Below are 57,671 nucleotides of genomic sequence, written 5' to 3'. Positions count from 1 at the left end.
TTCCTGGTTTATTTTTTAATGTATTAGCTACTAGCGTTGCTTCTGGTGTGATTATAAGCTATCTTGTAAGTGTATTTTTAATACCTACCTTAAGTGCTAGATTTTTAAATACTAGCGAAAGTACATTTTATAAAAAAAGTGAATTTTTATTTATAAAACTTGACTTATTTTATGAAAAGCTACTTTATAAAGTTTTAGCTAATAAAATTAAATTTATCCTATCAACGCTTGTTGTAATTATTTTATGTTTTTCTTTAGCTCCTAAAATAGGCTTGGATTTTCTACCTATAGAAGAAGATAGTGAAATACAAGTTTTATTAGAAAGCAAAAACGACTTATCTTTAGAAGCTATGAAAGAAAAAAGTTTAAAAGTATATGAAAATATAAAGCAAGATCCAAGTGTTGCTTATGCATATTTACTTATAGGATATAATGACGCAAAAGAAATTAAAAAAGCAAAAATTTATGTAAAATTAAAACCTTTAAATGAAAGAAAATTCAGACAACCTAAGCTTATTAGCCTTTTTCAAGAAAAATTAAACTCCTATGAAGACTTAAAGATAAAAGTTTTAGAACTCCCTAAAATAGAAGGAGCAGGCATTGAAGATCCGGTTCAAATTCAAATTTTAGGTGATGATTTAAAGTTAATAAAAGAAGCTATTGATAGAATGAAAGAAGTGTTTTCAAAACATGAAGGTTTTGTTGCTATAGATGATAATGAAGGGGATTTAAAAGAAGAAATTGCTATTAATATCAATAGAGAAAAAGCTGCCAAACTTGGTATTAACCCTCAAGAACTTGCTTATGTCTTGGCTTATTCCTTTGGAAATTTAAGCGTTGGAAATATGGATTATAAAAATTTTAAAGATGAAATTATCCTTAGCTTTGATGAAGCTTTTAAGCAAAATCCAACTAGTTTAGAGCTAATAGAACTTAAAAATCATAACAATGAAAGTATAAAACTTGCTAGTATTGCTAGCTTTTCTTATAAAAAAGATCTTTCTTTGATTAACAGACACAATAAAACTACTAGTATAAAACTCACTTCAAGCATAGAAAACATTTCTTTGGGTGAAGTAAGAAAAATTTTTGAGTCCAATTTAGCTTATATTTTAGGAAAAAACAACCTATCTTTTGCTTATTCTGGCTTTTTGGATTTTTTAGATGATACCATTAGTGGATTTTTGTTTTCTATATCTTTGGGAATGATTTTGATTTATTTAATCCTTGCTTCTTTGTATTCAAGTCTAATACTTCCTTTAATCATCATGATAAGCATGCCTTTGGCTTTTGGTGGAGCTTGTTTTGGAATTTTTATCACAGGAAATCACTTTTCTTTATTTGTACTTGTAGCTATTATTTTGCTTTTTGGAATGGTAGGAAAAAATGCTATATTATTAGTAGATGTAGCTAATAAAAAATGCGATGAAGGTATGGAAGTAGAAAAAGCGCTAATTTATGCAGGAAAAAGTCGTTTAAGGGCTATTTTAATGACAACTTTTGCAATGATTTTTTCCATGCTTCCACTAGCACTTTCAAGGGGTTCTGGTTTTGAAGGAAATTCTCCTATGGCCATTGCTATTATATTTGGTCTTATTAGCTCAACCTTGCTTACACTTTTAGTAGTGCCAGCTTTATTTAAATTTGCTCATAATTTAGATGTGAAAATTAAAAAAATCTACCAAAGAGAGAAAATTTAATTAAAAACTCTCATACTCTTTAGCTATAAAAACTTCATCATCTTTTACAATCAATGGGCGTTTTATGAGCGTTGGACTTTCTAAAATCATTGCTTTAATTTCATCTTGGCTTAAATTTTGAAGTTTTTCTTTACTTAAGCCTAATTTTCTAGCACTCATACCCGCTGTATTTACAAGCTCCAAAACATTTCTTTTACTAAGCCAAAAATCTAAAGTTTCTTCATCTAGTTTTTTAATATCTAAAAATTCAAATTCAATTTTCTTAGAATTTAAATAATCCATAGCCTTTTTAACACTATTACAATTTTTAATACCATAAAATTTTAACATTTTCTTGCCTTTTTAACTAAGTCTGCTATGATAAATGCTAATTCTAAAGCTTGGTCAGCATTTAATCTTGGATCACATTGTGTTTCATAGCGTTTAGAAAGTTCTTCTTGAGTGATATTTAAAGAACCTCCTACACATTCTGTTACATTTTGCCCTGTCATTTCCAAATGTACCCCACCAGGATATACTCCCTCACTCATAGCTATTTCAAAAAACGCACGCACTTCTTGGATGATTTTATCAAATTCTCTTGTTTTAAAATTGCCCGATTTAACCGTATTTGCATGCATAGGATCTATGCTATAAAGTATATTAAATCCTTCTTGTTTTAACTCTTTAAATAATTTTGGCAAGGCATTTTCTATCTTATCACATCCCATACGGATGATGAAATTTAATCTTCCTGCTTCATTATGCGGATTTAAAATACTTACTAGCTTTTTAATATCATCTAAACCATAATTAGCACTAAGTTTAACACCAAGTGGATTTTTCACCCCACTTAAAAAATGCACATGTGCTTCATCTGCCTTTCTAGTACGCTCACCTATCCAAAGCATATGCGCTGAACAATCATAAATTTCCCCGCTTAAACTATCTACCCTAGTTAAAGCTTCTTCATAAGGCAAAAGCAAGGCTTCATGAGAAGTATAAAAGGCTGTTTGAGAAAGATTTGGAGTATCAGTGATACCACAAGCTTGCATAAAAGCTAAAGCTTGAGTGATTTTTTCACTAAGTTCATCATATTTTCTCCCAAGTTCTGCCTTTTTTAAAAAACCCAAATTCCACTTATGCACTACTCTTAAATCCGCTAAACCACCTCTTGAAAAAGCTCTTAATAAATTTAAAGTTGTAGCACTTTGATAATACGCTTCTAGCATTCTTTTAGGATCAGCTATTCTTGATTTTTCATTAAATTCAAAACCATTAATAATATCCCCGCGATAACTTGGAAGCTTTACTCCTTCAATTTCTTCAAAATCACTACTTCTTGGCTTTGCAAATTGTCCTGCAACGCGTCCTACTTTAACTATAGGGCAAGATCCTGCGAAAGTAAGCACTATAGCCATTTGAAGCATAACTTTGAACATATCTCTTATATTATCAGCGCCAAAATTTACAAAACTCTCCGCACAATCTCCTCCTTGGAGTAAAAATGCTTGTGAATTTACAACCTTAGCAAGGGATTTTTTTAATTTATCCACCTCACCTGCAAAAACAAGCGGTGGTAATTTTTCTAATTTTTTAACAACATCTTGTAATTCATTTTCATCAGGATATTGTGGCTGTTGCTGAATTTTATAATTTTTCCAAGAATCTTTAGTCCATTTCATAGCTTAACTTCCTAATTTTAGTAAGCTAAAATTATACAAAATGAGGCTTAAATTAAGATTTTAAAACACTTTCAACGCGTTCAAGACTATCTTGCTTATACAAAGTTAAGCGCACTATAGAATCTTCTAGCGCTAAAAGATTATGAACCTCATGAGCTTTTAAACTTATACTATCTAGTGTTTTAAGTAGAATTTTTTGGTTTAAAACTCCAAAATCGATAGAGCCTTTTAATACTTGTATGGTAATATCAAAAGGTGCTTTATGATCTTTCATAAAGCTATCTTTTGACATAGTTATGCAGATTTCTTTAGCATAAGCATTTTCTATTTTCTTAGATATATTAATGCCGTTTTGAATTTCTTGTTCCCAAGAAATTGCTTCATACATTTGAGTTCTAAATTTCACTTTTATTTTTTAAGTTCTTTAATACGAGCAGCCTTACCTCTTCTATCTCTTAGGTAGAATAATCTAGCACGGCGCACACGACCTCTTCTTAACACTGTAATACTTTCTAAACTTTCACTATAAATAGGGAAAATTCTTTCAACGCCTACATTATTAGCGCCGATTTTACGTACGATGAAAGTTTCATCTACACCATTTCCTCTACGTGCTATACAAATACCTTCAAAATTTTGAATTCTTGTTTTATCGCCCTCTTTAATGCGAATAGCAAGTCTTAAAGTATCTCCAGCACGAAATTCTGGAACATTTTTACCTTCAATTTGTTTTTGCTCAAATTGCTCAATGTATTTATTTTTCATAACGATATTCCTTAAAATTTGCGTTCATGCTTTTGATACAAATCAGGACGAAAATATTTCGTTTTGCAAGACGCCAAAGTAGTTTTTAAAGCTGTGATTTTAGCGTGATTTCCCTTTAAAAACTCTGAAGGCACATAAAATTTTTTATTTTCCTTTTCAAAAATAAAAGGTTTAGAAAACGATGGGGCTTCTAATAAGTCATTTTCAAAACTTTCTTCACTTAAGCTTTCACTATTTCCAAGAACATCTTGAATATTTCTGCTAATAGCATCACACATCACCAAAGACGCTAACTCTCCACCTGTAAGTATAAAATCACCTATAGAAAATACCTCATTAGCAAATTCTTCCACAATACGCTCATCCAAACCCTCATATCTACTGCTTACAAAGCAAATATGATCTTTCTTGCTTAATCTTTTAGCATCAGTTTGTTTAAAAGTCTTAGCACAAGGTAAAAGAAAAACAAAATGAACATTTTTATCTTGCTTTTTAATATACATTAAGCAATCATACAAAGGCTGAGCTTGTAGCAAAAGCCCTGCGCCTCCTCCTATTTTATAATCATCTACTTTAAAGTGCTTGTTTGTGGTAAAATTTCTAGGATTAACAAAAGCAAATTCTAATATCCCTTTTTCTTTTGCTCTTGCTAAAATAGAAGTTTGAAAATAAGGTTCAATAAGCTCTGGGAATAAACTTACAAAAGTATATTTCATGAATTTTCTAAAATATCCAAAGCAGATTGTGTGAATATCTTTTTATTTTCTACATCAACTTTTTGAATATATTTATCAACATAAGGAATATAAAAGTTTTTAACCTTTTTTTGTAGTTTTTCATCGCATTTTATACAAAATAAAAATCCTGCTCCATTTTCTAAAATGTCTTCAACTACACCTAGTTTTTGCTCATTTTCAATAACATCACATCCAATTATGTCAAAATAAAAATACTCATCTTTTTTTAATTTACAAGTTTCTTTTGTGGCTTCAATAGTTTGAAAAAGAGTAATATTAGTTAAGGTTTTAGCAGTCTCAACACTCTCAAATCCTTCAAATAAAACTAAAGATCTAGTTTTATCAAAAGCCTTTATGGTGTAAATTTTTTGATTAATATCAAAAAATTTAGCACCTATTTTAAACTGCTCATAAAAATCACTAAGATTATGTAATTTTACATAACCTTTTAAACCAACACTTTTCCCAAGCTTAGCAACTTGGACTAAATCATTCTTCAATGGCTTTTACCGTTATACGATATGAAGTTGCATCTTTAACTTTGTAAGCCATAATGACTGTTTTTATTGCGTTGATTAATTTTCCATTTTTTCCGATCAACTTACCAGTATCAGATGGATCGACATAAATGATAATTTCAGCAAAATTATTTTCTAAATTTTGTCTTTGTATATCAACTTTTTCAGGAAAATCAACAATTAATTTTGCGTATTCTCTTAAAAAATTTTCAACCATTTTTATTTGCTTGTAATAGCTGCTACTCTATCGCTTAATTTAGCACCTACGCTTTTCCAATAAGCTAAACGCTCAGCATCAAATTTTACCACTTCAGGTTCAACCATAGGATTGTAATATCCAATGCTTTCTATCCAACTACCATCGCGTCTTTTTCTACTATCAGTTACAACTATACGATAAAATGGTCTTTTTTTACGTCCCATTTTTGTAAGTCTGATTACTGTCATTTTAATACTCCTAAAAAAATTAAAATTTTGTTATAGATATTTTAACTCATATATCCATAAAAAAGCTTTAATTATTGCGGTCTTTTAGCTTGCTGCAACATATTCATAAAGTTTTCCATTCCTTTTTTGTTTGAAAATTTCTTTGCCAACTTAGCTGCATTACTAAATTGTTTTAAAAAGCGATTTACTTCCATTTGAGATAAACCAGCACCCTCTGCAATACGACGCTTTCTTGCGTTATTTAACAAATCAGGATTTTCTCTTTCTTTTGGCGTCATTGATGAAATCATTGCCTTAATATGAATAATTTCTTTAGAATTATCCAAGTCAATATCTTTAATATTTGCTGCCATAGATGATAAACCAGGTATCATACCAATGATTGATTTCATACTACCAAGCTTTTTAACACTTTCCATTTGATTTAAAAAGTCATTAAAATTAAATTCACCTTTTTTAATTTTCTTATTAAGTTTTTTTGCTTCTTTTTCATCAATAATCGCTGCAGTTTTTTCAGCCAAAGTCGCTAAATCACCCTCGCCCATGATACGATTAACAATTCTATCTGGGATAAATACTTCTAAATCAGCTACTTTCTCACCAACACCAATAAATCTCAAAGGTACACCAATTTGTTTTGCTATGCCTAGCGCAACACCACCTTTAGTATCTGCATCAAATTTACTTAAAATAACCCCTGTAATTTCTAAAGCCTCATTAAAACTACTTGCTGTTTTAACTCCATCTTGACCACTCATAGCATCAGCTACATAAAACACTTCATCAGGATTTAAAATAGCTTTTACTTCTTTAAGCTCATTCATCAAAGCTGTATCGATCGCCAAACGACCAGCAGTATCTACAAGTAAAACATCATACATAGAATTTTTTGCTTTTTCTAAAGCTTGTTTAGCTACATTTAAAGGATTACTTTCATTTTCTATAAAAAATAAATCAAGCTCATTAGCTTGAGTGAGTTGTCTTAGCTGTTCTACTGCAGCTAATCTTTGCAAATCACATGCAGCAATTAGTACTTTTTTATTTCTTAGTTTTAAGTAATTAGCAATTTTTACCGTAGTAGTAGTTTTACCACCACCTTGTAAACCACACATCAAAACAACCGTAGGCGGCTTACTAGCAAATACAAAACCTTGATTTTTACCTTTAACACTAAGAATTTCTTCTAAATTTTTCTTAATTGAATCTAAAAATTGTTTTTGACCTATACCATTAGTTTTTACATCATTTTCTACTAAAGTAAGTAATTCTTTAGTAACCTTATGATGTACATCTGCTTTTAAAAGGGCTTTTTTTAAAGTGTCAAGAGCATTTTTTAAAGCTTTTTCATCATCAACAAAACGAAGTTTATTAACCGCGGATTTAAATGACTCACTAACTATTTCAAACACTTTATTTTCCCTTTATTAAAATTTTAAAAAGCTAAATTATAAACCCTTTTAGCTTTAAACGCCTTTAAAAATTTAAATTTTTTATTTCAAAACCATAAGCATTGAAGCTCTCATCAAGTAAGGCTTTAAATTGATAATCAAAAATATGCGTTTCATAAGAGTGTAAATACATTCTTGATGAACTAATTTTTGCATATTTTTCATCACCGATAATACCATGTTTTATATGATTTAAATGTACTCTAATTTGATGCGTTCTACCTGTTTTAATGACTGCTTTTATTAAGGTTTTTTTAGCATTTACCATTAAAGGTATAACCTGAGTATGAGCTTCTAAGCCAAATTTATCGATTTTACTAAAGGCTCCGGATTTATTTTTTATAGTAGTTATTTTTTCACAAATTTCAAGTTCTTCAGCAATCACTCCATCAACAATAGCCAAATAACTTTTATAAACATTTTGCTTTTTATATTCTTGAATACATTTTAGTCTAAATTCCTCATCTTTGCTTAAAAGCAAAACCCCACTTGTTTCTTTATCAAGTCTATTGATTAATTTAGCATTATAAACACTTTCTAAATTCTCACTAATCTCTCCATAAGGCTTATTTAAAGCTATGATTTTATCATCTTCAAAAAGTGTTTTTGCTTTCTTGATTTTTTGCACAACAAATCTTGTTTTTGAACTCATCAAAGCTCTAGCTATAACAACCTTTTTACCCATAGCAAAAACACAGCCTTTGTCAATCAAATCTTTTGCTGCGTTATTAGAAATTTTTTCTTGCATTGCAAGCAATTTATAAGCTTTTTCTTGCATCTAAACCTTCTTTTATACTTAATATAACTTCACTTAAATCACTTTGTTCTTTAAGTTGTGCTTGTGATAATTTTTGTTTTAAAAAATTATTTATATCTTTTACACTCTCGCAAATATACAAACCATCAATCTCTTGATATAAACTTTCTTGATTAAAAAAATATTTCCCTGAGATAATAATATTATTCCATCTAGCTGCTTCTATAGGATTATGCCCACCTATATTATTTATAAAAGAGCCACATAAAAAAACCACATCACTAATCTTATAAAAACTTTCTAGCTCACCCAAAGTATCCAACAATAAACATTTGGTATTAAAAAAATTTGCAAAATCATTTTCGCTTAAAGTAAAGTCTGAAAATTTTTGCATATTATAGTGGTTTTTTTGACAAAAATCTTTTAAAATTCTCTCAACCTCACCAAAACGCTCTGGGTGTCTTGGGGCAATAATCAATTTATCATTTTCTTCTAGTTTAATCTCATCAAGCAATAATCGCTCTTCATTTTCATGTGTGCTAGCAAATATAATAATTCTAGCTTTAGGTTTGGAATAGTTTTTCACTTGCTCTTGTTTTATATTAGCTTTGATATTTTTATATGCTATAACATTTTTAGCGCCTAGACACTCTAATCTTTCTTTGTCTTTTTGACTTTGCGCAAATACAACATCAATATATTTAAAAATCAAACGATAAAAAAAACTAAAACGCTTGTAATTTTTTAAAGATCTATCACTAATTCTAGCATTTAACAAAATCACTTTTGCATTGTAAAATTTAGCCATAAACACGAGCATAAGCCAAAGCTCTGCTTCAAAAATAACCAAAACTTTACAAGGTCTCATCCAAAAAGGCACAAAAATCTCAAAAGGGAAAAAATTTACATTTTTAGAATATTTTAAAGCTTCATTAAATCCAGTTTGCGTGATGGTTGAAATTTTACAAGTTGGAAAAAGTTTTATTAAAGGAATAAGGCTTTTAATCTCACCAAAAGAACAAGCATGAAAATATACATCACCTTGCTTTTGCCTTAAATTTTTGTAAAGAAAAAATCTTGATTTTAATGATATTTTATACTTTTCCTTGCAAAAACTTAAAATCAACAAAAAAGGAGCTGCGATTACATATACAATCGCAGCAAAAACATAATAAAAAAAAATCAATTTTGATTTTCTTCTTTTTCTTTGTATAAAATTCTTCCACAATGTGGGCAAGTTACGATTTCATCGCCTTTTAAAACTGCTAAATAAGTTTTGTCATAAATTCTCATAAAACAGCCATAACAAGCATGTTTTTTTACAGGAACTACAGCGCTATTTCCTGCCCATTTTCTAATTTTTTCATAAAAAGTTAAAACTTTTTGATTTATTTCGCCCATTAGTTTAACTTTTTTATCATAAATTTGTAATCTATCTTTTTCAATATCTACTAATACAGCTTTAGTTTGAGCATCAATTTGATCCACTTCATTTTCAAGTTCGCTTCTTTTAGCTTGTAATTCTTGTATGAATTTTTCTTTATTTTCTAAAATTTTATCTAATCTTTCTATTTCTTCATTTGCTGCATCAAGTTGCTCTTTAGCTATATCTTCTTCAATTTTTAATGCATTTGCTTCTTTTTCAGTTTTTACTGCAGCACTTTTTTTAGCTATTTCTTTAATTTTTACACCAAATTCTGCAATATGGTTATTGTTTTGAATTTTTTGATTTTCTATATCTTTGATATCTTTCTCAAAACTAGCAATTTCCTCTTCGGTTTTATCAAGCAAATTACGCTTTTCTTTTAAATCTTTTGTAGCATCTTCTACTTTATTTGTAAAACCATCAAGTTCTTTATCAATTTGCGATAAAGTTATAAGTTGTTCTAGGTATTTATTCATTGAATTTTTCCTTAAAAATATTGAAATGGATTTTTTGAAACTGATATTATAACTTCTAAATGAAATTTTTGCAAATATTTTGCTAAAATTTCACTAAAACAAGATTCGCTTTCATAGTGTCCTATATCAATCAAACTAAGTTTATTATGATAACTTTCCAAAGCTTGATGATACTTAAAATCTCCACTTAAAAAGCAATCTGCCTTAACACTAGAAATCAAATCCCCTCCACTACCTGTGCATATTGCTAAAGTTTTAATTTTCTCATTACCCGCATTTACAACTCTTATATAATCAAGCTTTAAATTTTTTTTCACATGAGTAATTAAATCACTAAATTTAAAATCAACATCACAATAAATTAAAAACTCATTTTGCTCTTTGATTTTAAAACCCAAAATTTCATTAGCAAAATAAGCATTTAAATGACTTAAATCAAAATTCGTATGCATAGCAATTAAGGCTATATTTTTTTGTATCATTTTAGTAAGAATATTTTGCGGATAAAACACTCCGCTTAAATTTTTTAAACCTTTAAAAATTAAAGGATGATGAACTATAAATAGCGAATTCTCACGTGCATTCTCAACTAAATGCATATCTACATCAAGAGCAAGATAAATTTGATTTATTTCTTGATCTAAAGTTCCAAGTAATAAGCCACTATTATCCCATGAACTTTGCGTATTAAATGGACTAATAGTATCCAAATAATCATAAATTTCTTTAATTTTCATCTAAACTTTCTTTATATACCAAAGCACAGTTTTTAGATAATTCTCTAATTTTAAGCATAAAATCTTGTCTTTGAGTTACTGAAATAGCCCCTCTTGCATCAAGCAAGTTAAAAGTATGTGCTGCTAACATACAATAATCATATGCGGGTAAAGCAAGCTTTGCTTCTAGTGCATTTTTACACTCATTATAAGCATTTTCAAATTGCATATTTAAAGTTTTAACATCACTTACCTCAAAATTATATTTACTAAATTCAAACTCACCTTGCTTATGGACATCTTTATAAGTAATTTTTTCGCCGTTAAATTCATTCCATACTATGTCATATACATTATCTACATCTTGCAAATACATTGCAAGTCTTTCTAAACCATAAGTAATTTCAGCACTTACTAAATCTACACTTATACCGCCAACTTGCTGAAAATAAGTAAATTGTGTCACTTCCATACCGTCAAGCCAAACTTCCCAACCTAAACCCCAAGCACCTAAACTTGGACTTTCCCAGTTATCTTCAACAAAACGAATATCATGTGATTTTAAATCAAAGCCTAAATTTTCTAAACTTTTTAAGTATAATTCTTGGATATTATCAGGACTTGGTTTAATCAAAACTTGAAATTGATAATAAGCACCTAGTCTATTAGGATTTTCACCGTATCTTCCATCAGTTGGTCTTCTACTTGGTGCTACATAAGCAGTTGCCCATGGTTTTTTTCCTAAACTTCTTAAAAAAGTTGCCGGATGAAAAGTCCCTGCACCTGCTGGAAAGTCATAAGGTTGCATAATAGCACAACCTTGCTTTTGCCAAAATTCTTGTAAATTTAATATCATTTGAGAAAAGGTCATTTTTCTTCCTTTATTTCTTCTGGCTTTTCAGGCGAATTTGCATATAATTCTACTGTTTTATTCCACATCATTTTATATTTTCTTTTTAGAAATTCCACTTCATTGCGTGCATATTTAAGTTGCTCGTTAAGATTTTCTATGGTTTTTCTATCCTCATCATAAAGTTCTTGCATAGAATAAAGAGCATCTTTTAAAAATTTATTCTCACCCTTTAAAGCTTCTAAGGTCTCATCCTTAGCATCAAGAACTTTTTCATGTAAATTTAAAATAGTTCCTATGGTTTTTTCTACAAAACTTTCTCCTGCTAAAGTCATAGAGTTTACCATAGCAGGTTGTTTTGAACTCATAGGCACCACGCTAAAAGTTCCTTGGTTGGCTTCTATATAAATTTTACCCTCTTCTTCTTTGAAATTTAAAGCACCATTTGCCATCATTCCTTTTACAACATCTTCAGATAAATGCACTAATTGGCAAAATTCTTTTAATTCCAAGTAAGTTTGCATATATGCTCCTTAAAGAAAAACTTCAATTGTATTGGAATCTTGGATTAATTTTTCTTGTTGTTTTTGTCTATCTTCTAATAATTTTTGCGCTAAAGATTCATCTTCTATTGCCAAAATTTGTACAGCTAAATAAGCTGCATTAATAGCCCCTGCTTTACCTATAGCTACAGTTGCAACAGGAATTCCACTTGGCATTTGCACAGTAGAAAATAAAGAATCCATACTTGCTAAATTACTTCCTGGCATAGGTATACCTAAAACAGGTTTTGTTGTGTGTGCTGCAATAGCTCCTGCTAAATGTGCCGCCATACCCGCTGCGGCGATAAATACTTTAGCACCTTTTTCTTCTGCGTTTTTAATGTATTCTTGGGTTCTTTGAGGACTTCTATGAGCTGAAGTGATTAAGATTTCATATTTAACATCAAATTTTTCCAAAATTCCCAAAGCTTCTTTTACCACATCATAATCACTCTTACTTCCCATCAATATAGAAACAAATTTCATTCAACACTCCTTCTTAAAAAGCTAAATTCTGGAAGCTTAAATGGCAAAGTAATTTCGTTTTCATTACCACTATGAATTTCACTAAATTCTTTATTATTTTTAGCTAATAATTGTTTAAAAACTATAAATTTCTTACCATCATTTTCATAAATTAAACCTAATTTATTTTCTCCTAATTCTATATTAGAATTAACCGGGGTTAAAATTTCATATTCTTTGTTTAATTCTATCTTGCCTTTACATTTAAAAAACTCACCATCTTCACTAATAGCATGCACTTGATGGGTTCCTTCTTCTATGCTTGTATCGTGATTAATAGAATCGGTTTTTTCATAAGCTCTTGAAACTAAATATCCATCCGTAAAACCTCTGTGTTTTAAAGTATGAATTTCTTTTTCATATTTAGCAGCATCAAAAGTATTTTGCAATACATCTTGCACTGCCATTTTATAAGTTCTTGTAGTCAAAGCTACATAATACTCACTTTTTGTTCTTCCTTCTATTTTAAAAGCATGAATACAATTTTCTTGCATAATTTTTTGAATATATGAGCTTAAATTTAAATCTTTAGAATTAAATACATGTGTGCCATTTTCATCTTCTTCTAATCTAAAAAGCGTATTTGTTTCTGGATTTTTCGCATAAAGCTCATAATTAAATCTGCAATCATTTGCACATGATCCACGATTACTCATGCGTCCACTTTGCACTGAACTTATTAAACATCTACCAGAATACGCAAAGCACATAGAACCATGGACAAAACTTTCAAGCTCGATATCGCAATTATTTTTTAAATCTTTTGCATCTTTTAAGCCAAGCTCCCTTGCTATAACAACACGCTTTGCACCCATATCTTTATAAACTTGAGCGTCTAAATAGTTTAAAATATTAGCTTGGGTGGATACATGAAGATTAATTTCAGGTGCAAGTTCTTTAACTAAACGCATAGCACCTACAGAAGCTACTATAAAAGCATCAGGTTTCATTTCTTTTAATTTTAAAATATGTCTTTTTAAACCCTCAATTTGCGAACTAAAATGAAAACCATTAATGGTTACATAAATTTTTTTTCCTCTTGCATGCGTATAATCAATAGCTTCTTTAAAAGTTTCATAATTAAAATCTCTAGCAGTTCTTGCTCTTAATGAAAAATTACTCACTCCTGCATAAACAGCATCAGCCCCATAAGCTAATGCTATTTTTAATTTTGTAAAATTTCCCGCAGGAGCTACTATTTCAGGAATAATCATTTTTTTCCTAAACTTGCGATTAATGCCTCAATATCATCATTACTTACAACATCTGTAGTTGTATCACCTTGGATATGTACAGCCGATCCTACGCGTTTTTCATCATCAATTTTACCCTCAAATAAACTACTCATATATCTACTTAAGGCCCTCATAACATTAATAACACGCTCAATTTTTTGACGATGAATATCTTGATATTGCATAGCATCCATTGCCATCATAACCTCATCTTGCCCAGTTTGCAAACAACCTGTAATTTCATCTATAATATTTTTAGCATTATTATTAGTTTCTATAGCCTCTTTAAAGCTTGTAACATTAGGAAATTTTGCATTTAGTTTTTCAAAAATTTCTATATTTTTATTTAAAGCATCACTAATTACACAAAGCTCATTTTCTGAATTTGCAAAAAAATCATTAATAGCTTCTAATTTTTCCATCATTTCAGTTGCTTTGATTTCGCTATCTCTTGTAACATCATCGAGTTGATGTACAACTTTATGTTCTTTACTAGGTGGTGGTGGTGGCCAAGCCATATCTGCCCTTGCTTTATAATCACCATTAATCATATCATTTACAATTTGCTGATTTTTTTCCTCATCTTCATAATCTGTCTCAGGTTTTACTTCCACATCCTCCGCAGAGTCAAGATCTAAGTCTTCAGTGCTATTCATTAAAGCATCTAATTCTTCTTGAGTCATTGTTACACCTTTTTTAATAATAAAAAAACTAATGCGAGATTATATTACAAAAAAATATAAATCAATATTAATTTTAGTTTTTTTATACAAAATAACATTTTTTTATATTTGACTATAAAAAAAATATTAATTTAAACTTAATTTAAAAAAAATATACTACAATCTTAAAAAATAAATTAAAACCTGGTAAAAAGGAGAAAAAATGGGTAAGTTTGTAAATAACATTGACGAGTTTTTTAGCTATTGCCAAGAACATGAAGTTTTGTTTGTTGATTTTAGATTTACTGATATGATAGGTACTTGGCACCATATCACTTATAATATAAAAGCAATTGATAATAAAACTTTTGAAAATGGAATTCCTTTTGATGCAAGCTCTTTGCACGGTTGGCAACCTATAGAAAAATCGGATATGATTTTAAAACCTGATGTAGAAAGTGCGTTTTTAGATCCATTTACAGCAGATCCTACTATCATAGTAATTTGTGATGTATATGATATTTACAAAGATCAAATGTATGAAAAATGTCCAAGAAGTATTGCCAAAAAAGCAATGCAACACTTAAGCACAAGCAATATCGCTGACACTGCTTATTTTGGTCCTGAAAATGAATTTTTTATTTTTGATAATGTAAAAATAGTTGATTCTTCTCATTGTGCAAAATATGAAGTAGATACTGAAGAAGGTGAGTGGAATGATAATAAAGATTTCACAGATAGTTATAATAGCGGACATCGCCCAAGAAATAAAGGCGGATATTTTCCTGTAAGTCCTATTGATTCTAGTGTAGATATTAGAGCTGAAATGGTACAAGTTTTAGAAAGAGTGGGTTTAAAAACTTTCGTACATCATCATGAAGTAGCACAAGGGCAAGCTGAGATTGGTGTAGAATTTGGAAATTTAGTTGAAGCTGCTGATAATGTACAAATTTATAAATATGTAGTGAAAATGGTCGCACATTTAAATGGAAAAACTGCAACCTTTATGCCAAAACCACTCTATGGAGATAATGGAAGTGGTATGCATGTGCATATGAGCCTTTGGAAAGATGGGGCAAATTTATTTTATAACAAAGAAGGTTATGGAAAATTAAGCGAATGTGCGATTAATTACATCGGTGGAATTTTAGCTAACGCAAGAAGTGTTGCCGCATTTACTAACCCTAGTTCAAATTCTTATAAAAGAATAGTTCCAGGTTTTGAAGCACCTTGCATTTTAACTTATTCTTGTCAAAATCGCTCTGCAAGTTGTCGCGTTCCTTATGGTATTAATGAAAAAAGCGCAAGAGTAGAAATAAGATTTCCTGATAGCACTTCTAACCCTTACCTAGCTTTTACAAGCTTGCTTATGGCAGGACTTGATGGTATTAAAAACAAAACTATACCGGTTGGCCCTATGGATGAAAATTTATTTGCACTAACCCTAGATGAAATTAGAGAAAAAGGTATAGAGCAATTACCTCACACTTTAAGAGGATCTTTAGAAGCACTCATTAGAAAAAACGCTTTCTTAAAGCCTGTTATGAGTGATGTGTTTATTGATGATTATCAACATATGAAATTTGAAACTCAAGTATGGCCTGTAGAAGCTAGACCAACTGCATATGAGTTTAAAACTTGTTATTCTTGCTAATTTTTGATGCCAAAAAGGCATCAAAAATTTAAAACACTATTGTTTTATTTTCGTGTATAAAAATCCTATCATCAAACACCAAATCCAAAGCCTTAGAAAAAACATTTTTTTCCACATTACGTCCTGCTTGTTGCATAGCCTGCCAAGAATATTCATGAGTAACCGGTATAACATCTTGGGTGATAATTGGTCCCTCATCTAAGTTATTATTTACAAAATGTGCTGTTGCGCCTATAATCTTAACTCCTCTTTCATAAGCTTGCTTATAAGGATTAGCTCCTATAAATGCAGGTAAAAAAGAATGGTGGATATTAATAATCTTTCCTTCAAAATGTTCTACAAAAGATGGAGATAATATTCTCATATATTTTGCTAAAACAATATAATCAAACTCATATTGCTTTAAACACTCTAGTAATTTTTCTTCATGCTCTTGCCTACTTAAGTCCTGTGCTAAAATAGTATGAAAAGGTATGTTAAATTTATCCACCAAAGGTTTTAATACCTCATAATTTGCAATAACTGCTTTAATATTTGCATTAAATTCGCCACTAAATTGACGGATAAGCAATTCACCTAAACAATGAGTTTCTTTGGTAGCTAAAACAATAATATCTTTTTTTCTCTTTGGTGTAATTTCAATTTGTGCATTATCAGGAAGCATGGCCTCAAGCGTTCCTTTAAAAGCTTTTATATCAAGCTCACCTTCTAAATGCGCCCTAAAGAAAAAACGATCTTCTCCAACAAATTCATCATTTTTTATAATATTGATTCTATATTTAAAAATAACATCTGAAATTCTATAAATCAATCCTTTTTCATCACTACTTGAAATTTTTAAAATATATTCATTCATTTTTACTCCTTTATATAGTTTTTTAATTCTTGTAATCTTCTTTTTTCAAGCTCAATCCCAAGCTCTTTCCCACTAAATCCTTCCTTTAGTAAATCATTTGCACTTATTTTACTTTCAAAAGTATGATGATATAAATTTAATTTCTTTGCTTGTGTTATACGCTCATTATCCCAAAGCCCAAGCCATTTACAAAGTGGCATTTTCAAAGCAATTTTAGCTAAATTAAAATCATCAATTTTACCCAAAATAAACTCTTGTTCACATTTTTTTAATAGTTCTTTTTTTAATTTTGTTTTTTTAAAAAAAATCTCTTTATTTATATGAAAAAAATTCAAATACAAATACAAAAACAAAGCCTCATCACAAATTAATTTTTGACTTTGCTCTAAAAGTCTTTCAAATTCTTCATTACAGCTTTGATAAAAAAAGATTTTTTCTTCTAAATTTAAAATTTTAAAATACTCATAAGCTTTATTTAATCTTGAAGTTTTAAAAATTTTATAAAGTTCATTATTAATACGCTCTTTAGATAAATCACCTATATCCATAGTTTGCATTAATTTTAAACTTTCTTTTGCAATTGTTAAATCAAACCTACATGCAAAAGAAATTCCACGAAGCACTCTTAAACTATCTTCAATAAAACTTTTATCATCAATATGCCTTATAGTCTTTTCTTGTAAATCTTGTAAACCATTAAAAAAATCTAAAAATTCAAAATCAAAAATATTTACCATCAATGCATTAATGGTAAAATCCCTTCTTTTAGCGCCTTCTTGCTCATCATTGCAAACTTTAACCTCAAAACCTCTATGACCTGTAGAAATTTTATTTTCATAACGTGCTAGAGCTAAATCAAATTTTTTATATTTATATACAAAAAAACTTTTTCCCACTCCATTTGCACCAAGTTTTTGCATAAGCTCATCAAAAAGCTTAGGCTCAATATCATAAATTTCTATATCATAATCATCGCTAGATAAATCTAAAAAAGAATTCCTTACACAACCACCTACTAAATAAGCCCTTCGTGTGTAAGGCTTAAGTATATTTTTAATACTTAAAAAATCTTGGTCATTTTTTAAGTCTATCTTCAATCTTTGCAAGCAAAAACTCTAAAAAAGTAATGGTCATATCTAATCTTTTTTCCATATGCTCATCTTTGGTGTTTTTTAATCCTTCAAATAAAACCAAGATACGCTCTCTAAGATTTTTTAAGAAAAATTCTTCATTATTTATAATGCTTTCTTCTTTTCCTTCTAAAGCTTCAACCTTAATAGCGACATTTTGCTTCTCATCTTTTACTTTTACTTCTAAATCATCTAATTCCTGGATTAGCTCTTGCGTAACCTTGCTAATTTCTTCTTTGATTTTTTTCTCTTGAGTATTAACACTTTTTTCTTGAGTAATTTCTTCTACCATAGGAGCAAATTCATCATTTTTACTTTTTTTGTTATCTAATTCTGAATTAACTTCACTTATGGCCATTTTTGCTAAATCTTCTATATTCATAGTTTTATCAACCACCTTTTAAATTCATTGATTTCTTCTTCACTTTTCATATTGACAAAAAAATCAAGCATATCATAATTTAAATCTTCATGATTAGAACGCAAACCACTTAAACGCCTTATAGCATCAATGGCATTTTTATTTTGCGGATCTTGCTTTAATATATTTTTATAAATCTCCAAAGCTTCATCTTTTAAACCTTGTGCTTCATAAATAGAGGCTTCTGTTACCGTATATCGCATTATCAACTCACAAAAAAATAAAATGTCAAAATTCTAACAAAAAAGACTTTAATTTATTTTAATTTTTACTTAATCACAGGAGCTTTATAAGCTAAAAATACAAAAATATTAAGTATTACAGCTACTACAATAAGCATAATAAAGCCTGAAGTGAAATTTCTAAAATTATCATGGAGCATACCTATAATCCAAGGTGCTTGAGCTGCTATTAAATACCCTATGCCTTGTGACATGGCAGAAAGTTTAGCTGCTATAAAAGAATTTGAACTTTTTATAGCAATAAACAATAATGAAATTGTAAAAACCCCACTAGATGCAAAACCTAAAAAAATAGCTGCTAATAATAACACTAATTTTACATCACAAAAAAACACTAAAATAAAACTTAAAACATACAAAAATCCCAACAGTACAATAACAAAACTCTCAGCATGAGCTCTTAGTTTTCCTAAAACAATAGGCAATAAAAATGCCACAGGCATGCCTATGATTTGAGAAAGTAATAAAACATTAGAACCAAAATCAATTCCAAAACCTTTTTCACTTATCATCACACTAAGCCAAGCAAAAAGACTATAAGATAAAAAACTTTGTAATCCCATTACAATAGTAACTTTCCAAGCTGTTAAATTTAAAAAAAGATTTATTTTATTGATATTTTTCTTTTTAGGACGCAATAATCTTTTGTTTTTCAAATGTGGAAAATAAAAAATCAAAGCAATCAAAGCTAAAACAACCCAAAAAAACATAGCCTGAGGTACTTCAAAAATTTTAAGCAAAGGAAGTGATAAAGCTACTCCAGCAATTGAAGATAAACCCATAATTGAACCATATAAACCCATTATTTTATAAGCATTTTTTGCAAATTTTTCTTTTACAAAAGAAGGCAATAAAACATTAGCTATTGCAATGCCTGCTCCGATTAGAAAAACCCCAGAAAATAAACCTATATTACCCCCATAACTTCTAATAAACTCTCCAAAAACAATCAAAATTAAAGCAAAAAACAAAGCTTTAATTTGCGAAAAATACGCTACAAAAAAAGGTATAAGACCAAAAGCTATCAAAGGTAAGGTTGTTAGCATACCTGCTAAAGCGGAATTTATATTGTAATATTCTTGGATATATTCTATCATGGGACCTATAGAGGTTATAGGTGCTCTTAAATTTAAAGCAAGGGTAATTACAACTAAAATATTAATCCAAAAGAATTTTTTATATGAAATTTGTGTGTGCATGATTATTTTTGATTTAATATATTTTCAAGATATTTTTGTTTATCTTGCTTAGTATCTTTTTGTTCTATTTGTTTTTGCTCTTTTATTATTTCATTTTCTTTAGAAAAATAAAAATGATCAATAATAAAAATAGAAGATATGATCGCTATCAAAGGTATTAAAAAAACCATAATCAATACTTCCTAAAGACATTACCATAGTATTCTATATTATCTTTTTTTAAATTCTCATCAAAAGTATTTGCTTCAAAATTTGCTTTTAAAATTTTCTCTCTTTCTTCGTCTAAATCCTGATAAGAAAAAACCATATTAATACTCACCACCCCATCAAGTTGTTCTAATTGTTTATATGCTTTTAACTCATCATCTAAATTTTCACTTTCTATTACCACTATAATTTTTTCATCCTGAGCTAATTCCACGCTACAACAAGGTGTTTGCTGAATTTGCTCTTTAAGTTTTTCTAATTTTTCTTCTTTAGTTAAAATCAACACACTAGAAAGATTCATCTATACTCCAAAATATAATTTTGTTTTCATAACCTGCACTAATAAACTCATGCTCGTTTAAAAATATAAGATATTCTAGCAAAAAATCTTTATTTTGGAATTTTTTTATCGTTTTTAAATTTTTAGTATCTATAAGTTCTATGATATTTTTTTCATTATCTCCAAAAACTGCTATTGATCCATCTTTATTTAAAGCACAAGTATAAATCAAAAAATCTCTTTCTATATTTTTTTCTTGATCATTTTGTATTATACCTAATTTTCTATCAGTGCTACAACTTGCAATAATTGTGTTTTTAAAATCAAGTTGATAGATATTATCCTTATGAATACTCTTATAATTTTTTATTTTTTGCCACTTTTTCACATCAAAAAGTATTATTTCACCACTTTCAAAACCTGCCACTAATTGAGTTTTAGTTTCATTTAAAACCACATCGCTTAAACTTGAACTAGAAAAAGTAAAATTTTTTACAACACTTTTTGTTTTTAGATCAAAAAGCTCTATATTAGAACCTAGCAAGGCCAATAAAATAGTATTATCATCTAAAAACAAAGCCTTTTTTACCCCATCATTAGCTAAATCATAGCTTAAAAGTTGTTTATTTTTATAAACATGTAGTTTTTTGCTTCCAAAATCACCTTCACTTAAAATCAAAATAGCCCCATTTAAGTAATCAATACTATAAATTCTAGGGCTAAGATTTTCTTCGTAAAAATTTTTAATCTTATCAAGTTGAGTAATTTTTTGCATTTTTTTATCTTTAATGAAATATTGGTTTATTTCTCCATTATCAAGTCCTATAAACAAACTATCATCAGTAAGTTTTAAAGCATTTAAATTTGAATCAAGTTTAAGCTCATAGCTAAATACATAAATACTCACTAACAAGATTAAAAATATTTTTTTCATAATTTTATTTTACACCTTCATTTAAAACATCTAAGAAATTAGATTTTCTCTTTGATTCCTCGCTTTTAAATTTAGCTTCAAAGCTATTTCCCACTAAAGGTTTAGCATCACTTTGCGGCACATGGCATTGCGTACAATTAAATCTTGCATCACTTACCATATCTTTAGTAGATTTATTTTTTCTTAAATCAAAATAATGGCTACTTGGAAGTGCTGTCGCAGCTAAGTCTTTTGCTACTGCTTTATCATGGCAACTTAAGCAAATATTATTATCTTTGGTAATTGGAAGCATATCCTCTAAGGTATGTGGAATCAATGGTGGAGCATTTTCAAATGACCTCTCAATCAAAACAGATTCACCAGCTAAAGCTTGAGAGTATTTAGCATCCAACAACTCTACATTTTCACTTTCTAAACTTGTTTTTCTTAAACCTATATCTTTTGAATCAACACTTTTAACAGCAAGCCCACAAGCACTTATTAAAACAGCTGCTGCTAAGGATAAAAAGATTTTATTTTTCATTTTCTCTCCTTAAATTTATTATACTAAAACCTAAAGCATCATCGCCGCAAACATCAATACATTTTCCACATCTTATACACTCACCTGATTTTATATCTTGATTTTCTTTGCCTATCATCCAAAGTACTTGCTTTTCAGGACATACTCCAAGGCATTTGTAACACTTAGTACATTTTTGCAAGTTATATCTTACTTTTAGTAATGAAAAATGCGAACCTAAAGCCCAAAAAGCCCCTAAAGGACAAAAATGCGAACAAGTAAATCTTGGACTAAAAAATGTATCTATACAAAAAATAATCAAAGCTACAAAAAGCCAAGAAACACCGCCAAAAATAATCCCTCTTTGGATTATTCCTATATAAGAAAATTCCTCAAAAACAGGAAAAGAAAAAAGAAAAGAAAAAATCAAAACAAAAGCTAAAACATAATAACGTAAATTTTTATTTACATTAAAAACTCTTGCTTGATTAAAGCCAAATTTATTTCTAATAAAATAGGCAAAATCAGCAATGATATTCACAGGACAAACCCAAGCACAAAAAGCTCTTCCAGCAAAAATAGCATAAAATAAAAATACTATTAAAGCACCACTTAAAGCCATTAAATCTACTTGCAAACTTGCTAAAGCAAGTTGAATAAATGCAAAAGGATCACTTAGTGGCACCGAAGAAAATAAAACCGAAGAGCTTAAATTTCCTTTTAATATAAAATTAAATACACCAAAAGAAAAAAAAGTTAAAATAGACAATTGCACTATTCTTCTTAAAATAAGATATTTCATAGCAATTCTCCATCATTAAGATAATCTTTAGCCTTGTTTTTATTGAAATTTTTATCTGTGTTTACATCTTGCAAACGTTTTTCATCTTTTTCATCCCAACCTTTGATGTAATTATCCCCAGCTTTTCCTAAAACAAATTCTCTAGGCAAAACTCTAATAGCTGCTTTTTGTGTTATACAAGCTTTTTCACAAATCCCACATCCAACACACACTTCATGATCTACCACAGGTAGTAAAAATGCGTGCTTTGCGGTTCTTTCATTGCGTTTTGTTTCAAGTTTTAATGCTTTATCTATTAAAGGACAAGCCCTATAACAAGCATCACATTGAATTCCCCAATAAGCAACACAACTTGCACTATCAATTATAGCTATACCCATTTTTGTTTTATAAATTCCATCTTTTTGCTCTAGATATTTATGATCTAGCGCATTTGTAGGACAATCTCTTATACAAGGCATATCCTCACATAACCTGCAAGGATTTTCTCTTGCTACAAAAAAAGGTGTGCCATTTTTAGCACTATTTTTTAAATTTGCTAGCTTCAAAACATCATAAGGACAGGCTTTTACGCAAAGTCCGCATCGTATGCATTTTGACAAAAACTCTTTTTCATCATCTGCTCCAGGAGGTCTTAAAAAATACTCCTGATTTGAGCTAAATGCTAAACTTGCCAAAAATGCACTTCCGCTTCCTATACATAAAAGCTTGAAAGCAAAGGCTAAAAATTCTCTTCTATTTTTCATTTTTATGCTTTAGTAATTTTTACGGCACATTTTTTGAAATCTGTTTGATTAGACAATGGACAAGTTGCATCTAGTGTAACTTTATTTATATACACATTCTCATCAAACCAAGGCACATACACAAGGCCTTTAGAAGGTTTATTTCTACCACGAAAATCTACTCTAGCTTTTACTTTACCACGGCGTGATTCTACCCATACGATGTCGCCTTGATTGATTTTCATCGCCTTAGCATCATCTTCATTCATATAACAAAGTGCTTCAGGTACTGCACGGAAAAGCTCAGGAACCCTCATAGTCATAGTTCCACTATGCCAATGCTCTAAAACCCTACCAGTACATAACCAGAATGGATATTCTTTGCTTGGTCTTTCAGGTGCTTTCATAAATGGTCTAAAGAAAATTTTCACTTTGTTTTTTAAACTATATTTTTCTTTAGTTTGTGGAGCTAGTAAATCTCCTTTTGGCAATTCTTTAGCAAAATCACCATAAAACGCAAAGTCTGAATTTGGAGCAGCTTTTTTAGCATAATAATCAAATTTAGTATTAAATCTCCATTGAGTTTCTTTACCATTTACTACAGGCCATCTTAAGCCCCTTACTTTATGATAAGTATCAAAATCAGCTAAATCATGTCCATGACCCAAGCCAAATTTGCGGTATTCTTCCCATAGATATTTTTGTACAAAAAATCCATATCCATTAAATTCTTTACCATCACTACCTACAACTTTTCTCTCATCGCCAAATACTTCAGAATTATCAAATCCTTTTGCAATATTATCTTTAGCTTTAAAAGATTTTGCTTCTTTATTAGCAAATAATACATCATATAAAGTATCATCTTCGCTATAACCCATAGCTTTAGCTTCTTCTAAAACACTTGGCAGAGTAAGTTTATCATTTACCTTAGTTTCACCCCAAACTTCTTTTAACTTAAAGCGTTTTGAAAATTCCATGATTTGCCAAGTATCGCTCATAGCTTCACCTACAGGCAATACTTGTTGTTTCCAGTGTTGAGTTCTTCTTTCAGCATTACCATAAGCACCCCATTTTTCATAAATCATAGCACTTGGTAAAATTAAATCTGCCACCTTAGCACTAATTCCTGGGTAACAATCACTCACAACGATAAAATTATCCATTTCTCTAGCTGCTGCTATCCAGTGATTTGCATTAGCCGTATTTTGCCAAGGATTATTTACTTGCACCCAAGCAAATTTGATATTTCCATCTTCTAAATCCCTCATGATTTTTAAGTATGGAGCGCCTGGTTTAGGATTGATTGTTTTTGCAGGAACTTTCCAAATTTTTTCACTAATTTCTCTGTGTTTAGGATTTGCAACCACCATATCAGCAGGCAAACGGTGTGAAAAAGTCCCTACCTCTCTTGCAGTTCCACAAGCACTTGGCTGTCCTGTTAATGAAAAAGCACCATTACCTGGCTTGGCTTGTTTACCAAGTAAAAAATGCACCATATAAGCTTGCTCATTTACCCAAGTACCTCTTGTGTGTTGATTAAAGCCCATAGTCCAAAAACTTACAACTTTTCTATTTTTTTCTATATATAAATTTGCTAATTCTTGAAGTTTTTTCTTAAATTCTTCTATACTTTCATCTTCATTACCCTTAGCAACTTTAGCAACATAATCAAGCGTATAAGGCTCTAAAGCTTTTTTGAAATCTTCAAATGAAATTTCCCAATGCGCATCAGGAGCACTTTGGTGTTTCATTTCAAATTTATCGCCTGCTTTTACCCCCAAATAAGCCAAAGATACTGCTTCTTCTTCATCTACAATAATAGCATTTTGTTTTGCTACGGTATCTTTTTCACTTGCTTTAAATTTAGGATGGTTTGGATTATTTCTCATTCCATAACCAATATCAGCATAACCTGTTGTAAAAATACAATGTTTTTCAATAAATTCTTTATCCATAGCTTCAGGATGATTATAAACAATTTCCCTTGCTATATAATTCCAAATGGCTAAATCGGTATTTGGTTTGAAAATGATTTCAGTATCTGCTATATGAGAGGTTCTATTAGAAAAAGTAGATAAATTTACGATTTTAACTTTATCTAAATTGCTTAATTTTCTATCACTCACCCTTGACCATAAAATCGGATGCATTTCTGCCATATTTGCACCCCAAGTAATAATAGTATCAGTAAGCTCTATATCATCATAACAACCAGAAGGCTCATCAACCCCAAAAGTTTGCATAAAACCAACAACAGCACTAGCCATACAATGACGTGCATTTGGGTCTATATTATTTGATCTAAAACCAGCTTTTACTAATTTTGCAGCAGCATATCCTTCTTGTATAGTATATTGACCGCTTGCAAAAATTCCAATTCCCTCAGCACCTTTTTCTTTATAGGCTTTTTTGAATTGTTTTTCCATTTCATCAAAAGCTCTTTGCCAAGAAACTTGTTGGAATTTTCCTTTTTTATCAAACTCACCTTTTGCATTTACACGAAGTAAAGGTGTTACTAAGCGATCTTCTCCATACATAATTTTTGCATTAAAATAACCTTTAATACAATTTAACCCACGATTTACCGGAGCTGCTGGATCTCCTTTTACAGCAACAATTTTGCCATCTAAACTTGCAACTAAAATTCCACAGCCTGTACCACAAAATCTACAAACAGCCTTATCCCAACGCCATTTATTCTCAGTATTTGCAAGCACACTACTTGGAACACTAAGACCCGCAACACCACAAGCACTAGCAATAGCGGTATTTTTAATGAAGTCTCTTCTGTTCATTATATCCCTCGTTATTGTTTTATTTATGTATATAAAGAATACATAAATATAATATTACTATGATTAGTTTAAATTTAAATTATAAAAAGAATATTTTATAAGTATTTATAAATAGGAGTTTTTTAGTATTTTTTTTAATATTTTTTGCATATTATAAAACGCTAGTTAATTCTAGCGTTTTAATTGATTTACAATTCCAAGCATATCATCACTTGTAGTGATTGCCTTTGAGCCAGCTTCATAAGCTCTTTGTCCTGTAATAAGATCAGTCATTTCTTCTACAAGCTGAACATTACTAAGTTCCACAAAGCCATGTTTGATAACAGAAAATCCATTCTCACCTGCTATACCTGCAATAGGCGCTCCACTTGCATCAGTTTCTACTAAAAGATTATCCCCTAAAGCATGTAAACCTGCGGGATTAATAAAATTAACAAGTTCAATTTGACCTATTTGAGTTTCTGCTGTATTTCCTGGTTGCATAACAGAAACTGTTCCATCACTTGCTACGTTAATAGCTGTAGCATCTTCAGGTATAGTCATTTCCGGCAAAAGTCTATAACCATCTGAATTTACTATATTTCCTTCAGCATCTTTAGTAAATTGACCATTTCTAGTATAAGCTATAGTTCCATCAGGCATTTGAATTTGAAAAAAGCCATTATTACCAGCAATTGCCATATCAAGACCTGAAGTTGAAGTTTGCTTTAAACTACCTTCACTAAAAATTTTACTCACAGCTGTCACTCTTGAGCCAAGACCCACTTCTATACCACTTGGGTGTTTTGTGGTGCTTGAGGTTGAAGTACCTGCGTATTTCATCGTTTGATACATCAAATCTGCAAATTCTGCACGCGATTTTTTATAACCTACTGTATTAACATTTGAAATATTATTTGAAGTTACATCAATTTGTGTTTGTTGTGATACCATCCCTGATGCTGCTGTATATAATGATCTTAACATTTTATCTATCCTTAGTTTTATTTAGTACTTGCTAATTTGTTAATAGCTTCTTGATTTAAATCATCCATATGAGATGTCATAACTTTTTGGTACATCTCAACCATTCTATTTGCTTCGATTAATCCTACCATTTCTGTAACTGGATTAACATTAGATCCTTGAGTAAAACCCTGCTTTATGGCATTTGAATTTGGCAAATCTCTAATTTTGTTTAAATTATCGATTTTATACATATTATCGCCATCTTTTTGTAAATCTCTTAAATCATCAACTTGTGCGACGAATAATCTTGCTATATCTTGATTAGATGCACTAATGATTCCATTTTTATCCACATTAATAAAAGAAGTAGAATCCCCTATGCGTATGCCATCATTTTCAGGATTATTAAAATAATCACTGCTTAAAACTCTATATCCTTGACGATTTACCAAATATCCCTCATCATCAAGCTGGAAATTTCCATCTTGACTTAATCTTACCTCGCCATTGTTTGTTTTAATTAAATAAAAAGTATCCTCACGAGTAAGAGCTAAATCTAAAGGATTATGTGTCATTTTCATAGAACCTACGCTAAAATTTGTATAGACGTGATTAACTTGTGGAACTCTATCTATAGTTGTATTTACAAATCTTGCAGCATCTCTTGTGTGATTTTGTATAGGTAACTCATCTTGAGTTTCTTTAAAAATCCTTTTAAAATCTGCAATAACAACATTATCTCTTTTATAGCCACTTGTATTTACATTTGCTAGATTGTTAGTTACAACATCTAAGCGATTAAACTGCGTAACCATAGCACCGGTGGCTTGATAATACCCATTTTGCATTGTTTTTCCTAACTAAAATCTTAATTTTTCACTAACGAAGCAAAAGTTGTTCCAAAATGTTTTTATTTGTTTTTAATTAATCTTTAGGCATAATATTTAGTTTTACACTCATTACTTAAATACAAGGGGTATCCATGGCTAATGAAACCAATGTTTTAGAAGAACTTTTCAAAGAAAATTCTAAAGATTATATCACATATGAAAAACTTGTCAAGTATTTTGCAAAGCTTCCAAATGCAACAAGCGCAAAAAAAATCCGTGATTTAATGGATAAATACAAAGTAGAATTAATTTCTTCAGCAGAAATTGCTAAAAAAAGAAATTTAGAAGAAGCAAAAAAACTACAAGAAGAAAAACAAAAATTACAAGATACAAGTTTGGAAAATGAATTTGATTTAGCCAATGAAAATGATTTATTAGAATGGAGCAGATCAGACTCGCCTGTGAGAATGTATTTAAGAGAAATGGGACAAATTGCTCTTTTAAATAAAGATGAAGAAGTTGAAATTTCTAAAAAAATTGAATTAGGTGAAGACATTATCATTGATGCTTTTTGTTCTGTGCCTTATTTGATTGATTTTATACTTGATTACAAAGAACCTTTGATTAATAGAGAAAGAAGAGTAAAAGAGCTTTTTAAAAGCTTTGAAGATGATGATAAGAGTGATGATGATAAGAGTGATGATGAAATAGACTCTGAAGAAGAAAATGAAAACGAGGAAAATGAAAGCTCAAGCGAAAAAAAACCTAAAAAAACAAGTAAAAAAGAAGACGAAAGAACCTTAAAAGTTATAGAAAGTTTTAAAGCATTAGAAAAGGCAAAAAAAGAATGGTTAAAAACCATATCTACTATTAATGCAGAAAAAAACGATGATGAATTATTAGATAAACTCATAATTGCTTTTAAGAAAAATATATTAAAAGAAAAACTGATGGATCTAGGTCCAACTTCAAAACTTATCTCTGAAATCGTAAAATCCATGGAAACAGCTTTAAAAAGCGATGAAGAATTTGACAAAGAATTAAAACGCTTAGAATATCGTTTGCCAATGTTTTCAGAAGAATTAAAACAAAGACACCAAGATATCTTAAAAGATATTACCAAACTTAGCAAAGAAGAAATCGCTGAACGCGCACTAGAAACTACCATGGTAAGCACTTATATGGAGATAAAAAAACTCATTCAAACCAAAGAGGCTAGTCAAAATTCTTTTGATTTAGAAAAAGATCAACTAAAAGAAATTTTAGAGCAAATCAAACGCGGTAAAAAAATCTCAGATGAGGCTAAAACTAGAATGGCAAAATCAAATTTACGCTTGGTTGTAAGCATTGCCAAAAGATATACCAATCGTGGATTACCATTTTTAGATTTGATCCAAGAGGGCAATATAGGCTTAATGAAAGCGGTAGATAAATTTGAATATAAACGCGGTTATAAATTTTCAACCTATGCAACTTGGTGGATTAGACAAGCCATCTCAAGAGCAATTGCCGATCAAGCAAGAACGATTAGAATTCCTATTCATATGATAGAAACTATTAATCAAATCAATAAAATCATTCGTGAATATTTACAAAAAGAAGGTAAAGAACCGGATGTAAGTATTATTGCTAAAGAAGTAGGACTTAGCGTAGATAAAGTAAAACAAGTGATTAAAATCACTAAAGAACCAATTTCTCTAGAAGCACCTATTAGCAATGAAGATGATGGTAAATTTGGAGACTTTGTAGAAGATAGAACCTCAATTTCACCTATGGATCATATCTTAAAAGATGATTTAAAAGAACAAATTGATGAAGTTTTAGATCAGCTTAATGATAGAGAAAAAGCTGTTATTAGAATGCGTTTTGGTTTAATGGATGATGAAAGTGATAGAACCTTAGAAGAAATCGGTAAAGAATTAAATGTCACAAGAGAAAGAGTAAGACAAATAGAAAGCTCAGCTATAAAAAAACTCAAACATCCAAAAGTTGGTAGAAAACTTAAAAATTATATAGAAGGTTGGAAATAATCCTTGCTAAAAAGCAAGGATTAGCTATCTCTAAAAAGCTTCGTTGCTAAATGCGCTGCTCTACTATGATCAGTATCTTTTTTTAAGGTATTAAAAATTCTACTAATGTATTCTTCTAAGATTTGCTGAGAATTATTAACTTTTTCTGCTTCATTTAAAGCAACCTTGCGATATCTTCCTTCGCTATCTAACTCATAAGCCAAATCATTGTCGCTTAATTGTAATTTTAAAATTTGAGCTAGTTTTGCACGCGAATGCTCATCAAAAATAGGAGTCATTAATTCTAGTCTTCTTTCTAAATTTCTTGGCATCCAATCAGCACTTGAAATAAAATAATTTGGCTCAGTGTGTTTAAAATATAAAATTCTAGCATGCTCTAAATATTTTCCCACTATACTCCTAACTTTTATATTTTCACTATATCCTTTTACTCCAGGTCTTAAACAGCAAATTCCACGTACAATAAGATCTATTTTAACACCTTTATTTGAAGCTTCATATAAAGTCTTAATCACATCACCATCTACTAAAGCATTCATTTTAGCTATGATTACTCCATCTTTTCCATGATTTGCTTCAGTAGCTATCATATCTAAAATTCTTTCTTTGATTTGCTTTGGACTCATTGATAAAGTCTTTAAACGACGGCTTTTGCTATATCCTGAAAGTATATGAAAAAAAGTTGTAGTATCTTGAGAGTATTCTTCTTTGGAAGTAAAATAACTCACATCGGTATAAATTTTAGCCGAACTTGCATTATAATTACCCGTACTTAAATGATTATAAATTTTTAATTTCTCCCCTTCTTTTCTAATCACTTGAGCCACTTTTGCATGCACTTTAAAACCTGTAATTCCATATATTACATGAGCTCCTGCATTTTCTAATGATTTTGCCCAGTGCAAGTTATTTTCCTCATCAAAGCGTGCTTTTAACTCTACCATTACAGTAACTTGTTTACCATCACTTGCTGCATCAATTAAAGCTTGGACTATGTTTGAATTTTTTTCCACCCTATAAAGAGTCATTCTTATAGAAACAACCTTAGGATCCTTACTTGCTTCTTTGATAAATTGATACACAGGCTCAAAACTCTCATAAGGCTGTATAGCCAATATATCTTGTTTATCAATTGCGCTAAAAATAGATACATTATCTCCAAAAGGTGGTAAAATCTTTGGTGTATATACAGGGTTTAATAAATGTGTAAATTCTTTATTAGAAATGATTTGCCATAATGATGGTAAATTCAAAAGTATGCTGTATTCGTAAATATCTTTATGAAAAATATTCATATGAGAACTTAAAAACTCAATCAACTGCTCATCTGCGCCTTTTTCTATTTGTAAGCGTATAAAAGCACCTTTTCTACGAAGCTTTAAACCCTGCTCCAAAATCAACATAAAATCATCAGCCTCTTCTTCTTCTATCTCCATATCTGCATTTCTAGTTACTCTAAAAGCAGCAGATGATAAAAGCTTATAGCCAGGAAAAATATGCTCCGTATGATGACGCACTATACTTTCTATAGGCACATAAATATTCGAACTTACTTGATAAAATCTTGGTAAAACTCTAGGTATGCGTATCATGCCAAATTTTAAAAGCTCAGGATGCATAGGATCACAAAGCTTTACCGCCAAAGAAAATGAAAGATTGTTTAAATGCGGAAAAGGATGAGTTGCATCAACCGCAATAGGTACTATCACAGGAAAAATATTAGAAAAAAAATGCTCGTTACATTGCTGTTTTAAATCCTCATCAAGTTCTTCATAAGAGCGAATAAATAAATTTTCTTTTTCTAAATCTTGAGTAATTTTAGTAAAATACTGCTCTACTACATATTTTTCTTCATGCAAATAATTTCTAATGGCTTTAAGCTGCGCAAGTGGGGTCATTTCATCATTACTTGCTGTGCTTATTCCTGCTATAAAAAGTTGTTTTAATCCAGCTACTCTTATCATATAAAACTCATCTAAATTTGTACAGTATATAGCAATAAATTTAAGTTTTTCAAGCAAAGGAAGATCTTTAGAGCATTGATCCAAAACACGGGAGTTAAATGCAAGCCAAGAAAGTTCTCTATTAATATACATTGATGGTTGAATTTGCATAATACACCTACCTTATTTTCTAGTATTTAATATTTTAGTATTTCTTTTATTAAAATTTATTTTATTTTTATAATAGTAAATAAAATTATATAAAAAAATAATACTTTTTTTCTCTTATTAAAAAAATAATAAATGATTAATAAACTTATATTTACTTTTTAGGTTTTATAGTGTAATATAATTGCACTTAAGTTCTTGTAACTTAAACTTCATTCAAAGGAGAGACTTTGAAAAAAGCAAACTCAAAACTTTTTGCTGTTTTCCTCTTCTTACTTGTAATTTTAGCAGGCGTGGGAATGTATACTTTCCATAATGCTAAAGGCACTTCTTATTTTAGTGATGCCAGTGAAAGCTGTAATAATTGTCACATTATGAACGAGGTTTATAATGATTATTTAAAAGCTTCACACTCTAAAGAAGTTGATGGTAAACCAAGAGCAACCTGTAATGATTGCCATTTACCACATAGCTTTTTTGAAAAATGGATTGCTAAAGCTCAAAGTGGCTTAGGACATGCTTATGCATTTACTTTCAAACTTGATTCTTTGCCTACGCATTTAAGTGCAAATGCAAAAAGTAAAGAAATAGTCCAAAATAACTGTATAGAATGTCACAAAGAAATTGCGAGTAACACTATCAACCCTACTCTAGATCCACATAAAGATAATGCTTTAAGTTGTGTGTCTTGTCATCAAGGTGTTGGCCATAAGAGAGGATTTTAAATGAAAGGAGTATTTAATGAATAACAAAGGCATTTTATATAGTGCTATTAGTGCTACTATAGTAGCTATTGCAGGCGTATTGTGGTTAAATCAAGATATCACAGCCAAAACAAACGATTCAGTAGGTGGGATCATTTCTCAAGAAATCGTAAAACTCGGCGATGAAAATCCTACTCTTGACTACTGGGGAAAGAATTTTCCTGATTATTTAGACATGCATACAGCAGTGGAAAAACAAGCACCTAATGCAACAGAATTTGGTGGAAATTTAGCTTATTCAAAACTAATTCGCTATCCACAATTAACTGTTCTTTGGGCTGGCTATCCATTTAGTATTGATGCTAATGAAGAAAGAGGTCACTTTTGGGTTCAAGTAGATCAAATGGATACAGCTAGAAACAATAAAGATTTCTTGAACGCACACGGTTTTACAGGATTTGGTGGCCAACCAACAGCTTGTATGAATTGTCATAGCGGATGGACCCCTTGGCTTTTAAACAACACTGCAAAAGGTGATTGGGTAGCATTTAACTCTGCAAAATATTGGACTATGGTTAAAACTATCCCAGCTGTAAATGGAGCTAAAGAAAACTCACCTGAGCACAGTGGACCTCATGGCGGAAAAAGAATGGGTGTAACATGCGCAGATTGCCATAATCCAACAGATATGAGTTTAAGACTTACAAGACCAGCTTTAATCAAAGCATTAATTTCAAGAGGTTATGAAGCAGATGAAAAACAAGGCATTAAAGCTTCAAGAAGTGAAATGAGAACTTTAGTATGCTCTCAATGTCACGTTGAATACTACTTCAAACCAACAGGCACCAAAGTAAAAACTATCGGAGAAAGTATAGCTAATGATAGTTCTAAAAAATGGTGGAATGGTACTCAGAAAACTTATGATGAGTTTGATTCTTGGAGAGATGGTAATAAGCCGGTTGAAATCGAAGTTGATGGTATAGAATTAGCATTTCCTTGGAGTGAGTGGAAAAAAGGTGAGCCATTTAGAATAGAAATGTTTGATGATTATTATGAAAAAAATAGAGAAAATTTCCCAAGTGATTGGGTTCATAAAATCACCAAAGCGCCTATGCTAAAAATTCAACACCCAGAAAGCGAACTTTATAGTGGCGGTGTACATGCTGCAAATGGAGTAAGTTGTGCAGATTGCCATATGCCTTACATTAGAAAAGGTGCAAAGAAAGTTACTAACCACAACATCACATCACCTTTAGTTGATATCAACTCAGCTTGTAAAACTTGCCATACTCAAAGCGAAGGCTATTTAGCTAAACAAGTAAAAGATATTCAAAATTCAGTAGCTCATGATTTAAGAACAGCTGAATATTCTTTAGTAAGCTTGATTAAAGATGTAGAAACTATTCGTGTAGAGCTTGGAAAAATGCCTAAATTCCAAACCAATGGCAAAGCAGATGATGCTAAAATTTCAGCTGAATTAAAAGAAGTATTAGAACTACATAGAAAATCTCAAGTAAGAGCAGACTTTGTAGGTGCTGAAAACTCAACAGGATTCCACAATCCTAGAGAAGCTTCAAGAATGCTTTTACAATCAGTTGATATGTCAAGACAAGGACAAACTAAATTAGTAGAAATTGCAGCCAAAAATGGCATTAAAGATTTCAAAACTTCAAATTTAGGTTTTGAAGATATTCAAAAATTAAATCCAGGCGAAATTCACTATAAAGTAGATCTAAATGGCAACAAAGCAGGAGATCGCTACTATAAACATCAAGAAGTAAATGGTAATCCACCAGCAAAACTTCTTGAAGATGATAAAAATCTAAAACCTTATAATTATAAAGTGATAGATTAATCAAAATAAACCCTCATAATCGAGGGTTTATTCTTTTATCAAACTTACATCCTCACCTTTTAAAATTTTATTCATAGTATTCATAGCACACATTTTTCCACACATTGAGCAAGAATTAAGCTCATCAGGTTTTCTTTCATTAAACATTTTCTTAGCCTTTTCTCCATCGATTGCTAATTTAAACATTTTTTCCCAATCGATATCTTGTCTAGCTTTACTCATCGCATCATCTATTTTTCTTTCTTTAGGAAGTTTAGCTATATCTCCTGCGTGAGCTGCTATTTTAGTCGCTACTATACCATCTCTTACATCTTCTAAATTTGGAAGTCTTAAATGCTCAGCAGGAGTTACATAGCAAAGTATATCAGCACCAGCTGCTGCTGCAACTGCTCCACCGATTGCCCCACTTATATGATCATATCCTGCACCTATATCAGTAACTAATGGTCCTAAGACATAAAAAGGTGCGCCGTTGCAAATTCTTTTTTCAAGTTGCATATTAGCTTCTATTTCATTAATAGCCATATGACCAGGTCCTTCTATCATCACTTGCACATCTTGAGCCCATGCTCTTTTGGTTAGTAATGAAAGTTCTATAAGTTCAGCAATTTGAGCTGTATCACTTGCATCATGGGCACAACCAGGTCTTAGCGCATCGCCCAAAGAAAGTGTCACATCAAATTCCTTACATATAGCAAGCAAATCATCATAATATTCATAGAATGGATTTTCAGCATCATTCATTTGCATCCAAGCATAAAGAACTGAACCCCCTCTTGAAACTATATTAGTAATCCTATCACACTCTTTAAAAACCCTAGCAGCACGAGAATTTATCCCTGCATGAATTGTCATAAAATCCACTCCGCTTTTGGCATGATGATACACTACATCTAAAAAATCTTTTGCCTTAATATCTTTTAAATCTTTTTCTAAAAATCCAACCGCATCATAAACAGGTACAGTACCTATCATAGCTTTTGAAGTAACAATTAGCTCATCTCTAAAACGACTAGTTTTACCATAATTGCTAAGATCCATAATAGCTTCTATATTAAATTTATGAGCTAACTCTACCTTTTTCATTTCTTCACTATAATCTACACAATCATTTGAAACACCTAAATTAACATTTACTTTTGTTTTAAGTCCATAGCCAATACCATTTGGATCTAATGTTTTGTGATTGATATTTGCAGGAATGATAATTTTTCCACATGCTATGTTTTCAAGCAAAAAATCTTCACTTACTTGCTCTTTTTGTGCAACAATTTGCATTTGTTTTGTGAAAATTCCTTCTTTTGCATAAGACATTTGAGTTTTCATTTAAATTTATCCTTAAAATAAAATTTGGATAAATGAAGGGTATGTGAGTAGTTGATAAATTATCCCAACGCTAGCATTACCTAGTTCTGGTGCGGTCTAAGCTTTTAGCTTACTCTCAGCCTGTATCACAAGCTCCCGTCATTTATGCAAAGCAAGTATAGCAATAAATACAAAACAGAATTTATTTTTTTATTTGATTTTTAGCTTGCTTGCTAAAATGTAACAATTCTTCGGTAGTTTTTATATAAAAAGGAATTTTTTTAAGACAGTATTTTAAAATTTCACTTGCAGCCAAAGCATCACTTAAGGCTCTATGATGCTTACTTTCAATACACAAAAACTCTTTTAGAGCATCAAGGCCGTATTTTGGACTTTCAATACACTTTTTAGCTAAATCAATTGTACATAATCTTCTATTTAAAAGCACTCCAAAATCATTTTCATACATAGCTTTAGATATAAAATGATAATCAAAACGCACATTGTGTGCTACAAAAATACTATCTTTTAAAAACAATTTAAAATCATTTAGCACAGTTTTTAAAGAAGGTGCATTTTCTACCATATCCAAACTAATCCCTGTTAATTCTGTAATATTTTCAGGTATACTTTCTACTTTTATAAAACTCTCAAATCTATCAATTTCTTTATAGTTTTGAATTTTCACCGCACCTATTTCTAAAATTTGACCACTTTTTATCCCGCCGGTACTTTCAATATCCACAACACAAAAAATCTCATCTTTTATTTTTGTATTTTTACTTTTTAAGCACAAGCAATTTTGCGCATTAAGCTCTACCCCTAACCCTAAAAGCTCAAAAATATATAAATCAAATTCATAGTGGTTTAATTCTTCTATTTTTGCAAGCTCTTTTAAAACCCAAGGAAAAGGTTTATTTTCTTTACTCAGCTTGATGATTAAATCATCGATTTGTTGTTGGCTCAAAATTCAAGCTTTAAAGAATTGATTGCTGTTTTTTTATCTTGCGAGGAAAAGATATAATTACCTGCGACTAAAATATCAGCTCCTGCTTCATCTAAATCAGGCGCATTTAAACCATTTACCCCACCATCTACTTCTATAAAAACTTTAAGATTTTTTTTATCTATCATTTCTCTCAACTGTCGAATTTTATCATATACCAAAGGTAAAAAACTTTGCCCACCAAAGCCTGGATTAACACTCATGAAAAGCACCATATCTACAAATTCTAAAATATGCTCTATACTTGAAACTGGGGTATGTGGATTTAAAACAATGGCCGGATGAATACCATTTTTTCTTATATACTCACATACCCTAATAGGATGATTTTCAGCTTCTAAGTGAAAGCTAATAAATTTTGGTTTAACTGGGATAAATAAATCTACAAAACTACTAACATTATGCACCATTAAATGCACATCTAGAGGCACTGAAGTAATTTTTGAAATATTTTCAACCACACAAGGACCAAAAGTAAGATTTGGCACAAAATGTCCATCCATCACATCAATATGCAACAAATCAGCTCCTGCTTGAGACACTTCTTTAATCTCATTTTCTAAATTTAAAAAATTTGCAGACAATAAACTTGGCGCTACATACATTTTATATCTCCAATAATATTAAAAAATAATTTTATCATACTTATTATCAAATTTTCTTTATGTATTTTTGACAATATTTGATTTTTTTAAGCTTGCTTTAGATATAATGCTAAAAATTATTTTTATTTCATAAGGAAAAATTTATGTCAAGAATTTGCCAAATTACAGGAAAAGGACCTATGGTAGGTAACAATGTTAGCCACGCTAACAATAAAACTAAAAGACGCTTTTTGCCAAATTTAAGAACAGTTCGTATCACTTTAGAAGATGGAACTACTAGAAAAGTTAGAGTAGCTGCTTCAACCTTAAGAACACTTAAAAAACAAAGTAGCAAATAATCCTTAATGTAAACGAGGAATTGTTATGTCTTTTTTGAAAAAGCTACAAAAATTCCTCAATTGGTCTCCCTCTCCAAAACCTTCAATTAATCTCAATGACGAGCTTTACGAGCAACTTAGATTTTTAAGAATTCCTCTTATTGCTGTTGTAATGATGACATTAATTGGGGCTTTTGGTTATATGCTCACAAGCAATTATAACCTTAACGATGCTATTTATCAAGCTGGTATGACTTTTACCACTTTAGGTTATACTGAAGTAAATCCCATACCAACAGCAGGTAGAATTTTTACTGTTGTATATGTATTATTGACTTTTACAATATTTACTTTTTGTATGGGTTTGGTAATAGAAATAGTCAAAAAAGGTGTTTTGTCTAAGATTATCAAGGAAAGAAGAATGCTTCATAAAGTTGCAAGATTAAAAAATCATTTTGTAATATGTTACCATAATGATTTTACCATAGAATTAGCACAGCAATTTAGAGAAAATCATATTCCTTTTGTTGTAGTTGATGAAGTTGAAAATTTTAGTGAGATTGCTGAAAAATATAATTATCCTTATTATATAGAAAGCGCACCTCACACCAATACAGCCTTTTTAAAAACCAATCTTTCTAGCGCAAAAGGCGTAATCACCCTTAGTGATAACATAGCAGATAATATTGCTATCATTGCCTCAGTAAGATTATTTGAAAAAGAATTACAAAGAATTAATCCTTATTTTATACAAGCTAGCTCAAGCAATGAAGATGAGACAGAAAAACTCAAAAAACTTGGAGCTAATTCTATAGTTTCTGCTACAAAATTAGTCGCACAAAGACTTAGTGCTATGTCAGCAAGACCAGATATGGAAAATTTATTAGAAAACTATCTTTATAAAAAAAATAGCCCTATTGATTTAGAAGAAGTTAAAATTCCTGATGACTCATGGGTAAGATTTAAAAGATTAAAAGAAATCCATTTAAGAGATATGGCAAATGTAAGCATAGTAGGAATTTTGGAAAACAAAAAATTCACACCTATGCCAAGAGGTGACACTTTAATAGGTACTGGAGCAAAATTATTAATCGTAGGCACAGCAGATAGTATAAAAATAGCTAAAAAGATTATCAAAAATAAACAAAAACCTGATGAGTTAAAATATATTTAACTTATTTTAAGCTATAATCAAATACTAATTTAAAAAAGGAGGCTAATATGCTACACGAATTTAGAGATCTAATCACTGAGTTAAAAGGTAAGGATATGCACTTTGATAAACTATTTGAAGAGCATAATGAACTTGATCATAAAATCAAAGACGCAGAAGAAGGTAGAATTCATTTAGATAGCTTAGAAATAGCTAATCTAAAAAAAGAAAAATTAAGATTAAAGGATGAATTAAATACTTACTTATCAAATTACAAAAAATAATTCTCTGTAAAATTTTTACTTTAAGGATAAAACATGTTTGGGAAAAAAAGTCAGTCAAAACAAGACTTTGAAGAATTGCAAAATAAAATCAAAGCATTAGAAGAAGAAAATAAAAAACTTCTTTTGGAAAAGCAAGAACTAATTGAGAATTATGAAAAACAACTACAAGGAGATTGTGGGAAAGCTGAACTTGAAACCCATCTTTTAGAAATGCTATTAAACGGCGTTTTAAAAGGTATTTCAAATGTTCAAAGCGACATGCAAGAAAATGTTAATAAAGCGGAAATGATTTCTCAGTATTCTGATTCTTCTTTAGAAGATATGCAAGAGTTAAATTCTATCACGCATTCTATTATATCTTCACTTCAAAGCATTATTGAATCAGCTAATCGCTCAAGAGATACAGCAGGTAATTTACACCGCAGTGTTGATGAGATCACTAATGTTATTAACTTAATCAAAGATGTATCTGATCAAACCAACCTATTAGCACTCAACGCTGCTATTGAAGCTGCGCGTGCAGGAGAGCATGGTAGAGGTTTTGCTGTAGTTGCAGATGAAGTAAGAAAACTTGCCGAAAAAACACAAAAAGCAACATCAGAAGTAGAATTAAACATTAATCTACTTAAACAAAATGCAGATGAAATGTATGGGCAAAGCGAACAAGTAGAAAAAGTATCATTAGAATCAAACGAACATATAGTACAATTTTCTAGTAAATTCACTCAACTTATTTCGAATGCAAACTCAACTAGCTCTCATGCTAAACGTATTGCTTCTGAAATTTTTGTTTCTTTAGCTAAGCTAGATCACGTTGCTTTTAAACTCAATGGTTATAATGAAATCATTCATGCTTCAGGTAAAACATTATCTGATCATTTAAGTTGCAGACTTGCAAAATGGATCGCAGGAGTTGGCAAAGAAAGATTTTCTAGCGGAAGAGCTTTTGGTAAGTTAAATTTACCACATCAAAAAGTGCATGAAAATATAAATCATGCTATTACTTTAGCTCATGAAGAAGATACAAGCAACAAACTAGTACAAAATCAAATTTTAGACAAATGCTCTAATGCTGAAAAAGCCTCAGAAGATTTATTTAATATCTTTAAAGAAATGCTTGATGAAAAAGATCCAAACATTGAAAATAAAGAAGAAAAAAAGTAAGAAGGTAAGATTAATTCTTACCTTTAAACCATAAATACGCATATTCAAGCAAAGGAGTTTTGATAGGATTTTCTTTAGAAAATTGCTCAAAGTCTTTTCTTTTTATCCATACTGCTTGAATATCCTCTCCATCAATTCCACCACCATGGCCCATTTTATCATCTTCATTAATTTCAGCATAGAATAAAAACTGTCTGCTTACACCTGAACCAAAACCTGTATAAAATTCCCCTATTTTTTCTACAAGTTTAGGAGCATAACCTAGTTCTTCAATACATTCTTCTTTAGCTATTTCATCTAAACTCAAATTTTTATCAACAAGTCCTGAGCAAAGCTCTATACTAAAGCCCATTTTTTCTAATTTTAAATTATTACGTTTTTGATAATCCCATAAAGGAATTCGAAATTGCTTTACAAAAACAAAAGAATCTTTTTGGGTATGATATAAAAAAACAGAAACACTATCTAATGCTTCTATAAAATCCCAAGTATATTTTTTATTATCTTTGCCTATATAAGTATATCTTTTGGGTTTAATATATTTTGAGTTAGAAAATTGCTCTTCTTGTAAATTTTTCATGTAAAATCCTTGTAATTTTACATCTATTATAACAAAATAAAACGAGTATGAAAAAATATAAAAGAATTTAAAAAGAGTTGCTATAAAAAGCAACTCTAAAAAGAAGTAGAAAAAGATGTATTACATCATACCACCCATGCCTCCCATACCGCCCATGCCACTCATATCAGGCATAGCAGGTTTATCTTCTTTGATTTCACTAATTGTAGCTTCAGTTGTTAAAAGCATGCTAGCTACTGAAACTGCATTAAGTAAAGCTACTCTTTCTACTTTAACAGGATCAATAATACCGCTTTCAAGCATATTTACATACTCACCTTTTGCAGCATCAAAACCGGTATTTTCTTCTTTACTATTTTCTACTGTATTTACAACTACACCAGCATCAAATCCAGCATTTTCAGCAATTTGTCTTAAAGGTGCTCTTAATGCTCTTTCTACAATAGCTGCACCAATAGCCTCATCGCCTTCTAAATTCAAGTTGATTTTTGATTTTGCTTTGATTAATGCAGCGCCACCACCTATTACTATACCTTCTTCAACAGCAGCTTTTGTGGCACTTAATGCATCATCAACTCTATCTTTTTTCTCTTTCATTTCAGTTTCTGTAGCAGCACCAACTTTAATCACTGCAACCCCACCACTTAATTTAGCAAGTCTTTCTTGTAATTTTTCTCTATCATAATCTGAGCTTGTTTCAGCAATTTGAGCTTTGATTTGGTTAATTCTTGCATCAATATTTGCTTTTTCACCTGCTCCATTTACAATAGTTGTATTATCTTTATCAATGATCACACTTGAAGCTTGACCTAAATCTTGGATACTAGCACTTTCTAAAGTTCTTCCAAGCTCTTCAGAAATCACTTCACCACCTGTTAAAATAGCAATATCTTCAAGCATAGCTTTTCTTCTATCACCAAAACCAGGAGCTTTAACTGCTGAAATATTTAAAACACCTCTTAATTTATTTACAACTAAAGTTGCTAAAGCCTCACCTTCAATGTCTTCAGCTATAATTAAAAGTGGTTTTCCTGTTTTTTGAATTTGTTCTAAAATTGGTAATAAATCTTTTAAGTTGGCAATTTTTTTATCAAATAACAAAATAAATGGATTTTGTAATTCAGCTGTCATTTTTTCAGTATTTGTAATGAAATATGGGCTTAAATATCCTCTATCAAATTGCATACCTTCAACTACATTTAATTCATCATTGATTGATTTTGCTTCTTCAACAGTGATAACACCATCTTTTCCAACTTTTTCCATAGCATCAGCGATTAAATTTCCGATTTTATCATCTGAATTTGCAGAAATTGTCGCAACTTGAGCTATTTCTTTTTTATCTTTAACTTCACGAGAAAGTTTTTTAAGTTCAGCAACTATAGCTTCGCAAGCTTTATCCATACCTCTTTTAACTTCAATAGGATTTGCACCTGCTGTGATATTTCTCAAACCTTCTTTAAAAATAGCATGCGCTAAAACTGTTGCTGTTGTTGTTCCATCGCCTGCTTGATCAGCTGTTTTACTAGCTACTTCTCTAACTAAAGAAGCACCCATATTTTCTAAAGAATCTTTTAATTCTACTTCTTTAGCCACACTCACACCATCTTTTGTGATAGTAGGAGCACCAAAACTTTTTTGGATTAATACATTACGACCACGTGGCCCCATAGTAACTTTTACTGCATCATTAAGTTTTTTAACACCTTCATAAAGTTTATTTCTTGCTTCGTCTGAAAAAAATATTTCTTTTGCCATTTTTTATCCTTTTTATTTAATAATCCCTAAAACATCTTCAACATTAAGAACTAAATACTCTTCATTGTCAAGTTTTATTTCAGTTCCGCCATATTTTGCAAACATTACTTTATCATTTACTTTAACATCTTCTATTTCTTTACTCACTGCAACAACTTCACCATTTAGTGGTTTTTCTTTAGCATTATCTGGTATAATAATCCCAGAAGCAGTAGTTTTCATTTCTTCTAAGCGTTTTACTAAAATACGCTTTCCTAGAGGTTGAAAATTCATTTTTTATCCTTTCTAAAATGTGCCATTTTTAGCACTCTTTGTTTTTGAGTGATAGAATTATACATTAAAGAAAGTTAATTGTCAATAAATTAAGTAAAATATATCATATAAGTTTAGTCTATTACACTAAATTTATATGATATATCATTATAAAGGTTTCTTATGAAAAAAATTCTCTACGTTCTTTTAGGTGTAGTGTGCGTGGCATTATTAGCTATATATACATTATTATTTACAAGCATGGGTAATGCTTTTTTAAAGCCAAGAATCGAAACGATTATTGCTCAAAAAAGCGGTATGAATGTTAAATTTGAAAATTTTAAAATTAGTTTTTCACAACTTGACATTAAAGCAAATATTGATGATAAATTTTTTGCTAATATAGAAGGTGGTATATCACCTTTAAGACTAGGATTTGATTTAAATTATCTTTTAGGACTTAAACAAAATTATATTCAAGAACTTGGTTTAAAAAGCGATAAAGATTTTACATTTAAGGGTAATGTTGTAGGTAAAAGTAGCGATTTTTTAGTAAAAGGTAATGGCTTTTTGTTTGATTCTAATCTTAGCTTAGATGCAAAAATCGTTGATTTTTCTCCTATAAATCTTGAATTTATTGGCAAAAATATAGATTTAGCTCAAATTTTAGATTTTACTAATCTACCAAGATATGCTCAAGGAAAAATTAGTATTATAAGTGATATACAAGCTAAAGATTTAAAACCAAATGGCAATGCTTTGATTAATTTTTATACAAGTTCTATCAATAATACTCTCATTGAAAAAGATTTTAATCTAAGCTTACCAAAACAAAGCTATATAAAGGGTGAAATAAGATCTTTAATCCAAAGCAATGAAGTTATTTCTAAAAGTGAAATTTTAAGCAATTTTTTTAAACTTTATACACAAAAAAGTATTTATGATATAACAAAACAAAGCTTAACTAGTGATTTTGACATCAAAATAGATGATTTTAATCAATTTTCATCTTTAGCTAAAATGAAACTCCAAGGCAAAAGTCAAATTCAAGGCAATTTACTTTTTGCAAACAATCAATTACAAAAATTAGATGCTAACTTGCTGGGATTTGGTGGTAACTTAAAAGCTATTTTAGAAAATAATAATCTTAACATCAACACAACCAATATAGAAGTAGCAGAGCTTTTAAAGACTATCTCTATGCCTGCTTTTATTAATTCTAAATTAATTTTAGATTTAAAAGCGCAAGGACTTGATTTTAAAAATTTCAATCTAAATACTAGGCTAAACAATGCAAATATAAATGTTGTAGAATTTAAAAAACTAAGCAATCTTGATTTTCCAAAAACAACTTTTAATCTACAAGCTAAAGCAAATGCGAAAAATTCTTTGATTGATTATGAAGCTTTGCTTGATTCAAACATAGCAAAAATACCTCAGCTAAAAGGCTCATATAATCTTACAAATAAAGATTTAAAAGCACAAATTAGTGCTTTTATAGATAATCTTAACAAATTAAAACCTTTAACCAAACAAGATCTCAATGGACCTTTAAATTTAGATGCCAAAGTTGATCTTAAGGCAAATCAAATTCAAAATCTTGATGCAAATATTAAAATCATGCAAGGACTTATCAATGCGAAATCTAATGGAAAAAGTTTGCAAGCGAAAGTTGATAATATAAAATTAGAACAACTTTTTCCTTTAATAGGACAAAAAGTTTTAGCATTTGGTGATATAAATGCTGATATTGATTTAAAAACACTTGATTTTAACAATATTAATGGTGATTTTAAAGCCACTATCAATTCTTCTTTTAATGAAGTAGAATTATCCAAGCTTTTGGATAAAAAATTTCCAAAGAATACTTCAGCAAAAATCAATCTTGATGGAAAAATTTCTAAATCAATCATTGATTTTAACGCTAAAGCTCTAAGTTCATTTGCGAATATTAATTCATTAAAAGGAAAATTTGATCTTAATCAAATAGCTCTAGCAAGTACTTATAATATATCATTGCAAGATTTTTCTAAACTAGGGTTTTTAGTCGATAGAAACTTAAAAGGCAAGGCTGATTTTGAAGGAAAATTTGATTTTAAAAACGCTTTAATAGATGCAAGCATTAATAGTAAAAATATATTTAACGGCTCATTAAATGCAACTTTAAAAAATAATATTTTTAATGCTAAAATGCAAAATACTGATCTTTCAAATTTAGCTCAAAGTTTAGATTTACCTGATTATTATCAGGCAAAATCAAATTTAAGTATTAACTACGATCTTTTAAAAGAAAGTGGTGTGGTGCTAATGAACTTAGCCGATGGACAACTTAAGAAAAACCTCATCACAAGTGCTTTAATGCTACTTTTACAAAAAGATATCACGCAAGATGTATATCGCAACGGTGAAGCTAAAATAAATATCAATAAAAATCTTATAGATTTAAATTTAAACCTAGTGGCCGATAGAAGCAATATAAACATCAGCAAAGGCAAAGTTGATACAAAAAGTACTAAATTAAACATTCCTTTTAATATCATTATTGATAGAGCAAATTTCAAAGGCATTATAAAAGGAACAACACAAGATCCTAAAGTAAGTCTTGATACAAAAAGTGTGGTAAATTCTATTGTTAATACAATAGGCGGAAATGCTAGTGATGGCGCTAAAAATACGGGTAAAAAAGTAGATCAAGCAATAGATAAAATCTTTAATAAACTCTTCTAATACATCTAGCCTTAAAAAAGGCTAGATTTTTTAAAATAAACCAAATTTACCATCTTTTTTCTTATATAACACTCTCATTTTTGCATCTATGTCATTAAAAACTAAAAATATATCCTTACTTGCTTTTAGCTTTTCTAATGCTTCTTCAATTTCTAAAGGTTTATATAGTTCAAGCTCCATTGGAACTATCTCATCTTCTTCAATCACACTTGGCAATACTAAATTTTCTTTTATCTCATCTTGATGCTTATGGGTAATATTTTTATCATGCAATCTTCTTAAAACTTTAGAAATTCTATCAATAGCTAAATCTATAGCAGCATATAAGTCTTTATCTTTTTGCTTTACAACCACTGTGTTAATACCAGCTAGGTTAATGCTAAATTCAGCCCAAAATCCTTTCTTTCCATGCCTTTCATCAGCACTTATAACACAACGCGCAGAAATCACATCTAAGCCATATTTACTTAAAGTATCAAAGCTTTTTTCCACATACTCTTTTATAGACTCAGTTAGCTCAAATTGCTTTCCAACTATACTTGTATTCATTACTTCTCCTTTTTATGAAGTTAAATACATTATAGCACTTTAATCGTAAAAAATTAACTTTTTAAATAAAAAATAAATTTAAAATTTTAAAGGATCTAAAATAAGCGCACCATCTGCTGAAAGTTTTTTACCTTGAAAATGCATTTTACAAAAAGAAACAATTAAAGCATGAAAAATTTGATAAAGCTCGTATAATTTACATTCTTTTTTTAGTAAAACACACAATTCTTGTTGGTTTTTAGCTATGTCTTTTTTAAAAAAATCTGCCAATTCATCATAACTTTGACACTCATAGCCTAAATAATTAGCTATTTTTGCGCTATAAGCATCAACTACTAAAACTTCTTTTTTGCATATATAATTTAAAATTCCATCTGCACTTTCTTGACCAAAACCCTTAATACTCAAAAGCCATTCTCTATCTACTTCTTCTTTAAAAAACTCAAAAGAATTAAAATCTTGGAAATATTTTTGAGTGAAATTTTTAATATATTTTGCCTTGGTATTATAAAATCCACTTGGTTTTATTAAAAGCGCTAAATCTTGAGTGCTTAAATTTGATAAATCTTCTATCTTAGTAATATTTGCTTGTTTTAAATTTGTCAAAGCTTTTAATACATTTTTCCAGTTTGTATTTTGAGTTAAAACCACAGAAATTAAAATTTCAAACTCGCTTAAAGTATTATTTTCTAGCCACTCAAAATCTTTATAATCAATATTTGCATTAACTAAAGCTTTAAAAATTTCATATCCGCTCATGCTTTTTCACTCTTTCTTAAATGCATCAAAATAGCCTCAATTACATCATCATCGTCTTTACTTTTTGCTTTAATAACTTCCTTGCTCTCATCATCTTTTACAAAACAAATATTTTGTTCATAATTACTCACTAATTTATAATGCTTGCTAGCTAAAATTTTTATAATGATTAAATCCAAAAACTGCTTAGTAAAAATATCAGGCCTTCCAAAACGATCATTCATCTCACTTTCTATCTCATAAACTTCATTAACACTCATACACTTACTAAGTCTTCTATAAAGTTCTAATCTCAAACGATCTTCACTAATATACTCACTATTTAAAAAGGCATTGATGTTAAGCTTTAAATCTATTTTTTTCTCTTTAGTCTCTTCTTTTTTACTTAGCTTATTAATTTCATCTTCTAACATTTTAAGATACAAACTATAACCAATTTGCTCTATATGCCCACTTTGATCTACACCTAATAAATTTCCACCCCCACGAATTTCTAAATCATGGTAAGCAAGCACGCTTCCTGAACCTAAATAAGAATTACTCTCTAAGCTCGTAAGTCTTTTTAAAGAATCTTTTGTGATTTTTTCCTTATCTTCAATCAAAAAATAACAATATCCTTGCTTAGCACTACGCCCTACTCTTCCTCTAAGTTGGTGCAAATCAGCCATACCAAAGCGATCTGAATTTTCTACTATAATAGTATTTGCATTTGCCAAATCAATACCACTTTCAACTATAGAAGTACAAAGCAATAAATCATATTCTTTATTTTCAAATTTAATCATTTCTTCTTCGGTAGTTTTTGCGTCTATTTTAGAATGCAAGATTAAAATTTTTAAATTTGGAAACAAATCTAAAAGATATTTTTTACACCCATCAATACTTGCTATATGATTGTGTATATAAAAAATCTGCCCTGCTCTTCTTAATTCTCTTGAAATAGCTTCTTTAATCAAAGCATCATTACTTTCTCTAACAAAGGTACGCACATCCAAACGATCCTCAGGTGGAGTTTGTAAAACACTATATGATTTTAAAGAACTAAGAGCTTGATTTAAACTTCTTGGTATAGGCGTTGCTGACATAGATAGAATATGGGAGTTTTTACTTAATTCTTTGAGTTTTTCTTTTTGTTTTACACCAAATTTATGCTCCTCATCTATCACAACTAAACCTAAATTTTCACATTCAACCCCTAAAAGAGAATGCGTTCCAACCACCACACAAGGCTTATTTTCTTTTAAAAATGCTAAAACTTGTTTTTTTTCTTTAGCACTAGTAAAACGATCTAGTTTAAAAACCTCTATATTAAAAGAGTCAAATCTTCGTTTTAAGGTTTTAAAATGCTGGGCTGAAAGCAAAGTAGTTGGCACAAAAAACAAAGCCGTATAGCCACTTTTTACACAAGTAAATATAGCATTCATAGCAACTTCTGTTTTACCAAAACCCACATCACCACTTAAAAGCCTATCCATCACCTGCATACTTTTTAAATCTTGAGTGATTTCTTGGCAAACTTGACTTTGATCTTTAGTGTAAAAAAACCCTGCTTTATTGATAAATTCATCTTGTAATTCTTGAGAGATTTTTAATTCTTTTGCTTTTATCAAAGCTCTAGCTGCCGCTAAAGAAACTATATTTGAAGCAATGGCAAATAATTTTTCTTTTAATCTTTCCTTGATTTTTAAAAAACTTCCTTTTCCAAGCTTATCAAGTAAAGGCACGCCACCACTTGCACCAATATATTTATCAATCATATATAAATTTTCAACAGGCAATAAAAGCTTGTCATTATTTAAATACCCAAGAGCGACAAATTCTTTTTTTGCTCCTGCTATTGTAATAATCTCAAGACCTAAAAATTTAGCTACACCATAATCTTCATGTACAACAAAATCTCCGACTCTAAGCTCATCTATTACCAAACTTGCTTTTCTAACTCTTTTACTTTTTTCTTTTTTATTTAAAGAGATGATAAGCTCATCTTGAGTGCTTAAATTAATTCTTTCTTGAGATATTTTTAATTTAATATTTGAAAATTCTTGTAAATTTAAAGCTTTAAACAAAGCCTCATTCTTTGTTAAAACAGTAATTTTTTTATCTTTATGAAAAGTGAAAAAATCATGATTATAAGAGCTTATTAAATCTTTATAAAATCTTGGCTCAGGCAAAATATTTTGATTGATTTTACTAATATCTTCTTCAAAATCATTTATATCAAATTTTTTTATACTCACAAAATTTAAATCTAAATAATCACAAAAGTCATCAACACACCAAAAACCCAAAGAATTAACATCATTAATGATGCTTTGACTTTGAAAATTTTGAATTTTTTCTTGTAAATTTTCATATTGCTCTTGATTAAAAGTACTCAAAAATGGGCAAATTTCAATTTTTGAAAGTTCGTTTGGAATTGATTTTTGCGTATGGATATCAAAATATCTTATACTTTCTATCTCATCTGAAAAAAGCAAAATTCTAAAAGGCTGTTCTTCATTAATTGCAAAAATATCTATAATATCTCCGCGTATTGAAACCTCACCCTTATCTTGAACTATATCTACAAACTCATATCCACTATGTAAAATTTCTTCTTTAAATTTCTCTAAAGCAAGAAGTGAATTTCTTTTAAGAATAATATTTTTGAGATGCTTTTTTCCGGGGAGTTTTTGTAAGATTGTTTTTATAGGGGAAATTAAAATTTTATTTTCATCTTCTTTGTGATAAGCATTTAAAACTTTACAAATTTCAAAAAGCTCTTTAGAAAAAGAGCGTAAATCACTACCAAATTCTGCTCTAAAATCAGGTAAAACAAAGGTCTTGAAATTTAAAAATAAACAAACTTGAGCTAATTCATCTGCTTCTTTATCATTCTCACAAACTATTAACTCAGTTTTATTGCTTAATAAATATTCATATAATTTAGCTTGCATTTTCTGATTTTTCTATACTCACATCGATAGTTGCAAGTTCTTCATCTTTTTCAATTATTTTACTGCTTCCATTAAATTTTCCACCATTTTCAATGCTTAATTGTTTAACTATGATATTACCATTAAGCACACCACCGGATAAAATTTCTAAAGAATCAACTTGCATTTCTCCTTCAAAAACTCCATTAATCACTATCTTGTTTGCCTTAACTTGTCCTTTTAAAACACCACTTTTACCTATTACTATCACATTAGAAGAATTAATCACTCCTGTGATTTCTCCATCTAAATGAAGCATAGAATCAAAATAAAATTTTCCTTCTATTTTTGCTCCGTTTGAAATGACTGTAGTTTCGGATACTGTAGCAATAGAGCCTTTATTAAAGATTGCCATGGAACTCTCCTTTCTTTTTCAAAAATTTGTTCGTAGTTTTTTCGGTTTAAATCTATAAAAATCTTAGGATCTAAAAGTTTATTAATAAATCTAACCTCATAATGCAAATGCGGCCCCGTAGAAAGACCTGTATTTCCTGTATATCCAAGCAAATCACCTTTTTTTACAAATTGTCCTGCTTTGACAACATCTTTACGCATCATGTGTGCATATACTGTTTTAAAACCAAAATTATGGATCAAAATCACTGAATATCCATAACCGTTATTACTATATGCAGCATATTCAACCACTCCATTTGCCGGTGCATAAATGGGAGTATTTAAAGCCGCCCTTAAATCAATGCCTGGATGAAACTCTTTTTTATTTAGTATAGGATGATGGCGCCATCCAAAATTACCTGTGATTCCATTATCTTCTATCACATGACCATTTGGAATTTGTGTTAAAAATAAATAAGCTTGATCGTTAGTAAGTTTAACTTTTTCCAATCTTTCTGGTATATCCAAGCTCTCATCTTGCTTTAAACCTAAATTTTCTTCAATATCTGCAAGTTGAGTTTGAAGCTCATCATATAAGGCTGTTTTTTCCTCTAAATTTTTTTGCATGCTCTCATTTTGAGAAAATAATTTAGTATTTTTTGCTGATAAAGCTTCTTGTTCTTTTAAAAGCTCTGAACGTTTGTCTGCTAAATAATTAATATATAAAGCACCTAAAACTATAACAACAAAAACAAAAGAAGTAAAATAAATAATTACTTTTTTTATAATTTGACTTAATAAGAAATGTCTAGAACCATTTACATCTGTGATAGTTAGCGTAAATTTATCTTTCATTATAGCCTCTTAAAAAATTTTCTACCAATACAAAAGAACCAAAAACCAAATACAACTCATCTTTTTTTATTTGTTCAAATTTTTGATAAGCAATATCCAATTTTTCTAAATTTTCTAGCAAAACAGAACCTGCCAAAGGCCTATCTTTGCTTTCATACTCATAAATTTCAACTATTTTTATTATAGGCTTTAAAGCCCTTAAAATTTTATAAGAATCTTTATCTAAAAAACAATTATAGACTAAATGAACTTTTTTTTCCTTGAAAATTTTAGCTAAAGCTAAAGCCGCCATTTCATTATGACCCACATCAACAAAAATATTTTGACTTATTTGCTCACACCTTCCTTTTAAATCAAGTTTTGGCAAATTTTTGATACCTTGAATCAATTCTTTTTCATTTTTGGCACAAATTTTAGAAAAAACTTCTAAGGCTAAAAAAAGATTATCTTTTAAAAAAGTTGCTAAATTATATTTTTGAATATATTCTTGCACATAAGGATAAATAGCCTTGTTTTCATCTAACGCACTAATATCTAAACTAGCTTGTTTTAAATTAGCTATTTTTTTAGCCAATTTTAACACTTTTGTTTCTTGCTTATGATTAATTAAAGCTTTAGCGCTCATGGCCTTTAGTTTTGTTCTTGCTATTTCATCTAAGTTTTTACCTAATAAATCTTGATGATCAAAACCTATTTTAGTAAAAACACTAAAATCTCTTTCAAAAACACTTGTAGCATCATATTCTCCACCTACTCCAGCTTCTAAAATCACATAATCACAATCTTTAAAAATAAAAAAAGCCAAAAAAGTAGCATACTCAAAATAACTAAGTTTTTTGATATCTTCCAAAAAAACACTTTCTAATTCTTCATGTGCTTTTTCTAAAAGTTCATTGCTTGCAATTTTCCCATTTAACCAAAATCTTTCATTAAATTCAAAAATATGTGGACTTGTATAATGCCCTACTTTATATCCTTGCTCTAAAAGTAAAAGTGCTAAAAATCTACCTGTACTTCCTTTGCCATTAGTGCCAATAATTTGAATATTTTTGGTTTTTGGGATAAATTTTTTATATTTTTCATACATACTAAACATGAAAAATCTACTGATTTTTTGTACATACATAGTTTTTTGTGAGAGTGTTTGTTGGAATTTCATACTAAGCTTTTTGCATTAATTCTTTTAAAATATCACCGTCTGGAAATTCTTTTTTTTCTATGCAAGAAGATGATAAAACAAGCTTAACCACTTCTTCTTTATAAATAAATTTATAATCATCTATAAGTTTTAAAGCTTTTTCTGTAAAAATTTGAGCGCTTTCTAAATTTTTACCTGGAAATATAATCAAATAAGAACTTTCATCTAAAATCCAAATTTCAGCCAAATTTTTACATAAATCTTTGAGGATTTTTTTAAATTTCCCACTGATAGTTTTAAAACTATCAATACCATAGGCATTAATAACATGTTCTATATTATTGATTTTAAAGAAAGATAAAGCATAATTAACCGCATAAAGCTTATAATTTTCATCAAGTTTTTTAAGCTCTTGAGCAAGATTCCATTGCTCTCTTTGCTCATCATCACTTGTAGCTTGAATTTGCGTTTTAATTTGAGCTATTTGCTCGTTTGCATATAAAAGTTTATCTTTTAATGTATCAAAATTAATCTGCACATTACCATTTTCATCTTTAGTTAAAGCATTAATAAATTTCACATCTTCTTGACTATTATCATAAAGCTTTGACACCATTTCATTTAAACTTTCTAAGTGCTGATTAAAAAAAGAAAGATTTTTTTGTATATAGTATTTATCTATTGCTTCTTTTTTTTGCAGCATCAAACAATATTCATGTGCAAATTCTTTTCTAGCAATCAACCTAGGATTTTCTTTTAGTTTTTGCTTAAATTGCTCTACTTCTTTACTCTCACCAAACAAAGGCTCTAAAGAAGCCAGCAAAAGCTCAGCTTGTTTTTCATAAGAGCGTTCTTTTAACATAGTGATAAGTTTTTCTATTAAAGCGTGAAAATCCAAAAACGCTCGGATATTAAATTCTTCTAATTTTTTTAAAAGTTCATGATCTTCATAAGATTTTTCAAGTTCTCTCCATTTAGCTCTTAATAGATATATGGTTTCTAAATCCATAGCTTGAGATAATCTATGTTGAGTAATTTGAGCAAGTTCTTTGATTTTTTTATCTTTGCTAATACTAAGTTGTTGAATGATTAAGCCAAGTAAAGCATAAACATCTTCATATTTTCTACTTACCTGCCTATTGAGCCTAGAAACCAAAAACATCAAAAACTCATCAATAGTTCGAATACTTTTTCCTTTTAATTCTTGTTTATAAGAATCATCTAAAAGATTAGTATATTTTTCTATTCTAGCTTTATTAAGACTCATAACTCCTGCTTTTTTGGCACACTCTTCAAACACCTCACTATAATTTTCAGGAGTTGGATATAATTTACGCTCTTTTAATTTTATCAATGTTTCTTTTGCGATTTCATTGATATGGCTTGCCATTTTATTTATAACCCCTAATAGCTATAATAGAAACAAATTCATCAAAAGCTTCACTTGATGCATTTTTAATCGCTTCAAATCTAGCTTGATCACTGATGATAGAGTTTGGATTAATATCAAAATTATAACTTCCTGTAGTATTTACGATTTCTTCTTTGCCATTTTTATAACGCAACACAAACTCCAAATAAAGCTCTGCTTTATAATTAATCACATAGCCATTTTTATCATAAACCATAGGATGAAATTCTAATTTTTTCATCGTAACTATAATAGAACTATCTGCATTATACTCATCTGTAATTTTTCTACCAAGCTTATTAAGCATAGCCTCTCTTAAAATATCTGTTATGTAAACACTATTTTCAGGATCTTGTTTGCTAATATTGATTTTTAAAAATACATTTTCACCCAAAACCCTACTTGCCATTTGAGATGATGGAATATATCCACAAGCTATGATGAAAAAAGCAAAAAAAGATATTAAATATTTTTTCATTTAACCACCAAATTTACTAATTTCTTATCAATATAAATTTCTTTTACTATGGTTTTTCCGTCTAGCCATTTTGCAACATTTTCTTTAGCTAAAGCTAAAATCTCATCTTCTTTAGCTTCTGAATTTATTTCAATTTGTGCTCTTTTTTTACCATTAACACTAATAGCTATATTAAAACTATCTTTTACAAAAACTTCATCTTTTATTTTTAATACTTTAAAATTTTCACATTTAAATAAATGCTCGCTAAGTTCAAAACAAACATGAGGGATAATAGGCTCTAAAATATTTAAAATAATATAAAAAGCTTCTTTTGTAACTTCTTTATGATTGATAGCATTTAAGGCATTTAAAGCCTCCATACATGCAGCTATTAAGGTATTAAAGGCAAAACTTTCTTCATAAACTTCAAAAGATTTTTTCAAAGCTTCATATACTTTTAATCTAGCATATTTTTCTTCTTTATTTAAACTTTGATGATCAATTTCTTGCAATTTTCCACATTCCAAACTCATAGCCTTTTCATAAAGCCTATTGATAAATTTAAACGCACCTTCTAGCGCACTATCGTTCCATTCAAGTTCTTTAGCAGGTGGTGCAGCAAATAATATAAACAATCTTGCGCTATCTGCTCCATATTTTTCTATAATATAATCAGGATCAACTACATTGCCCTTAGACTTACTCATCTTAGTACCATCTTTAGTGACCATTCCTTGGGTTAAAAGCCTATTAAAAGGCTCATCATCTTTTAAATAACCCAAATCTCTAAGTGCTTTTTGGAAAAATCTAGCATAGAGTAAATGTAATATCGCATGTTCAATACCGCCAATATATTCATCAACATTCATCCAATAATTGACACTTTTTTCATCTACTGCTTTTTCTTGCCATGTTTTATCATCACTTGCAAAACGCGCAAAATACCAAGAACTTTCAAAGAAAGTATCTAAAGTATCGCTTTCTTTTTGCGCTTTTTTGCCACATTTTGGGCAAATACACTCTTTCCATGCTTCATGCTTATCAAGTGGATTTCCTTCTCCATTTATCACCACATCTTCAGGCAAGGTAATAGGTAAATTTTCTATTTTTTGAGGAACTATACCACAAGAATCACACTTAATCATTGGTATAGGAGCTCCCCAATATCTTTGTCTAGAAACACCCCAATCACGAATTTTAAAATTAGTAACCTTTTTACCAATACCCAAAGATTCAATTTTTAAACTAATTTTTTCTCTAGCATCATTGCATTCTAGTTGATCAAATTCGCCACTATTAGTTAAAACGCCTTCTTTTAAAGTGTAGCATTGTGCGTCATTTTCATCTTTATAAATTACTTTTTTTATAGCCAAATTATAAGTTTTTGCAAACTCATAATCTCTTTCATCGTGAGCAGGCACGCTCATAACAGCCCCACTACCATAATCACTTAAAACAAAATTAGCTACCCATAAAGGAATTTTTTCTTTACTTAGCGGATGGATTGTATAAAGATTTAAAAAATATCCTTCTTTTGGTGCGGCTTGTCTTTGGCGCGGTGTTTGATTTTGTATATTTTGAATTTTAGCTATAATATCTTGATCTAGTAATTTTTTATCAATTAATTCATTTACTATTTCATGATCAGGTGCTAAAGCAATGTAAGATACTCCATAAATAGTCTCAGCTCTTGTGGTAAAAACATTGATTTTTTTTGCACTGATTTTATCATTTTCTTCTATATCAAAATCAAAACCAAGCCCTGTGCTTTTGCCTATCCAATTTTCTTGCATAGTTAAAACTTGACTTGGCCATTTTCCTTCTAATTTTTTAAGATCTTGTAATAATTCATCTGCATAAGCAGTGATTTTTACATAATATCCTGGCATTTTTTTTCTAATGACTTCATGCCCACAACGCCAACATTTGCCATCTTCAACTTGCTCATTTGCTAAAACTGTTTTATCATTCTCACACCAATTAACTTCAGCTTCTTTAGTATAAACAAGCCCTTTCTCATACATTTTGATGAAAAATTCTTGCTCAAATTTAGTATATAAAGGATCAGAAGTAGCAAGCATTCTTTTTTTAGAAAAAGAAAAACCCAAAGAAGCAAGTTCATTTTGCATATAATCAATATTTTCATAAGTCCATTTTTTAGGGTGGATACCATGTTTAATCGCAGCATTTTCAGCAGGCATACCAAAGCTATCAAAACCTATAGGATGTAAGACGTTAAAACCTTTTTTTCTATAATACCTAGCCATAGCATCGCCTATGCTATAGTTTCTCACATGTCCCATATGAATTCTACCACTTGGGTATGGAAACATAGATAAAATGTATTTTTTTGGTAAAGAAAAATCATCTTTTGGCTCAAAATATTCTTTTTCTTGCCAAATTTTTTGCCATTTTTTTTCTATTTTACCTGCTTCATATGCCATTTTCACTCCTAATTTTCTTCTTGATTTTTTACTGAATCAACTATAACTAAAATCATTGAAAAGATATTAGCTATCAAAGCACCAATTGCCAAAGTATAAACCATAACATTAGCTTCTGGATTAATTTGTATTAAAGCAAAAGCTGGAATTAAATGCAAATCAGCCACCAAAGAGCTAGCAAATAATTCAGCTGCTAAGAAATTTCTAACTCCAATTTTCAATAAAGTAGAAATTAAATTCACACAAGCTGCAATAAATAATGCAACTTCATTTTGATCATATAAAAATCCTGCGGTTGTAGTTAAGCTCATTAGAGCAAAAAAGATATAAATAACCTTACCCCAATTCATTTTTACACCGTTCCTTTTTCATACATCGCTCTTAATTTTTCTTTTTCTTGTTTTTTCTTTACTTTTTCTAATTCTTTTTGGCGATACTGTGCAACGCTGAATTTAAACCATAAAAGCGCTGGACTTGCTACAAATATAGAACTCGCAGTACCCGCTACAATACCCACTATCATAGTTAAAGCAAAACCTTCTATCATAGATCCACCAAAGAAATAAAGCACTACAACAGTAATTAAAGTTAAGCCCGTTGTTAAAGTAGTTCTTGATAAAGTAGCTGAAACTGATTCATTGATAATTAAATCAAGTTTTGAATTTTTACTTGTTTTAACACCTTCTCTAATCCTATCAAAAATAATAATCGTATCATTTAAAGAATACCCAAGCACGGTTAAAACAGCCGCTAAAATATCTAAATTTACATCTATTTCAAATAACGCAATAGCACCTAAAGTAATGACTATATCATGAATTTCACACACAATAGAAGCCATAGCAAAACGCCATTCAAATCTCACTGCCAAATAAATCAAAATAGCAATCAAAGAAA

The 57,671-nt window shown here is 29.8% G+C and carries 60 protein-coding genes, 1 pseudogene and 1 riboswitch (1 of these 62 running past the window's edge); of the genes and pseudogenes, 11 read left to right on the top strand and 50 right to left on the bottom strand.

Annotated features, from left to right (window positions below; translation table 11 throughout):
* Nucleotides 1-1,700: the 3' portion of an efflux RND transporter permease subunit gene (locus CAMP18497_RS02430; RefSeq protein ID WP_337212361.1), read on the top strand. The gene continues 1,315 nt to the left of window position 1, outside the view; only the last 1,700 of its 3,015 coding nucleotides appear in the window; its start codon lies off the left edge, out of view; it ends in the stop codon at nt 1,698-1,700.
* Here CAMP18497_RS02430 and CAMP18497_RS02425 read toward each other — a convergent pair whose 3' ends face one another.
* From CAMP18497_RS02425 to CAMP18497_RS02340, 18 genes are all read right to left on the bottom strand, one after another.
* On the bottom strand, nt 1,701-2,030 hold the full coding sequence (locus CAMP18497_RS02425; protein WP_337212360.1) for a Spx/MgsR family RNA polymerase-binding regulatory protein: 330 nt from the start codon (nt 2,028-2,030) through the stop codon (nt 1,701-1,703). It abuts the gene before it with no gap.
* On the bottom strand, nt 2,024-3,364 hold the full coding sequence (locus tag CAMP18497_RS02420; protein WP_337212359.1) for a class II 3-deoxy-7-phosphoheptulonate synthase: 1,341 nt from the start codon (nt 3,362-3,364) through the stop codon (nt 2,024-2,026). Before CAMP18497_RS02420 ends, CAMP18497_RS02425 begins: the two co-directional genes overlap by 7 nt.
* A 52-nt stretch (nt 3,365-3,416) precedes the next feature.
* The gene (locus CAMP18497_RS02415) at nt 3,417-3,770 is read right to left on the bottom strand and encodes a cupin domain-containing protein (RefSeq protein ID WP_337212358.1); all 354 of its coding nucleotides are present in this window, start codon (nt 3,768-3,770) and stop codon (nt 3,417-3,419) included.
* Nucleotides 3,771-3,772: 2 nt separating this feature from the next.
* Nucleotides 3,773-4,129, bottom strand: a complete 357-nt coding sequence (gene rplS / locus CAMP18497_RS02410) for a 50S ribosomal protein L19 (RefSeq protein ID WP_012661698.1) — start codon at nt 4,127-4,129, stop codon at nt 3,773-3,775.
* Between the two features lie 11 nt (nt 4,130-4,140).
* Nucleotides 4,141-4,845, bottom strand: a complete 705-nt coding sequence (gene trmD / locus CAMP18497_RS02405; protein WP_337212357.1) for a tRNA (guanosine(37)-N1)-methyltransferase TrmD — start codon at nt 4,843-4,845, stop codon at nt 4,141-4,143.
* A complete protein-coding gene (gene rimM, locus CAMP18497_RS02400; RefSeq protein ID WP_337212356.1) occupies nt 4,842-5,366 on the bottom strand; it encodes a ribosome maturation factor RimM in 525 nt (174 codons plus the stop codon). Before rimM ends, trmD begins: the two co-directional genes overlap by 4 nt.
* Nucleotides 5,356-5,601, bottom strand: coding sequence for a KH domain-containing protein (locus tag CAMP18497_RS02395; RefSeq protein WP_012661701.1), 246 nt, complete (start codon nt 5,599-5,601; stop codon nt 5,356-5,358). The genes rimM and CAMP18497_RS02395 overlap by 11 nt, the downstream gene beginning before the upstream one ends.
* A gap of 2 nt (nt 5,602-5,603) precedes the next feature.
* The gene (gene rpsP / locus CAMP18497_RS02390) at nt 5,604-5,831 is read right to left on the bottom strand and encodes a 30S ribosomal protein S16 (RefSeq protein WP_012661702.1); all 228 of its coding nucleotides are present in this window, start codon (nt 5,829-5,831) and stop codon (nt 5,604-5,606) included.
* Between the two features lie 71 nt (nt 5,832-5,902).
* A complete protein-coding gene (gene ffh, locus CAMP18497_RS02385; protein ID WP_039618594.1) occupies nt 5,903-7,240 on the bottom strand; it encodes a signal recognition particle protein in 1,338 nt (445 codons plus the stop codon).
* 64 nt (nt 7,241-7,304) lie between these two features.
* Nucleotides 7,305-8,057 (bottom strand): pseudouridine synthase family protein, encoded by a 753-nt coding sequence (locus tag CAMP18497_RS02380; protein ID WP_337212355.1) that lies wholly within the window; start codon nt 8,055-8,057, stop codon nt 7,305-7,307.
* On the bottom strand, nt 8,038-9,222 hold the full coding sequence (gene waaA, locus CAMP18497_RS02375; protein WP_337212354.1) for a lipid IV(A) 3-deoxy-D-manno-octulosonic acid transferase: 1,185 nt from the start codon (nt 9,220-9,222) through the stop codon (nt 8,038-8,040). Before waaA ends, CAMP18497_RS02380 begins: the two co-directional genes overlap by 20 nt.
* The gene (locus CAMP18497_RS02370; RefSeq protein ID WP_337212353.1) at nt 9,219-9,938 is read right to left on the bottom strand and encodes a zinc ribbon domain-containing protein; all 720 of its coding nucleotides are present in this window, start codon (nt 9,936-9,938) and stop codon (nt 9,219-9,221) included. Before CAMP18497_RS02370 ends, waaA begins: the two co-directional genes overlap by 4 nt.
* 11 nt (nt 9,939-9,949) lie before the next feature.
* Nucleotides 9,950-10,675, bottom strand: coding sequence for a Nif3-like dinuclear metal center hexameric protein (locus CAMP18497_RS02365; RefSeq protein ID WP_337212352.1), 726 nt, complete (start codon nt 10,673-10,675; stop codon nt 9,950-9,952).
* Nucleotides 10,665-11,525 carry a glycine--tRNA ligase subunit alpha gene (gene glyQ, locus CAMP18497_RS02360; protein WP_263693339.1) on the bottom strand — a complete coding sequence of 287 codons (861 nt, stop codon included), beginning with the start codon at nt 11,523-11,525 and terminating at the stop codon, nt 10,665-10,667. The genes CAMP18497_RS02365 and glyQ overlap by 11 nt, the downstream gene beginning before the upstream one ends.
* Nucleotides 11,522-12,028: a DUF3972 domain-containing protein gene (locus CAMP18497_RS02355; RefSeq protein WP_039618600.1), complete on the bottom strand. Its 507-nt coding sequence runs from the start codon at nt 12,026-12,028 to the stop codon at nt 11,522-11,524. Before CAMP18497_RS02355 ends, glyQ begins: the two co-directional genes overlap by 4 nt.
* Nucleotides 12,029-12,037: 9 nt before the next feature.
* The gene (gene purE, locus CAMP18497_RS02350; RefSeq protein ID WP_337212351.1) at nt 12,038-12,532 is read right to left on the bottom strand and encodes a 5-(carboxyamino)imidazole ribonucleotide mutase; all 495 of its coding nucleotides are present in this window, start codon (nt 12,530-12,532) and stop codon (nt 12,038-12,040) included.
* Nucleotides 12,529-13,785: a peptidase U32 family protein gene (locus CAMP18497_RS02345; RefSeq protein ID WP_337212350.1), complete on the bottom strand. Its 1,257-nt coding sequence runs from the start codon at nt 13,783-13,785 to the stop codon at nt 12,529-12,531. Before CAMP18497_RS02345 ends, purE begins: the two co-directional genes overlap by 4 nt.
* Nucleotides 13,782-14,489 (bottom strand): chemotaxis protein, encoded by a 708-nt coding sequence (locus CAMP18497_RS02340; protein WP_337212349.1) that lies wholly within the window; start codon nt 14,487-14,489, stop codon nt 13,782-13,784. The genes CAMP18497_RS02345 and CAMP18497_RS02340 overlap by 4 nt, the downstream gene beginning before the upstream one ends.
* Nucleotides 14,490-14,691: 202 nt before the next feature.
* Here CAMP18497_RS02340 and glnA point away from each other — a divergent pair, with 202 nt between their 5' ends.
* The gene (gene glnA, locus CAMP18497_RS02335) at nt 14,692-16,122 is read left to right on the top strand and encodes a type I glutamate--ammonia ligase (RefSeq protein ID WP_337212348.1); all 1,431 of its coding nucleotides are present in this window, start codon (nt 14,692-14,694) and stop codon (nt 16,120-16,122) included.
* A 28-nt stretch (nt 16,123-16,150) separates the two neighbouring features.
* Here the strand turns inward: glnA and purU are convergent, their stop codons facing one another.
* From purU to CAMP18497_RS02265, 14 genes are all read right to left on the bottom strand, one after another.
* Complete coding sequence (purU, locus tag CAMP18497_RS02330; protein ID WP_039641779.1) at nt 16,151-16,978, bottom strand: formyltetrahydrofolate deformylase; 828 nt, start codon at nt 16,976-16,978, stop codon at nt 16,151-16,153.
* A gap of 2 nt (nt 16,979-16,980) precedes the next feature.
* On the bottom strand, nt 16,981-18,084 hold the full coding sequence (locus CAMP18497_RS02325) for a CCA tRNA nucleotidyltransferase (protein WP_337212347.1): 1,104 nt from the start codon (nt 18,082-18,084) through the stop codon (nt 16,981-16,983).
* A complete protein-coding gene (gene ciaD / locus CAMP18497_RS02320) occupies nt 18,053-18,490 on the bottom strand; it encodes an effector protein CiaD (protein ID WP_337212346.1) in 438 nt (145 codons plus the stop codon). Before ciaD ends, CAMP18497_RS02325 begins: the two co-directional genes overlap by 32 nt.
* Entirely contained in the window at nt 18,487-18,735 is a 249-nt protein-coding gene (locus CAMP18497_RS02315) for a hypothetical protein (protein WP_087691144.1), read from the bottom strand. Before CAMP18497_RS02315 ends, ciaD begins: the two co-directional genes overlap by 4 nt.
* Before the next feature lie 62 nt (nt 18,736-18,797).
* The gene (locus CAMP18497_RS02310) at nt 18,798-19,970 is read right to left on the bottom strand and encodes an MFS transporter (protein WP_337212345.1); all 1,173 of its coding nucleotides are present in this window, start codon (nt 19,968-19,970) and stop codon (nt 18,798-18,800) included.
* Nucleotides 19,971-19,972: 2 nt separating this feature from the next.
* On the bottom strand, nt 19,973-20,140 hold the full coding sequence (locus CAMP18497_RS02305; protein WP_337212344.1) for a hypothetical protein: 168 nt from the start codon (nt 20,138-20,140) through the stop codon (nt 19,973-19,975).
* 2 nt (nt 20,141-20,142) lie between these two features.
* Nucleotides 20,143-20,478 (bottom strand): chaperone NapD, encoded by a 336-nt coding sequence (locus tag CAMP18497_RS02300; protein WP_337212343.1) that lies wholly within the window; start codon nt 20,476-20,478, stop codon nt 20,143-20,145.
* Nucleotides 20,465-21,391: a WD40 repeat domain-containing protein gene (locus tag CAMP18497_RS02295; RefSeq protein ID WP_337212342.1), complete on the bottom strand. Its 927-nt coding sequence runs from the start codon at nt 21,389-21,391 to the stop codon at nt 20,465-20,467. The genes CAMP18497_RS02300 and CAMP18497_RS02295 overlap by 14 nt, the downstream gene beginning before the upstream one ends.
* A gap of 4 nt (nt 21,392-21,395) precedes the next feature.
* The gene (locus tag CAMP18497_RS02290) at nt 21,396-21,914 is read right to left on the bottom strand and encodes a nitrate reductase cytochrome c-type subunit (RefSeq protein ID WP_047208405.1); all 519 of its coding nucleotides are present in this window, start codon (nt 21,912-21,914) and stop codon (nt 21,396-21,398) included.
* Nucleotides 21,904-22,695, bottom strand: coding sequence for a quinol dehydrogenase ferredoxin subunit NapH (gene napH, locus CAMP18497_RS02285; protein ID WP_337212341.1), 792 nt, complete (start codon nt 22,693-22,695; stop codon nt 21,904-21,906). Before napH ends, CAMP18497_RS02290 begins: the two co-directional genes overlap by 11 nt.
* Nucleotides 22,692-23,441 (bottom strand): ferredoxin-type protein NapG, encoded by a 750-nt coding sequence (gene napG / locus CAMP18497_RS02280; RefSeq protein WP_337212340.1) that lies wholly within the window; start codon nt 23,439-23,441, stop codon nt 22,692-22,694. The genes napH and napG overlap by 4 nt, the downstream gene beginning before the upstream one ends.
* A 2-nt stretch (nt 23,442-23,443) precedes the next feature.
* Entirely contained in the window at nt 23,444-26,218 is a 2,775-nt protein-coding gene (gene napA / locus CAMP18497_RS02275) for a periplasmic nitrate reductase subunit alpha (protein WP_263677231.1), read from the bottom strand.
* Between the two features lie 171 nt (nt 26,219-26,389).
* Nucleotides 26,390-27,184, bottom strand: a complete 795-nt coding sequence (flgG, locus tag CAMP18497_RS02270; RefSeq protein WP_039626513.1) for a flagellar basal-body rod protein FlgG — start codon at nt 27,182-27,184, stop codon at nt 26,390-26,392.
* Nucleotides 27,185-27,201: 17 nt separating this feature from the next.
* On the bottom strand, nt 27,202-28,014 hold the full coding sequence (locus tag CAMP18497_RS02265) for a flagellar hook-basal body protein (protein WP_039618632.1): 813 nt from the start codon (nt 28,012-28,014) through the stop codon (nt 27,202-27,204).
* Between the two features lie 134 nt (nt 28,015-28,148).
* Between CAMP18497_RS02265 and rpoD the strand changes: the two genes are divergently transcribed.
* Nucleotides 28,149-30,026, top strand: a complete 1,878-nt coding sequence (gene rpoD, locus CAMP18497_RS02260) for an RNA polymerase sigma factor RpoD (protein ID WP_263677227.1) — start codon at nt 28,149-28,151, stop codon at nt 30,024-30,026.
* 20 nt (nt 30,027-30,046) lie between these two features.
* Here the strand turns inward: rpoD and CAMP18497_RS02255 are convergent, their stop codons facing one another.
* Entirely contained in the window at nt 30,047-32,140 is a 2,094-nt protein-coding gene (locus CAMP18497_RS02255; protein ID WP_337212339.1) for an RNA degradosome polyphosphate kinase, read from the bottom strand.
* 227 nt (nt 32,141-32,367) lie between these two features.
* Between CAMP18497_RS02255 and nrfH the strand changes: the two genes are divergently transcribed.
* Both nrfH and CAMP18497_RS02245 read left to right on the top strand, forming a co-directional pair.
* On the top strand, nt 32,368-32,862 hold the full coding sequence (gene nrfH / locus CAMP18497_RS02250; protein ID WP_039618639.1) for a cytochrome c nitrite reductase small subunit: 495 nt from the start codon (nt 32,368-32,370) through the stop codon (nt 32,860-32,862).
* A gap of 16 nt (nt 32,863-32,878) precedes the next feature.
* Entirely contained in the window at nt 32,879-34,696 is a 1,818-nt protein-coding gene (locus CAMP18497_RS02245) for an ammonia-forming cytochrome c nitrite reductase subunit c552 (RefSeq protein WP_337212338.1), read from the top strand.
* A 27-nt stretch (nt 34,697-34,723) separates the two neighbouring features.
* On the opposite strand, the gene thiC is transcribed toward CAMP18497_RS02245, so the two are convergent.
* The 3 genes from thiC to rpe form a co-directional block, all read right to left on the bottom strand.
* Nucleotides 34,724-36,022 carry a phosphomethylpyrimidine synthase ThiC gene (thiC, locus tag CAMP18497_RS02240; protein WP_337212337.1) on the bottom strand — a complete coding sequence of 433 codons (1,299 nt, stop codon included), beginning with the start codon at nt 36,020-36,022 and terminating at the stop codon, nt 34,724-34,726.
* A gap of 45 nt (nt 36,023-36,067) precedes the next feature.
* Nucleotides 36,068-36,171, bottom strand: a riboswitch (TPP riboswitch).
* Nucleotides 36,172-36,203: 32 nt separating this feature from the next.
* Nucleotides 36,204-36,968, bottom strand: a complete 765-nt coding sequence (locus CAMP18497_RS02235) for a 3'-5' exonuclease (RefSeq protein WP_337212336.1) — start codon at nt 36,966-36,968, stop codon at nt 36,204-36,206.
* Nucleotides 36,965-37,612 carry a ribulose-phosphate 3-epimerase gene (gene rpe / locus CAMP18497_RS02230; protein WP_337212335.1) on the bottom strand — a complete coding sequence of 216 codons (648 nt, stop codon included), beginning with the start codon at nt 37,610-37,612 and terminating at the stop codon, nt 36,965-36,967. Before rpe ends, CAMP18497_RS02235 begins: the two co-directional genes overlap by 4 nt.
* Before the next feature lie 143 nt (nt 37,613-37,755).
* On the opposite strand from rpe, the gene rpmB reads away from it, so the two are divergent.
* From rpmB to CAMP18497_RS08310, 5 genes and pseudogenes are all read left to right on the top strand, one after another.
* Nucleotides 37,756-37,950: a 50S ribosomal protein L28 gene (rpmB, locus tag CAMP18497_RS02225; RefSeq protein WP_012661734.1), complete on the top strand. Its 195-nt coding sequence runs from the start codon at nt 37,756-37,758 to the stop codon at nt 37,948-37,950.
* Between the two features lie 25 nt (nt 37,951-37,975).
* The gene (locus tag CAMP18497_RS02220; protein WP_337212334.1) at nt 37,976-39,103 is read left to right on the top strand and encodes a potassium channel family protein; all 1,128 of its coding nucleotides are present in this window, start codon (nt 37,976-37,978) and stop codon (nt 39,101-39,103) included.
* 47 nt (nt 39,104-39,150) lie between these two features.
* Nucleotides 39,151-39,366, top strand: coding sequence for a YdcH family protein (locus tag CAMP18497_RS02215; protein WP_012661736.1), 216 nt, complete (start codon nt 39,151-39,153; stop codon nt 39,364-39,366).
* 429 nt (nt 39,367-39,795) lie between these two features.
* Nucleotides 39,796-40,083 (top strand): annotated as a pseudogene (locus CAMP18497_RS08315) (methyl-accepting chemotaxis protein); the annotation flags it as partial.
* Nucleotides 40,066-40,530: a CZB domain-containing protein gene (locus CAMP18497_RS08310; protein WP_442867766.1), complete on the top strand. Its 465-nt coding sequence runs from the start codon at nt 40,066-40,068 to the stop codon at nt 40,528-40,530. The pseudogene CAMP18497_RS08315 and the gene CAMP18497_RS08310, both read left to right, overlap by 18 nt.
* Before the next feature lie 10 nt (nt 40,531-40,540).
* On the opposite strand, the gene CAMP18497_RS02205 is transcribed toward CAMP18497_RS08310, so the two are convergent.
* From CAMP18497_RS02205 to groES, 3 genes are all read right to left on the bottom strand, one after another.
* A complete protein-coding gene (locus CAMP18497_RS02205; RefSeq protein WP_337212332.1) occupies nt 40,541-41,110 on the bottom strand; it encodes an NUDIX domain-containing protein in 570 nt (189 codons plus the stop codon).
* Between the two features lie 120 nt (nt 41,111-41,230).
* The gene (gene groL, locus CAMP18497_RS02200; protein WP_039628524.1) at nt 41,231-42,868 is read right to left on the bottom strand and encodes a chaperonin GroEL; all 1,638 of its coding nucleotides are present in this window, start codon (nt 42,866-42,868) and stop codon (nt 41,231-41,233) included.
* Between the two features lie 12 nt (nt 42,869-42,880).
* Nucleotides 42,881-43,141 (bottom strand): co-chaperone GroES, encoded by a 261-nt coding sequence (gene groES, locus CAMP18497_RS02195; protein ID WP_257941733.1) that lies wholly within the window; start codon nt 43,139-43,141, stop codon nt 42,881-42,883.
* A 162-nt stretch (nt 43,142-43,303) separates the two neighbouring features.
* Between groES and CAMP18497_RS02190 the strand changes: the two genes are divergently transcribed.
* Nucleotides 43,304-45,847, top strand: coding sequence for a hypothetical protein (locus tag CAMP18497_RS02190; RefSeq protein ID WP_337212331.1), 2,544 nt, complete (start codon nt 43,304-43,306; stop codon nt 45,845-45,847).
* Between the two features lie 30 nt (nt 45,848-45,877).
* On the opposite strand, the gene hpf is transcribed toward CAMP18497_RS02190, so the two are convergent.
* The 11 genes from hpf to secF all read right to left on the bottom strand — a co-directional run.
* On the bottom strand, nt 45,878-46,396 hold the full coding sequence (gene hpf / locus CAMP18497_RS02185; RefSeq protein ID WP_337212330.1) for a ribosome hibernation-promoting factor, HPF/YfiA family: 519 nt from the start codon (nt 46,394-46,396) through the stop codon (nt 45,878-45,880).
* 78 nt (nt 46,397-46,474) lie between these two features.
* Complete coding sequence (locus tag CAMP18497_RS02180) at nt 46,475-47,155, bottom strand: 3-methyladenine DNA glycosylase (protein WP_263677211.1); 681 nt, start codon at nt 47,153-47,155, stop codon at nt 46,475-46,477.
* Complete coding sequence (locus tag CAMP18497_RS02175; protein WP_337212329.1) at nt 47,152-50,091, bottom strand: DEAD/DEAH box helicase; 2,940 nt, start codon at nt 50,089-50,091, stop codon at nt 47,152-47,154. The genes CAMP18497_RS02180 and CAMP18497_RS02175 overlap by 4 nt, the downstream gene beginning before the upstream one ends.
* Complete coding sequence (locus CAMP18497_RS02170) at nt 50,081-50,485, bottom strand: bactofilin family protein (RefSeq protein ID WP_337212328.1); 405 nt, start codon at nt 50,483-50,485, stop codon at nt 50,081-50,083. Before CAMP18497_RS02170 ends, CAMP18497_RS02175 begins: the two co-directional genes overlap by 11 nt.
* A complete protein-coding gene (locus CAMP18497_RS02165) occupies nt 50,413-51,324 on the bottom strand; it encodes a M23 family metallopeptidase (RefSeq protein WP_337212401.1) in 912 nt (303 codons plus the stop codon). The genes CAMP18497_RS02170 and CAMP18497_RS02165 overlap by 73 nt, the downstream gene beginning before the upstream one ends.
* Nucleotides 51,311-52,480, bottom strand: a complete 1,170-nt coding sequence (locus CAMP18497_RS02160; protein WP_337212327.1) for a Mur ligase family protein — start codon at nt 52,478-52,480, stop codon at nt 51,311-51,313. Before CAMP18497_RS02160 ends, CAMP18497_RS02165 begins: the two co-directional genes overlap by 14 nt.
* 1 nt (nt 52,481) lies before the next feature.
* On the bottom strand, nt 52,482-53,849 hold the full coding sequence (locus CAMP18497_RS02155) for a hypothetical protein (RefSeq protein ID WP_263723594.1): 1,368 nt from the start codon (nt 53,847-53,849) through the stop codon (nt 52,482-52,484).
* Between the two features lies 1 nt (nt 53,850).
* Nucleotides 53,851-54,348, bottom strand: a complete 498-nt coding sequence (gene lptE / locus CAMP18497_RS02150; RefSeq protein WP_337212326.1) for an LPS assembly lipoprotein LptE — start codon at nt 54,346-54,348, stop codon at nt 53,851-53,853.
* Nucleotides 54,345-56,774 carry a leucine--tRNA ligase gene (gene leuS, locus CAMP18497_RS02145; RefSeq protein ID WP_337212325.1) on the bottom strand — a complete coding sequence of 810 codons (2,430 nt, stop codon included), beginning with the start codon at nt 56,772-56,774 and terminating at the stop codon, nt 54,345-54,347. The genes lptE and leuS overlap by 4 nt, the downstream gene beginning before the upstream one ends.
* Nucleotides 56,775-56,782: 8 nt before the next feature.
* The gene (locus CAMP18497_RS02140; protein ID WP_039618681.1) at nt 56,783-57,124 is read right to left on the bottom strand and encodes a DUF6394 family protein; all 342 of its coding nucleotides are present in this window, start codon (nt 57,122-57,124) and stop codon (nt 56,783-56,785) included.
* 2 nt (nt 57,125-57,126) lie between these two features.
* A partial coding sequence (gene secF / locus CAMP18497_RS02135; RefSeq protein WP_337212324.1) for a protein translocase subunit SecF occupies nt 57,127-57,671 on the bottom strand: 545 nt, incomplete at its 5' end.

The organism is Campylobacter sp. W0066.1 (assembly GCF_024723635.1).
GTDB classification, from domain to species: Bacteria; Campylobacterota; Campylobacteria; order Campylobacterales; family Campylobacteraceae; genus Campylobacter_D; species Campylobacter_D lari_C.
Note: the sequence above shows the minus strand (reverse complement) of the source record. Positions and strands in the feature narration are given on the sequence as shown.

Bases quoted from the DNA above. Each gene is read 5' to 3' on its own strand.
- CAMP18497_RS02425 (WP_337212360.1), bottom strand. From the start codon at position 2,030: ATGTTAAAATTTTATGGTATTAAAAATTGTAATAGTGTTAAAAAGGCT.
- CAMP18497_RS02420 (WP_337212359.1), bottom strand. From the start codon at position 3,364: ATGAAATGGACTAAAGATTCTTGGAAAAATTATAAAATTCAGCAACAG.
- rplS (WP_012661698.1), bottom strand. From the start codon at position 4,129: ATGAAAAATAAATACATTGAGCAATTTGAGCAAAAACAAATTGAAGGT.
- trmD (WP_337212357.1), bottom strand. From the start codon at position 4,845: ATGAAATATACTTTTGTAAGTTTATTCCCAGAGCTTATTGAACCTTAT.
- CAMP18497_RS02395 (WP_012661701.1), bottom strand. From the start codon at position 5,601: ATGGTTGAAAATTTTTTAAGAGAATACGCAAAATTAATTGTTGATTTT.
- rpsP (WP_012661702.1), bottom strand. From the start codon at position 5,831: ATGACAGTAATCAGACTTACAAAAATGGGACGTAAAAAAAGACCATTT.
- CAMP18497_RS02380 (WP_337212355.1), bottom strand. From the start codon at position 8,057: ATGCAAGAAAAAGCTTATAAATTGCTTGCAATGCAAGAAAAAATTTCT.
- CAMP18497_RS02370 (WP_337212353.1), bottom strand. From the start codon at position 9,938: ATGAATAAATACCTAGAACAACTTATAACTTTATCGCAAATTGATAAA.
- CAMP18497_RS02365 (WP_337212352.1), bottom strand. From the start codon at position 10,675: ATGAAAATTAAAGAAATTTATGATTATTTGGATACTATTAGTCCATTT.
- glyQ (WP_263693339.1), bottom strand. From the start codon at position 11,525: ATGACCTTTTCTCAAATGATATTAAATTTACAAGAATTTTGGCAAAAG.
- CAMP18497_RS02355 (WP_039618600.1), bottom strand. From the start codon at position 12,028: ATGCAAACTTACTTGGAATTAAAAGAATTTTGCCAATTAGTGCATTTA.
- purE (WP_337212351.1), bottom strand. From the start codon at position 12,532: ATGAAATTTGTTTCTATATTGATGGGAAGTAAGAGTGATTATGATGTG.
- CAMP18497_RS02345 (WP_337212350.1), bottom strand. From the start codon at position 13,785: ATGATTATTCCTGAAATAGTAGCTCCTGCGGGAAATTTTACAAAATTA.
- CAMP18497_RS02340 (WP_337212349.1), bottom strand. From the start codon at position 14,489: ATGACTCAAGAAGAATTAGATGCTTTAATGAATAGCACTGAAGACTTA.
- glnA (WP_337212348.1), top strand. From the start codon at position 14,692: ATGGGTAAGTTTGTAAATAACATTGACGAGTTTTTTAGCTATTGCCAA.
- purU (WP_039641779.1), bottom strand. From the start codon at position 16,978: ATGAATGAATATATTTTAAAAATTTCAAGTAGTGATGAAAAAGGATTG.
- ciaD (WP_337212346.1), bottom strand. From the start codon at position 18,490: ATGAATATAGAAGATTTAGCAAAAATGGCCATAAGTGAAGTTAATTCA.
- CAMP18497_RS02310 (WP_337212345.1), bottom strand. From the start codon at position 19,970: ATGCACACACAAATTTCATATAAAAAATTCTTTTGGATTAATATTTTA.
- CAMP18497_RS02305 (WP_337212344.1), bottom strand. From the start codon at position 20,140: ATGGTTTTTTTAATACCTTTGATAGCGATCATATCTTCTATTTTTATT.
- CAMP18497_RS02300 (WP_337212343.1), bottom strand. From the start codon at position 20,478: ATGAATCTTTCTAGTGTGTTGATTTTAACTAAAGAAGAAAAATTAGAA.
- CAMP18497_RS02295 (WP_337212342.1), bottom strand. From the start codon at position 21,391: ATGAAAAAAATATTTTTAATCTTGTTAGTGAGTATTTATGTATTTAGC.
- CAMP18497_RS02290 (WP_047208405.1), bottom strand. From the start codon at position 21,914: ATGAAAAATAAAATCTTTTTATCCTTAGCAGCAGCTGTTTTAATAAGT.
- napH (WP_337212341.1), bottom strand. From the start codon at position 22,695: ATGAAATATCTTATTTTAAGAAGAATAGTGCAATTGTCTATTTTAACT.
- napG (WP_337212340.1), bottom strand. From the start codon at position 23,441: ATGAAAAATAGAAGAGAATTTTTAGCCTTTGCTTTCAAGCTTTTATGT.
- napA (WP_263677231.1), bottom strand. From the start codon at position 26,218: ATGAACAGAAGAGACTTCATTAAAAATACCGCTATTGCTAGTGCTTGT.
- flgG (WP_039626513.1), bottom strand. From the start codon at position 27,184: ATGTTAAGATCATTATATACAGCAGCATCAGGGATGGTATCACAACAA.
- CAMP18497_RS02265 (WP_039618632.1), bottom strand. From the start codon at position 28,014: ATGCAAAATGGGTATTATCAAGCCACCGGTGCTATGGTTACGCAGTTT.
- rpoD (WP_263677227.1), top strand. From the start codon at position 28,149: ATGGCTAATGAAACCAATGTTTTAGAAGAACTTTTCAAAGAAAATTCT.
- CAMP18497_RS02255 (WP_337212339.1), bottom strand. From the start codon at position 32,140: ATGCAAATTCAACCATCAATGTATATTAATAGAGAACTTTCTTGGCTT.
- CAMP18497_RS02245 (WP_337212338.1), top strand. From the start codon at position 32,879: ATGAATAACAAAGGCATTTTATATAGTGCTATTAGTGCTACTATAGTA.
- thiC (WP_337212337.1), bottom strand. From the start codon at position 36,022: ATGAAAACTCAAATGTCTTATGCAAAAGAAGGAATTTTCACAAAACAA.
- rpe (WP_337212335.1), bottom strand. From the start codon at position 37,612: ATGTATGTAGCGCCAAGTTTATTGTCTGCAAATTTTTTAAATTTAGAA.
- rpmB (WP_012661734.1), top strand. From the start codon at position 37,756: ATGTCAAGAATTTGCCAAATTACAGGAAAAGGACCTATGGTAGGTAAC.
- CAMP18497_RS02220 (WP_337212334.1), top strand. From the start codon at position 37,976: ATGTCTTTTTTGAAAAAGCTACAAAAATTCCTCAATTGGTCTCCCTCT.
- CAMP18497_RS02215 (WP_012661736.1), top strand. From the start codon at position 39,151: ATGCTACACGAATTTAGAGATCTAATCACTGAGTTAAAAGGTAAGGAT.
- CAMP18497_RS02205 (WP_337212332.1), bottom strand. From the start codon at position 41,110: ATGAAAAATTTACAAGAAGAGCAATTTTCTAACTCAAAATATATTAAA.
- groL (WP_039628524.1), bottom strand. From the start codon at position 42,868: ATGGCAAAAGAAATATTTTTTTCAGACGAAGCAAGAAATAAACTTTAT.
- groES (WP_257941733.1), bottom strand. From the start codon at position 43,141: ATGAATTTTCAACCTCTAGGAAAGCGTATTTTAGTAAAACGCTTAGAA.
- CAMP18497_RS02190 (WP_337212331.1), top strand. From the start codon at position 43,304: ATGAAAAAAATTCTCTACGTTCTTTTAGGTGTAGTGTGCGTGGCATTA.
- hpf (WP_337212330.1), bottom strand. From the start codon at position 46,396: ATGAATACAAGTATAGTTGGAAAGCAATTTGAGCTAACTGAGTCTATA.
- CAMP18497_RS02180 (WP_263677211.1), bottom strand. From the start codon at position 47,155: ATGAGCGGATATGAAATTTTTAAAGCTTTAGTTAATGCAAATATTGAT.
- CAMP18497_RS02175 (WP_337212329.1), bottom strand. From the start codon at position 50,091: ATGCAAGCTAAATTATATGAATATTTATTAAGCAATAAAACTGAGTTA.
- CAMP18497_RS02170 (WP_337212328.1), bottom strand. From the start codon at position 50,485: ATGGCAATCTTTAATAAAGGCTCTATTGCTACAGTATCCGAAACTACA.
- CAMP18497_RS02160 (WP_337212327.1), bottom strand. From the start codon at position 52,480: ATGAAATTCCAACAAACACTCTCACAAAAAACTATGTATGTACAAAAA.
- CAMP18497_RS02155 (WP_263723594.1), bottom strand. From the start codon at position 53,849: ATGGCAAGCCATATCAATGAAATCGCAAAAGAAACATTGATAAAATTA.
- lptE (WP_337212326.1), bottom strand. From the start codon at position 54,348: ATGAAAAAATATTTAATATCTTTTTTTGCTTTTTTCATCATAGCTTGT.
- leuS (WP_337212325.1), bottom strand. From the start codon at position 56,774: ATGGCATATGAAGCAGGTAAAATAGAAAAAAAATGGCAAAAAATTTGG.
- CAMP18497_RS02140 (WP_039618681.1), bottom strand. From the start codon at position 57,124: ATGAATTGGGGTAAGGTTATTTATATCTTTTTTGCTCTAATGAGCTTA.